This window comes from Streptomyces sp. NPDC028991 (genome assembly GCF_055564775.1).
Genome location: NZ_JBVHVP010000020.1, coordinates 57,672 through 99,299 on the forward strand (window position 1 = coordinate 57,672; position 41,628 = coordinate 99,299).

Annotated in this window: 40 protein-coding genes and 5 tRNA genes; 16 read left to right on the plus strand and 29 right to left on the minus strand. The window is 71.0% G+C overall.

From position 1 onward, the window contains the following. Positions 1-121 precede the first annotated feature (121 nt). Positions 122-1,366 (plus strand): CAP domain-containing protein, encoded by a 1,245-nt coding sequence (locus tag ACZ4V1_RS29040; RefSeq protein WP_468341819.1) that lies wholly within the window; start codon positions 122-124, stop codon positions 1,364-1,366. Positions 1,367-1,456: 90 nt separating this feature from the next. Further along, positions 1,457-1,861 (plus strand): winged helix-turn-helix transcriptional regulator, encoded by a 405-nt coding sequence (locus tag ACZ4V1_RS29045; protein WP_468341732.1) that lies wholly within the window; start codon positions 1,457-1,459, stop codon positions 1,859-1,861. Here ACZ4V1_RS29045 and mutM read toward each other — a convergent pair. From mutM to ACZ4V1_RS29090, 9 genes are all read right to left on the minus strand, one after another. Next, complete coding sequence (gene mutM / locus ACZ4V1_RS29050; protein ID WP_468341735.1) at positions 1,851-2,711, minus strand: bifunctional DNA-formamidopyrimidine glycosylase/DNA-(apurinic or apyrimidinic site) lyase; 861 nt, start codon at positions 2,709-2,711, stop codon at positions 1,851-1,853. The genes ACZ4V1_RS29045 and mutM overlap by 11 nt on opposite strands. Positions 2,712-2,827: 116 nt before the next feature. Continuing rightward, positions 2,828-3,688 carry a ribonuclease III gene (gene rnc / locus ACZ4V1_RS29055; RefSeq protein WP_468341738.1) on the minus strand — a complete coding sequence of 287 codons (861 nt, stop codon included), beginning with the start codon at positions 3,686-3,688 and terminating at the stop codon, positions 2,828-2,830. A 7-nt stretch (positions 3,689-3,695) separates the two neighbouring features. After that, positions 3,696-3,869, minus strand: a complete 174-nt coding sequence (gene rpmF / locus ACZ4V1_RS29060; protein ID WP_003951102.1) for a 50S ribosomal protein L32 — start codon at positions 3,867-3,869, stop codon at positions 3,696-3,698. 2 nt (positions 3,870-3,871) lie between these two features. Beyond that, positions 3,872-4,516, minus strand: coding sequence for a YceD family protein (locus ACZ4V1_RS29065; protein ID WP_468341741.1), 645 nt, complete (start codon positions 4,514-4,516; stop codon positions 3,872-3,874). Positions 4,517-4,673: 157 nt separating this feature from the next. Continuing rightward, positions 4,674-5,798 (minus strand): cell division initiation protein, encoded by a 1,125-nt coding sequence (locus tag ACZ4V1_RS29070; protein WP_468341744.1) that lies wholly within the window; start codon positions 5,796-5,798, stop codon positions 4,674-4,676. Between the two features lie 166 nt (positions 5,799-5,964). Next, on the minus strand, positions 5,965-6,444 hold the full coding sequence (gene coaD / locus ACZ4V1_RS29075) for a pantetheine-phosphate adenylyltransferase (RefSeq protein WP_468341747.1): 480 nt from the start codon (positions 6,442-6,444) through the stop codon (positions 5,965-5,967). Between the two features lie 26 nt (positions 6,445-6,470). Further along, positions 6,471-7,238 carry a 16S rRNA (guanine(966)-N(2))-methyltransferase RsmD gene (rsmD, locus tag ACZ4V1_RS29080; RefSeq protein WP_468341822.1) on the minus strand — a complete coding sequence of 256 codons (768 nt, stop codon included), beginning with the start codon at positions 7,236-7,238 and terminating at the stop codon, positions 6,471-6,473. After that, the gene (locus ACZ4V1_RS29085) at positions 7,235-10,465 is read right to left on the minus strand and encodes a helicase-related protein (protein WP_468341750.1); all 3,231 of its coding nucleotides are present in this window, start codon (positions 10,463-10,465) and stop codon (positions 7,235-7,237) included. The genes rsmD and ACZ4V1_RS29085 overlap by 4 nt, the downstream gene beginning before the upstream one ends. Positions 10,466-10,566: 101 nt before the next feature. Next, positions 10,567-12,375, minus strand: a complete 1,809-nt coding sequence (locus tag ACZ4V1_RS29090) for a DAK2 domain-containing protein (RefSeq protein WP_468341753.1) — start codon at positions 12,373-12,375, stop codon at positions 10,567-10,569. Between the two features lie 267 nt (positions 12,376-12,642). Here ACZ4V1_RS29090 and rpmB point away from each other — a divergent pair, with 267 nt between their 5' ends. Beyond that, a complete protein-coding gene (gene rpmB, locus ACZ4V1_RS29095; RefSeq protein ID WP_003993230.1) occupies positions 12,643-12,828 on the plus strand; it encodes a 50S ribosomal protein L28 in 186 nt (61 codons plus the stop codon). Between the two features lie 306 nt (positions 12,829-13,134). Here the strand turns inward: rpmB and thiD are convergent, their stop codons facing one another. Both thiD and ACZ4V1_RS29105 read right to left on the minus strand, forming a co-directional pair. Beyond that, positions 13,135-13,932 (minus strand): bifunctional hydroxymethylpyrimidine kinase/phosphomethylpyrimidine kinase, encoded by a 798-nt coding sequence (gene thiD, locus ACZ4V1_RS29100; RefSeq protein WP_468341756.1) that lies wholly within the window; start codon positions 13,930-13,932, stop codon positions 13,135-13,137. Continuing rightward, positions 13,929-14,897: a thiamine-phosphate kinase gene (locus ACZ4V1_RS29105; protein ID WP_468341759.1), complete on the minus strand. Its 969-nt coding sequence runs from the start codon at positions 14,895-14,897 to the stop codon at positions 13,929-13,931. The genes thiD and ACZ4V1_RS29105 overlap by 4 nt, the downstream gene beginning before the upstream one ends. A gap of 227 nt (positions 14,898-15,124) precedes the next feature. Between ACZ4V1_RS29105 and ACZ4V1_RS29110 the strand changes: the two genes are divergently transcribed. Continuing rightward, positions 15,125-15,358 (plus strand): Lrp/AsnC family transcriptional regulator, encoded by a 234-nt coding sequence (locus ACZ4V1_RS29110; protein ID WP_100571763.1) that lies wholly within the window; start codon positions 15,125-15,127, stop codon positions 15,356-15,358. A gap of 243 nt (positions 15,359-15,601) precedes the next feature. On the opposite strand, the gene ACZ4V1_RS29115 is transcribed toward ACZ4V1_RS29110, so the two are convergent. The 3 genes from ACZ4V1_RS29115 to ACZ4V1_RS29125 all read right to left on the minus strand — a co-directional run bounded on the left by ACZ4V1_RS29115 (position 15,602) and on the right by ACZ4V1_RS29125 (position 18,706). Beyond that, positions 15,602-16,759 (minus strand): D-alanine--D-alanine ligase family protein, encoded by a 1,158-nt coding sequence (locus ACZ4V1_RS29115; RefSeq protein WP_468341762.1) that lies wholly within the window; start codon positions 16,757-16,759, stop codon positions 15,602-15,604. A 91-nt stretch (positions 16,760-16,850) separates the two neighbouring features. After that, positions 16,851-17,861: an NAD(P)H-dependent glycerol-3-phosphate dehydrogenase gene (locus ACZ4V1_RS29120; RefSeq protein ID WP_468341765.1), complete on the minus strand. Its 1,011-nt coding sequence runs from the start codon at positions 17,859-17,861 to the stop codon at positions 16,851-16,853. Then, positions 17,858-18,706, minus strand: a complete 849-nt coding sequence (locus tag ACZ4V1_RS29125) for a lysophospholipid acyltransferase family protein (RefSeq protein WP_468341768.1) — start codon at positions 18,704-18,706, stop codon at positions 17,858-17,860. Before ACZ4V1_RS29125 ends, ACZ4V1_RS29120 begins: the two co-directional genes overlap by 4 nt. 143 nt (positions 18,707-18,849) lie before the next feature. Between ACZ4V1_RS29125 and cofC the strand changes: the two genes are divergently transcribed. Together cofC and ACZ4V1_RS29135 are read left to right on the plus strand one after the other, a co-directional pair. Next, positions 18,850-19,488 carry a 2-phospho-L-lactate guanylyltransferase gene (gene cofC, locus ACZ4V1_RS29130; protein ID WP_468341771.1) on the plus strand — a complete coding sequence of 213 codons (639 nt, stop codon included), beginning with the start codon at positions 18,850-18,852 and terminating at the stop codon, positions 19,486-19,488. A gap of 9 nt (positions 19,489-19,497) precedes the next feature. Then, positions 19,498-19,701: a hypothetical protein gene (locus ACZ4V1_RS29135; protein WP_468341775.1), complete on the plus strand. Its 204-nt coding sequence runs from the start codon at positions 19,498-19,500 to the stop codon at positions 19,699-19,701. A gap of 135 nt (positions 19,702-19,836) precedes the next feature. Here the strand turns inward: ACZ4V1_RS29135 and ACZ4V1_RS29140 are convergent, their stop codons facing one another. The 4 genes from ACZ4V1_RS29140 to leuC all read right to left on the minus strand — a co-directional run bounded on the left by ACZ4V1_RS29140 (position 19,837) and on the right by leuC (position 23,172). Then, a complete protein-coding gene (locus tag ACZ4V1_RS29140) occupies positions 19,837-20,496 on the minus strand; it encodes an HU family DNA-binding protein (protein ID WP_468341779.1) in 660 nt (219 codons plus the stop codon). Between the two features lie 137 nt (positions 20,497-20,633). Next, entirely contained in the window at positions 20,634-20,864 is a 231-nt protein-coding gene (locus tag ACZ4V1_RS29145; RefSeq protein ID WP_121749361.1) for an SCO5555 family protein, read from the minus strand. A 278-nt stretch (positions 20,865-21,142) separates the two neighbouring features. Then, on the minus strand, positions 21,143-21,736 hold the full coding sequence (gene leuD, locus ACZ4V1_RS29150) for a 3-isopropylmalate dehydratase small subunit (protein WP_468341782.1): 594 nt from the start codon (positions 21,734-21,736) through the stop codon (positions 21,143-21,145). Between the two features lie 5 nt (positions 21,737-21,741). Then, positions 21,742-23,172 carry a 3-isopropylmalate dehydratase large subunit gene (leuC, locus tag ACZ4V1_RS29155; RefSeq protein ID WP_468341785.1) on the minus strand — a complete coding sequence of 477 codons (1,431 nt, stop codon included), beginning with the start codon at positions 23,170-23,172 and terminating at the stop codon, positions 21,742-21,744. Between the two features lie 197 nt (positions 23,173-23,369). Here leuC and ndgR point away from each other — a divergent pair, with 197 nt between their 5' ends. Together ndgR and ACZ4V1_RS29165 are read left to right on the plus strand one after the other, a co-directional pair. Beyond that, entirely contained in the window at positions 23,370-24,086 is a 717-nt protein-coding gene (ndgR, locus tag ACZ4V1_RS29160) for an IclR family transcriptional regulator NdgR (protein WP_121749358.1), read from the plus strand. 365 nt (positions 24,087-24,451) lie between these two features. Then, positions 24,452-24,586 carry a hypothetical protein gene (locus tag ACZ4V1_RS29165; protein WP_468341788.1) on the plus strand — a complete coding sequence of 45 codons (135 nt, stop codon included), beginning with the start codon at positions 24,452-24,454 and terminating at the stop codon, positions 24,584-24,586. A 46-nt stretch (positions 24,587-24,632) separates the two neighbouring features. On the opposite strand, the gene ACZ4V1_RS29170 is transcribed toward ACZ4V1_RS29165, so the two are convergent. From ACZ4V1_RS29170 to ACZ4V1_RS29210, 9 genes are all read right to left on the minus strand, one after another. After that, positions 24,633-24,705: transfer RNA gene (locus tag ACZ4V1_RS29170), tRNA-Glu, on the minus strand. 44 nt (positions 24,706-24,749) lie between these two features. Beyond that, positions 24,750-24,821, minus strand: a tRNA-Gln gene (locus tag ACZ4V1_RS29175). Between the two features lie 20 nt (positions 24,822-24,841). Then, positions 24,842-24,914: transfer RNA gene (locus tag ACZ4V1_RS29180), tRNA-Glu, on the minus strand. Between the two features lie 62 nt (positions 24,915-24,976). Continuing rightward, positions 24,977-25,049, minus strand: a tRNA-Glu gene (locus ACZ4V1_RS29185). Positions 25,050-25,088: 39 nt separating this feature from the next. Then, positions 25,089-25,160 (minus strand) — tRNA-Gln (locus tag ACZ4V1_RS29190). A 91-nt stretch (positions 25,161-25,251) separates the two neighbouring features. Further along, entirely contained in the window at positions 25,252-25,986 is a 735-nt protein-coding gene (locus ACZ4V1_RS29195) for an HAD family hydrolase (RefSeq protein WP_468341791.1), read from the minus strand. A 240-nt stretch (positions 25,987-26,226) separates the two neighbouring features. Next, positions 26,227-27,711, minus strand: a complete 1,485-nt coding sequence (gltX, locus tag ACZ4V1_RS29200) for a glutamate--tRNA ligase (RefSeq protein WP_468341794.1) — start codon at positions 27,709-27,711, stop codon at positions 26,227-26,229. After that, positions 27,704-28,480 (minus strand): fumarylacetoacetate hydrolase family protein, encoded by a 777-nt coding sequence (locus ACZ4V1_RS29205; RefSeq protein ID WP_468341797.1) that lies wholly within the window; start codon positions 28,478-28,480, stop codon positions 27,704-27,706. The genes gltX and ACZ4V1_RS29205 overlap by 8 nt, the downstream gene beginning before the upstream one ends. A gap of 181 nt (positions 28,481-28,661) precedes the next feature. After that, on the minus strand, positions 28,662-28,850 hold the full coding sequence (locus ACZ4V1_RS29210) for a hypothetical protein (RefSeq protein WP_468341825.1): 189 nt from the start codon (positions 28,848-28,850) through the stop codon (positions 28,662-28,664). Positions 28,851-29,451: 601 nt separating this feature from the next. Here ACZ4V1_RS29210 and ACZ4V1_RS29215 point away from each other — a divergent pair. The 8 genes from ACZ4V1_RS29215 (at position 29,452) to ACZ4V1_RS29250 (ending at position 40,219) form a co-directional block, all read left to right on the plus strand. Beyond that, on the plus strand, positions 29,452-33,405 hold the full coding sequence (locus tag ACZ4V1_RS29215; RefSeq protein WP_468341799.1) for a sensor histidine kinase: 3,954 nt from the start codon (positions 29,452-29,454) through the stop codon (positions 33,403-33,405). 9 nt (positions 33,406-33,414) lie between these two features. Beyond that, positions 33,415-33,828 (plus strand): roadblock/LC7 domain-containing protein, encoded by a 414-nt coding sequence (locus ACZ4V1_RS29220; protein WP_003973453.1) that lies wholly within the window; start codon positions 33,415-33,417, stop codon positions 33,826-33,828. A 111-nt stretch (positions 33,829-33,939) separates the two neighbouring features. Beyond that, positions 33,940-34,338: a DUF742 domain-containing protein gene (locus ACZ4V1_RS29225; RefSeq protein ID WP_003973454.1), complete on the plus strand. Its 399-nt coding sequence runs from the start codon at positions 33,940-33,942 to the stop codon at positions 34,336-34,338. After that, positions 34,319-34,894 carry a GTP-binding protein gene (locus ACZ4V1_RS29230; protein WP_055421789.1) on the plus strand — a complete coding sequence of 192 codons (576 nt, stop codon included), beginning with the start codon at positions 34,319-34,321 and terminating at the stop codon, positions 34,892-34,894. Before ACZ4V1_RS29225 ends, ACZ4V1_RS29230 begins: the two co-directional genes overlap by 20 nt. Positions 34,895-35,296: 402 nt before the next feature. Next, positions 35,297-38,566, plus strand: a complete 3,270-nt coding sequence (locus ACZ4V1_RS29235) for a nitrate- and nitrite sensing domain-containing protein (protein WP_468341802.1) — start codon at positions 35,297-35,299, stop codon at positions 38,564-38,566. Positions 38,567-38,576: 10 nt separating this feature from the next. Beyond that, the gene (locus tag ACZ4V1_RS29240) at positions 38,577-38,990 is read left to right on the plus strand and encodes a roadblock/LC7 domain-containing protein (protein ID WP_004983065.1); all 414 of its coding nucleotides are present in this window, start codon (positions 38,577-38,579) and stop codon (positions 38,988-38,990) included. Between the two features lie 94 nt (positions 38,991-39,084). Continuing rightward, entirely contained in the window at positions 39,085-39,657 is a 573-nt protein-coding gene (locus tag ACZ4V1_RS29245) for a DUF742 domain-containing protein (protein WP_468341805.1), read from the plus strand. Continuing rightward, positions 39,638-40,219 carry a GTP-binding protein gene (locus ACZ4V1_RS29250; protein WP_009314218.1) on the plus strand — a complete coding sequence of 194 codons (582 nt, stop codon included), beginning with the start codon at positions 39,638-39,640 and terminating at the stop codon, positions 40,217-40,219. Before ACZ4V1_RS29245 ends, ACZ4V1_RS29250 begins: the two co-directional genes overlap by 20 nt. Positions 40,220-40,474: 255 nt before the next feature. On the opposite strand, the gene ACZ4V1_RS29255 is transcribed toward ACZ4V1_RS29250, so the two are convergent. Together ACZ4V1_RS29255 and ACZ4V1_RS29260 are read right to left on the minus strand one after the other, a co-directional pair. Further along, complete coding sequence (locus ACZ4V1_RS29255; RefSeq protein WP_468341808.1) at positions 40,475-40,672, minus strand: acyl-CoA carboxylase epsilon subunit; 198 nt, start codon at positions 40,670-40,672, stop codon at positions 40,475-40,477. Positions 40,673-40,689: 17 nt separating this feature from the next. Continuing rightward, positions 40,690-41,628: acyl-CoA carboxylase subunit beta (locus ACZ4V1_RS29260; RefSeq protein ID WP_468341811.1), on the minus strand; the 939-nt coding region annotated here is incomplete at its 5' end.

Below are 41,628 nucleotides of genomic sequence, written 5' to 3' on the forward strand. Positions count from 1 at the left end.
ATCGCACCTGAAACTCACTCGAACGTGTGAGTTCCGTGTTGATCGCGAGGACACGTCGACCGCGAGCAGTCGACCGCGAGGACACGTGCAGCGCGAGGACGAGGACGAGGAAGGCCAGAACATGGGACGCCACCGACGCTCCGCCGCCGGCCGCGCCGCCACGGGCCGCGCCGCGGGCGGCCATCAGCCGGACGGTCCGACGGGACGGGGCCGCGACCCGCAGTCCCCGGGCGCGGGGGCCCCGGGCGCGGACGACCACCCCACGATGGGGATCGCGCCCTACCTGAACCCCGAGGCGTACGCCGAGGTCCGCGCGAAGAGCGACGCCTACCTGTTCGCGCCGGACGACCCGGACGGCGGCGGGGGCGACGGGCACCCGCAGGCCGGCCGCACGGTTCCCTTCCCGAGCGACGGTTTCGCCCCCGCCGACGGTCCGCAGCGCGCGGGTACGCACCGCCGCCGCAAGAAGAAGGGCGTCACTCCGGTCCGCACGGGTCTGCTCGGCGTCTCCGCCGCGGTCGCCCTCGGCACGGTGGCGGTGGCCACGGGCACAGTGCCCGGGCTCGACAACTACCGGATCGGCGGCGGCAGCGGCGGGGGCGGCCGGGTGCAGTCCCAGGACGCCCCGACCAACAGCCCGACCGAGCAGGGCGGCACCTCCGGCAGCGCCGACGCCGGCCGGGCCGGCGACTCCGCCACGAGCCGCGGCTCCGACCGGTCCTCGTCGCCCTCCGGGTCCGCCGAGTCCTCCCCGTCCGAGTCCTCCCCCTCCGAGTCCTCCTCCGAGTCGTCCTCCCCCTCGTCCTCCTCGCCTTCGCCGTCCTCGGACTCGCCCTCGGCATCGGCGTCCAAGCCCGCCGCCCCGGCCGGAACGCCGTCGAAGACGAAGCAGCCGAAGACGACCCCCAGCACGAAGCCGAAGCCCACGCCGTCGCGTCCGGCGGACAAGAAGCCCGACCGGCCCAGCGCGCCCGCCGCCGTGTCGGACGAGGCCGTCGCCCAGGCCCAGGTGCTCAAGCTCGTCAACGACGAGCGGGCCAAGGTGGGCTGCAGCCCGGTGGCCGCGAACAGCGCGCTGCGCGAACTGGCCGAGGACTTCAGCGAGGCCATGGCGGTGCAGGGCTTCTTCGACCACACCGACCCCAGCGGCGCGACCCCCTGGGACCGGGCCGAGGCGGCCGGGATAAGCAACCTCGGCGGCGAGAACATAGCCCGCGGGCAGACCGACGCCCAGGCCGTGATGGACGCCTGGATGGACAGCCCCGGCCACAAGGCCAACATCCTGAACTGCGACTTCCAGACCCTCGGGGTCGGCGTCCACTTCGGCTCCGGCGGCCCCTGGTGGACCCAGAACTTCGGCTACTGAGGCAGCCGCGGGGCCCGAGGAGGCGCCGGGGCGCTGTCCGTGACGCAGCGCTGCCTGCGACTCAGCGCTGCGCTCACGTACGCTGGGTGCATGTCGACCATGCGAGAGCGCGCGGAGGAGCAGGATCTTCCGTACGACGTGTTCTCCAGGGCCTGTCCCTCGCGCGTCACCCTGGAGCACGTCACGGGGCGCTGGGGCGCGCTGACCCTCGGCGCGCTGTACGAGGGCTCCTTCCGTTTCAACGAGCTGCGGCGCCGTGTCGACGGCGTCAGCGAGAAGATGCTCGCCCAGACCCTGCACGCGCTGGAGCGCGACGGCTTGGTGCACCGCGAGGCCCAGCCCACCAATCCGCCCCGCGTGGACTACGAGCTCACAACGCTGGGACGTGAGGTGGCCGGGCGGCTGATCGCGCTCATCCAGTGCCTGGAGGGGCGGATGGACGAGGTGCTGGCCTCGCGTGAGCGGTACGACGCTCAGCGGCTGCCTACGGTGTGATCCTCGGCGTGCGCTGGCACTTCGGGCAGAAGTAGCTGGATCGGTTCATCCAGGGCCGGCGGCGCATCGGCGTGCCGCAGCGGCGGCAGGGCAGACCCTCACGGCCGTAGGCGTCGAGCGTCCGGTCGAAGTAGCCGGACTCGCCGTTGACGTTGACGTAGAGGCTGTCGAAGCTGGTGCCGCCCACGGCGAGGGCCGCGTTCATCACGTCGCGGACGTGGCCGAGGAGCTCGGCGGTGCGGGGACGGGTGAAGGTCGCCGTGGGGCGTTCGTAGTGCAGGCGGGAGCGCCACAGGGCCTCGTCCGCGTAGATGTTGCCGACACCGCTGATCAGTGACTGGTCGAGCAGGGCCCGTTTGATCGTCGTGCGCTTGCGGCGCAGCGCCGCGTGGAACGCCTCGTCGTCGAAGAGCGGGTCGAGGGGGTCGCGGGCGATGTGCGCGATGACGTCGGGCAGTCCGTCGGGGCTGGTGTCGTGCAGCGACAGGCCGCCGAAGGTGCGCTGGTCGACGAAGCGGAGTTCGGTGGACTGGGCGTCGGTGAAGCGGACGCGGATGCGCAGGTGCTTCTCGACGGGTGCCTCGTGCGGCTGGACCAGCAGCTGACCGCTCATGCCCAGGTGCGCCAGGATCGCCTGCCCGGTGTCCTCCAGAGGCAGCCACAGGTACTTGCCGCGGCGGCTGGGGGTGCCGATGCGGTGGCCCTCGAGGCGCTGGGCGAAGTCGTCCGGCCCGGCGATGTGACGCCGTACCGCGCGCGGGTGCAGCACCTCGGCGTCGGCGACGGTCCGATGGGCGACCCAGCGCTCCAGGCCGCGCCGCACGACCTCGACCTCGGGCAACTCGGGCATGGCATCCCCTCGGGTGGGCGGGTGGACGAGTCGAACGCCCGCCCCTTGAGTGGGGGCGGGCGTTCGGCTCGCGCGATGAATCAGATGAATCAGGTGAATCAGACGGAGCGGATGGATCAGGCGGTGGCCGACGGGGCGTCGGCGCTCGGCTGTTCCGTCGCTTCGGCGGCCGGTTCGGCCGCTGCCGCGGCCGCCGTCGCCTTGGCCCGCTCGTCCGCCGCGGCCCGGATGGACCGCCACGCGGATTCCGCGGCCTGTTGCTCCGCTTCCTTCTTGCTGCGGCCGGTGCCGGTGCCGTACGAGACGCCTCCGACGCGGGCGGCAGCAGTGAAGGTCTTCTCGTGGTCCGGGCCGGTCTCCGTGACCAGGTACTCGGGGACACCGAGCCCTTCGGTCGCGGTGAGTTCCTGGAGGCTGGTCTTCCAGTCCAGGCCGGCGCCGAGGTTCGAGGACTTCTCGATCAGCGGATCGAACAGGCGGTGCACCAGTTCGGAGGCCGCGTCGAGGCCCTGGTCGAGATAGACCGCGCCGATCACCGCTTCGAGGGTGTCGGCGAGGATGGATGCCTTGTCCCGGCCCCCCGTGCCCTCTTCACCGCGGCCGAGCCGGATGAAGGAGCCGAGTTCGAGCCCACGGCCCACCTCCGCCAGCGCACGCGAGTTGACCACCGCGGCCCGCAACTTGGCCAGCTGGCCTTCGGGCAGGTCGGGGTGGGTTCGGTACAGCGTGTCCGTGACGACGAGACCGAGGACGGAGTCACCGAGGAACTCCAGCCGCTCGTTCGTCGGCAGACCGCCGTTCTCGTACGCGTAGGAACGGTGGGTCAGTGCGCGCACCAGAAGGGCGGACTCGAGCTGATAGCCGAGCCGCCCTTCCAGAAGCGTGTGGGACGAGGCCTGGGTGTCCGCCTTCTTCTTGGCGGGTGGGTCCGCCTTGGCGTCTTCCGCCTTCTTGGGGACTGACACAGTGCCTCTCACCAGCCGCTCAGACCTCGAGGACCTGGCGCTTGTTGTAAGTGCCGCAAGACGGGCACGCGATGTGCTGCTGCTTGGGCTCGTGGCAGCGCTCGCACGCAACCAGGGTGGGGACCGCAGCCTTCCACTGCGACCGGCGGTGGCGCGTGTTGCTGCGCGACATCTTCCGCTTCGGAACAGCCACGGCTACTTCTCCTGCTTCTCGTCGACGCCAGGTTCGGCGCCGCTCATCTCGTCCTTCTCGCCGTCTTCGAGTGAACCGGCGAGTCCCTGCAAAGCCGCCCAACGGATGTCGACGGCGTCGTGGTGGTGGTCCGGGTCGTCCGCCAGGCGTGCTCCACACTCGGAGCACAGACCCGGGCAGTCTTCCTGGCACACCGGCTGCATCGGCAGTGCGAGCACCACCGCGTCGCGCAGCACGGGTTCGAGGCCGATCAGTCCGTCCTCGACGAAGAGCCTGTCCTCGTCTTCCTCGGCGTCGTCGGCCGGTTCCGCCACAGGGCGGCCCCGGTCGTCGGCGTCAGGGTACGAGAACATCTCCTGGAAGTCCGCTTCGAGCTGCTGCTCGAGCGGCTCCAGACACCTTACGCACTCCCCCGCGGCCTTGGCACGGGCGGTGCCCGTGACGAGCACCCCTTCCATGACCGACTCGAGCCGGAGATCGAGTTCCACCGGGGCGCCTTCCGGCACTCCGATGACTCCCTGGATACCGAAGTCCTTGGGAGCGTCGACCGTGCGGGTCAGGCGCTGGAGCGCACCGGGCCGCCGTCCCAGCTCGTGTGTGTCGAACACGAGGGGATCGCGGTGGTCGAGGCGCGCGTTCAGAACCATTCCTGCTCTCGGTCTTCGTGGCTGTGGGAATGCCGCCCTTCGGTGTTCCCGGGCAGCTGCGATCGCGGACGTACGCGCGACCGAAGAGCCAGGATACTTGACCATTCGCTCTCGGCCCAATCCGGTCCCGGAGGCGGCTTTCGAGGCGGTGCCCGTCCTAGAGACCGCGCCCCTGCTCGTAGGCCCTCAGCTGCTCGGCGCTGATCATTCCGGTGTCGAAGAGGCTGGTCTCGTCGAGGGCCTGCGGCTGAGCCTGCGGGGGCTGCTGCGGCTGCTGGGGCTCCGGCTGCTGGGGCTGGGCGTAGCCCTGGGCGCCGTCGTACGCCTGCTGCTGGGCGTCGTAGCCCTGATAGGCGTACGGGTCGGCGGTCTGCTGGTAGCCGTACGGGTCCTGCCCGCCCCCGTAGGTCTGCTGGTAGGCGGCGTACGGGTCGGGCTGCTGCTGCGCGTAGCCGTAGGCCGGCTGCTGCGTCGGCATCTCCGGCACGGCCTGGGCCGGCACCTGTGCCGCCGCCGGCTGCTGCTCGCCGTACTCCCGCTGGTGCGGCTGCCCGGCGGGGGCGTCGGAGAGGCCGGCCAGATCGGCGAGGTAGTCCGCGTCGCTGGAGTGCTGGACGGTGGTCATGTCGTCCGCCAGGGCGCCGAGGTCGTCGGTGGCGATGCGGCCGTGCAGCTTCTGGCGGCCCCGGCCGACGGCGTCCAGGGTCTTGGCCAGTACGGCCTCGAAGGCGCCGAGCTTCGTGTCGACGTAGGCGTCGGCGTCGCGGCGCAGGATCTCCGGGTCGTGGCTGCGCTCGGGGGCGTCCTCGTCCTCGTAGCCGTTCTCGTCGATGCCGGGCCCGGTGCCGAGCAGCTTCTCGCGGCCCCGGCCGACGGAGCCGAGGGTCTTGGTGAGGACGACCTCGAAGTTGGCGAGCTTGGAGTCGACGTAGTCGTCGGCCTCGGCGCGGACCTCCTCGGCCTCCTGGCGGGCCTCGGCCAGGATCCGGTCGGCCTCGGCCTGGGAGCGGCGGGCGACCTCGGTGTCGGAGATCAGGGAACCGCGCTCGGCCTGGGCGCTCTCGATGATCCGGTCGGCCTCCTGGCGGGCCTGCGCGACCATCTGCTCGCGGTCGCCGATCAGCTCCTGGGCCTGGGCGAGGGAACCGGGCAGCTCGGCGCGCAGCTCTTCCAGCATCGAGAGCAGTTCGGCGCGGTTGACCACGCACGAGGCCGACATGGGCATGGCTCGGGCGCCGGAGACCATCGCGGTGATCTCGTCGAGCTTCTTCTGCACGTCCACCGTGTGCTCGCCACTCTCTACAGCTGTGTTGGAGACGGACGGGACGACTGTACGACCCTGGGGTGTCCGGGGGACACCGGGTGACGGATTGTCAGTCTCCGGGGCTGCGCGGGTGCGGGCGGGGTGGAGGCGGGCGGTGGCCTCAGGCGTGCCTCGGGGGCGCGGCTCAGTCCTGTCTCAGGCGTTCGGAGAGGGCTTCGAGGACCAGCGGGGGCACGAGGTGGGAGACGTCGCCGCCCCACGTGGCGACCTCTTTGACCAGGGAGGACGACAGGAAGCTGTAGGTGGGGTTGGTGGGGATGAAGAGCGTCTCCACGCCCGAGAGGCCGTTGTTCATCTGGGCCATCTGCAGCTCGTAGTCGAAGTCGCTCACCGCGCGCAGGCCCTTGACGATGGCCGGGATCTCCCGCTGCTTGCAGAAGTCGACGAGGAGGCCGTGGAAGGACTCCACCCGCACGTTCCCGTACTCCGCGGTGACCTGGCGGATGAGGTCGATCCGCTCCTCGATCTCGAACAGGCCCTTCTTGGACTGGTTGATCATCACGGCGACGTAGACCTCGTCGTAGAGGCTGGAGGCCCGGGCGATGATGTCGAGATGTCCGTTGGTGATCGGGTCGAACGACCCGGGACAGACGGCGCGGCGCACTTGAGTTCCCTCGCTCTCCGGTCCGGTCATCGTGCGTCTTCGCACGTAGAGGCGGCGCGACCGTACCAAAACGTTCCCTCGCCGTAGCGACGGGCCCGGATCGCGTCGAAGCCCTGGGGCCAGCGGAATTCGCCGCCCCTGGTGCTGCGCTCCACGGTGACGAGCGCTTCCCCGGTGAGCCACCCCTCCGTGCGGAGTGTGAGCAGGATCTCCCGAAGATCGTCGTCCGAGACGGCGTACGGCGGGTCCAGGAAGACGATGTCGTACGGGTCGGCCGGGGCCGGGGTGCGGATGATCTGTTCCGCTTTGCCCGCCCGGACCTCGGCGCCGGGCAGGCCGAGTGCCTTGACGTTCTCCCGGACCGTACGGGCGGCACGGGCGTCGGCCTCGACCAGCAGGACATGCCCGGCGCCCCGGGACAGCGCCTCCAGGCCGACGGCTCCGGAACCGGCGTACAGATCGAGGACCCGCTCGCCGTCCAGCGGGCCGCCGAGCAGGGACTGCCAGGTGGAGAAGAGTCCCTCGCGCGCACGGTCGGAGGTGGGGCGGGTGCCGGTTCCCTGCGGGACGGCCAGGCGGCGCCCGCCGGCCTTGCCGGCGATCACGCGGGTCATCTTGGGTCCTTGGTCGTGGGGTGTGTTCGGTTCAGTCTGGCAGGCGGGGCTGGGGGGTGCCTCGTGTGGAGCGGCGGAGTGCCGGATCGTGGCGGTGCTCAGCCATGCGCGATGCTCCGCCCCACGCGGCCGGGCCGCACACGGGCCCGGTCCCGCGCCCTGGGCGGGGCCGCGGCTCAGCCCTTTTCCAGGTACTGCTCCCTCTCCTCGTCCAAGAGCGCGTCCAGGGCGGTCCGCAGGCCGGGCAGGCCGGTCAGCTCCGGGTCGGCGGCCACCACCGCCGCCGCCTCCTCCCGCGCCTCCGCGATGATCTCCTCGTCCTCGATGACGGCGAGGACGCGCAGGGAGGTGCGGGCGCCGGACTGGGCCTGGCCGAGGACGTCGCCCTCGCGGCGCTGCTCGAGGTCGATGCGGGAGAGCTCGAAGCCGTCGAGGGTGCCGGCGACGGCGCCCAGGCGCTGCCGGGCCGCGCTCGCCTCGGGCATCTCGGTGACCAGCAGGCACAGCCCGGGGGCGGAGCCCCGGCCGACGCGGCCGCGCAGCTGGTGGAGCTGGGAGACACCGAAGCGGTCGGCATCCATGATCACCATGGCGGTGGCGTTGGGGACGTTGACGCCGACCTCGATGACGGTCGTGGCGACCAGGACGTCGGTCTCCCCGGCGGCGAAGCGGCGCATGACGGCGTCCTTGTCGTCGGGCTGCATACGGCCGTGCAGGACCTCGACCCCGAGGCCCTGGAGCGGGCCCTTCGCCAGCTGCTCGGCGACGTCGAGGACGGCCAGCGGGGGCCGCTTCTCCGCGTCACCCTCGGGGGGCTTGTGGGAGCCCTTCTTCGGGGCGTCGTCCTCGTCGCCGATGCGCGGGCAGACGACGTACGCCTGATGGCCGTTCGACACCTCCTCGCGGATCCGCTCCCAGGCCCGGGCCAGGAAGTGCGGTTTGTCGGCGGCCGGGACGACGTGGCTGGCGATCGGGGAACGGCCCGCCGGGAGCTGGTCCAGTACGGAGGTCTCCAGGTCGCCGAAGATCGTCATGGCGACGGTGCGCGGGATCGGCGTGGCGGTCATGACGAGCAGGTGCGGCGGCTGTTTGCCCTTGCCGCGCAGGGCGTCGCGCTGCTCGACGCCGAAACGGTGCTGTTCGTCGACGACGACCAGGCCGAGGTCGTGGAACCGCACCTTGTCCTCGATCAGCGCGTGGGTGCCGATGACGATGCCGGCCTCGCCGGTGGCCAGGTCGAGCAGTGCGTGACGGCGGGCGGCGGCGCCCATCGAGCCGGTGAGCAGCACGACCTTGGTGGAGTGCTCGGCGCCGCCCAGCATGCCGCCCTCGGCCAGTTCCCCCATCATCTCGACGACCGACCGGTGGTGCTGCTGGGCGAGCACTTCGGTGGGCGCCAGCATCACGGCCTGCCCGCCCGCGTCGACGACGGCCAGCATGGCTCGCAGGGCGACCATCGTGTTGTGGGTGACGGTGAAGTGGTCGGTGACATAGGCGTGGCTCGGGTGAGCGACGCTGATGCACTGGACGGGCTTGCGCCCCACGTACTCGACCGCACGGATCCCCCGCCGGAAGGTGTCGTGCTCGGGCCGGGAACGCATTCGTCCGGCCTTCCGTGCCAGCCTGAACGGGGCGAACTCGTCCGGCAGCGCCACCGAGACGTCGAACGCCGCCTCGCCTGGGAGCACGCGTGCCCGTCCGCCCAGAGAACGCACGAGCCAGGCGACGTCGTTCGCCAGCCGGGGCGAGGCCGAGCGAAGGCTTACGCCGAAGCCGTCCGCGTGCACGGTGCCGTCGGTGTCGAGAAGCCCTTGCAGCAGAGCGAGGCGATTCTTGATCGACGTGTTCTTGAACATGTCGGGAATGAACGTGCCGTGCGACGTCTCACCCCACAGCCCCAGTTCGCGCAAGGCTTCGATCACAGGATTCCGCGCGCCGCCGGCTCTGCGCGTCAGCTCAATCGTGAAGTCGCAGCGAGCCCCCCGCACCGGCTCCAGGCGGCATTCGGGCGCCACAGCCGCCGCGACGGCGTCCCGGATCTCGTCGTCGACAGTGGACAACCGGAGGTCGTGCCGGAAGGAACCGTCCCCCAGCAGCAGACCGAAGAAATAGGGGTCCAACGGCAGGGGACGATCTCCGCCGAGGTCCACCGGAGTCGACACGGGGAGGTACCACTTCGGAGATCCGTCGGCCTTGTACGTGTCCATGCGGATCTCTCGGGTGGTCAGGATCTCGGGGTCCTGGCCACGGTGCCACCCACGGCTTGTGCCGACGATCCAGAGGTGCTCGTCATCGCATTCGACGGAGCTGCCGTCGGACAACACCAGCCGCCACACATCTCGCTCTCCCTGGGGAAAGACACCATCGATCAATGCCACCTCCCCGTTGGGCACCACCACTTCGCCTCCGACGCGAAGCGCGCCCATACGCCGGAAGCCGGTGGGTGTCAGTACCAGGGAGTCGAGAGGTTGCGCCTTGCCGGACCCCACCTCCCCCTGGAGCAGCCGGTGCATCGGGTGGTCGGTGGCGAGGTCGTCGAAGATCTCCCGGGAGACCTTCGTCTGGCCGTCGGTGAGGGTGAACGGGAGGCGGTCGTCGAAGGCCGCGAGCAGGCCGTCCGGACTCGGTTTCCTGGGGACGGCGGGGAGTTGGGTCTCGGCGTGGCGGCGGCGGGCGAGGGCGACCTGGAGGACGAAGGCCTCGTCCCACTTCAGACGGGCGCGGGCCTCCTCGATGTCCGCCTTGGTGTGCGGACGGTGGATCTTCAGGAGGGCCTCGGGCAGGGCGACCAGGCCCCGTCCTTCGCGCAGGGACCCGGGGAGGGGGTCGACGGCCTCCTGTGCGCTGGGCAGCACCGTCTGGATCGCCTTGCCGATCTTCCAGGACTCCAGCTTGGCGGTGGCCGGGTAGAGGGGGATGAGGGCACCCGCCCAGGACTCGACGCTCTCGGTCCCGTCGTCGTCAGCGCTGCCGCGCAGCAGTTCGTACGCCGGATGGGCCAGTTGCAGTCGGCGGTTGAAGACGGAGACCTTGCCCGCGAACATCGCGCGGGTGCCGGGCAGGAGCTCCTTGTGGGGTTTGTGGACGCCGTTGCCGAAGAAGACCAGTTGGAGGCGGCCGTGGCCGTCCGTGATGGTCACTTCGAGGCGCTGCCCCTTGCCGCGCGGCGCCTTCGACGAGGCGAAGGTGTGCAAGCGGGCGTCGGCGACCTGGGCCACCACCGTGACGTGCTCGTCCATGGGCAGGTCGGCCAGGTGGGTGAGCTGGCCGCGCTCCTCGTATCTGCGGGGGTAGTGGTGGAGCAGGTCGCCGACGGTGTGCAGGCCGAGATGCTCGGCCATCACCTTCGCGGTGGCGGGGCCGAGCACCTTCTTCAGGGGTTCTTGCAGTGCGGGCACGAGATCCATTGCACACCACGCCACTGACAATGGCCCCATACCTCCCGGAAAACCGGCGGCGGCGCGGTACGGCCGGCACCTCCCGGAAGGCCGGGGCGGTACCGGCCGCGCTACTCCACGCCGATCAGCAGCAGCGAACCCTGCCGGCCGCCCCGGTAGACCACCGTGTCGACGGCGAGGTACGCCTCGCGGACACGGGCCTCCAGGTGGGTGGCGACGGTCCCCGGGGCCCCGTCGCCGAGGACGAGGGTGACCAGCTCGCCGCCGGCCGCGAGCATGCGGTCCAGGACGGTCGCGGCGACCTCCGTGAGGTCCGCGCCGATCACGGCCACGTCGCCGTCGACGAGTCCGAGTACGTCACCGGCCTGGCAGATGCCCGCCGTGGTCCACGACTGGCGTTCGGCGACGGTGACCTCGGCGTGCCGGGTGGCGCCGGCCGCGGAGGTCATCGCCACCACGTCCTCGTCGAAGCGCCGCTCCGGTTCGTGCACGGCGAGCGCGGCGATGCCCTGGACTGCGGAGCGGGTCGGGATGAGGGCGACGCGGATGCCCTCGGTGCGGGCCTGCTCGGCCGCCGCGGCGGCGGTGTGGCACAGCTCGGCGTCGTTGGGCAGCAGGACGACCTCGCGCGCGTGTGCCCGGCGTACGGCCTGGACCAGCTCCCCGCTCGCGGGCGGCTCCCCGGGGCGCGCGAGCACGGTGGTCGCGCCGGCCTCGGTGTAGAGCCGGGCCAGGCCCTCCCCCGGCACGACGGCCACCACGGCGCGCTGGGTGCGCTCCCGGGGCGGGCGCTCGGTGCCGGTGGTGGTGTGCGCGTCGCCGATGCCGAAGTGGGTGATGCGGATGCGGTACGGCCGCCCGGCCTCGACGCCCGCCTCCACGGCGGCGCCCGCGTCGTCGACGTGTACGTGGACGTTCCACAGTCCGTCGCCGCCGACCACGACGAGCGAGTCGCCGAGGGCGTCGAGCCGCCGCCGCAGCCGTGCGACGGCCGCGTCCTCGGCCTCCAGGAGGTAGATCACCTCGAAGGCGGGGCCGTTCTCGTCGTCCTCCTCCGCGGCGCACTCCCCCACGGGGGCCTCACCTCCGTGCGCCACGCGCGCGTGCGGCACGGCGACCGCTCCGGGCGCCCGGCCCGTGAACGTCTCCACCAGGGCCGCGAGGACCGTGACGAGTCCGTGTCCGCCGGCGTCGACCACTCCGGCGCGCTCCAGGACGGGCAGCTGGCCCGGGGTCGCGGCGAGCGCCGCGCGAGCGCCCTCGTAGGCCGCGCGGGCCACCGCCGCACAGTCGGCCTCCGCACCGCCCTCGGCACCGCCGGTCGCCTTGCCGGTCGCCTCGTCGGCCGCGTCGGCGGCGGCCGAGGCGACCGTCAGGACGGTGCCTTCGACCGGATGGGCCACCGCCTGCCGGGCGGATTCGGCCGCGTGCCGCAGGGCCAGCCGAAGCCCCGGGCCGTCGGTGTGAGCGGGCTCGCCCCGGGCGGTGAGCACCTGGGCCATGCCGCGCAGCAGCTGCGCGAGGATGGTCCCCGAGTTGCCACGGGCGCCGATCAGCGCGCCGTGCGCCATGGCGCCCACGGCCTCGGCCAGCGAAGGACCACCGCCCGCGGCCGGCCCCCCGCCGTCCGTCACGTCCATCACGTCCGTCACGTCAGTTACGACGTCAGTCACGCCTGTAACGTCCACCACGTGTGCCGCGTCCGCCCTATCCACCGTGTGTGCCTCGAACACCGCCTCGACCGCGGCGACGGCCGACTCGACGGTCAGATACAGGTTGGTGCCGGTGTCCCCGTCCGCGACGGGATAGACGTTGATCGCGTCGATCTCCTCGCGCGCCCGTCCCAGCGCGCGCAGCGACAGACCGCACCAGGTGCGCACCGCCAGAGCGTCGAAGAACCTCTGCGGCACCTGCGCCACCTGCGCCTCCCTGAGCTGCTGGACGTGGCAGGCAGCGTAGACCTTGGGAGGGTGCCCACCGGAAGAGGGCCGGGGGCGGACCCCTGAGCTGCCGTGGTAGTTTCGTTGTACGGGAGCAGCCGTTGTATGCTGCTCCGGTTGCCCGATCCCGATCGGGCTCTCCCCCTGGCACCGCCACTCAGATCCCGGATCGTTCGCGACTCCGAGACCTTGATCCCGGCATGCCGGGATCAACCGTAAGTGCATCTGAAGTCTTTGGAGTGACCCGTGGCTGCCAACTGCGACGTCTGCGGCAAGGGGCCGGGCTTCGGCAACAACATCTCGCACTCGCACCGCCGTACGTCCCGTCGCTGGAACCCGAACATCCAGCGTGTGCGTACCGTGGTCGGCGGGACGCCGAAGCGCGTGAACGCTTGCACCTCGTGCATCAAGGCCGGCAAGGTCTCGCGCTGACGCGACAGCTGAGCGCGCGGCCACTGCCTGGTCCGCTGCACAAAGCCGGTCCACCTCTGGTGGGCCGGCTTTTTGCCGTGCCCGGATCTCTCCGTGTACCGGATCCCTTCCGTGTACCGGATCCCTTCCGTGTACCGGATCCCTTCCGCGTACCGGCCCCCTTCCGCGTATCGGAATGATCTTCCGCCTCCGCGCGCGGCTCGTCCCGCGGGCGGAGATCCAGGGCCACGCGGGCACGTTCTTCGGCCCGCCCACCGAGGGCCGCATCCGCAGCCGGGGCGGCGGGCACCGTCTGCCGGATTCACCTCAGGTGGCATCCCGCCCGAGCGCCCAGCCGTGATCCACCGGCCCGATGCCGCCACCGAGCGCGAATCCGGCCGCGATCGCCCCGGTGACGTACTCCTTGGCCGCCGCGACCGCCTCCGGCACCGACCGTCCCTTCGCCAGACCGCAGGCGACGGCCGACGCGAGGGTGCAGCCGGTGCCGTGCGTGTGCCGGTTGTCGAGGCGCGGGGCGCGCAGCCAGTGCTCCTCGGAGCCGTCGGTGAGCAGGTCGACGGCGTCGCCGGCCAGGTGGCCGCCCTTGATCAGCACCCAGCGGGGTCCGTACTCCAGCACGGCCGCCGCGGCCCGGCGCAGGTCGGTGTCCGATTCGACCCGTATGCCGGTGAGTTGCATGACCTCGTCGAGGTTCGGAGTGGCGACGGTGGCGACCGGGAGCAGTCTGGTGCGTACGGAGTCCAGCGCGGAGGCGGCGAGCAGCGCGTCGCCGTGCTTGGAGACGCCGACCGGGTCGACGACGGCCGGGGCGTCGGTGCCGCCGATCAACTCGGCGACCGTCTCGACCAGTTCCGCGGAGGACAGCATCCCGGTCTTGACCGCCTGGACGCCGATGTCGTCCACGACGGCACGGTACTGGGCCCGCACGGCCTCGACGGGCAGTTCCCAGGCACCGTGCACGCCGAGGGAGTTCTGCGCGGTCACCGCGGTGAGCACGCTCATGCCGTGGGTGCCGAGCGCGAGCATCGTCTTCAGGTCGGCCTGGATGCCGGCGCCGCCGCCGGAGTCGGAGCCGGCCACGGTGAGGACCAGGGGCGCGGTCACGAGTCCGCGTCCTCACCGAAGTGGTCCCAGCCGCCCTTGCTGGTCCAGGGCGCTCCGTCGACGGTCACCTGGGGCAGCGCGGAGGGGTTGAGCACCTCGCCGATGACCTTCCAGCGGGCGGGCAGCTTCACGTCCGGCGGGAAGGTCGCCACGATCGCGTGGTCCTCTCCCCCGGTGAGCACCCACTGCATGGGGTCGACGCCGACGGCCTGACCGATGTCGTTCATCTGGGTCGGGATGTCGATCTGGCCGGAGCGGACGTCGATCCTGACCTTGCTGGCCTCCGCGATGTGGCCCAGGTCGGCGATCAGTCCGTCGCTCACGTCGCACATCGCGGTGGCGCCGAGGCCCGCGGCGGCCGGGCCCGCGTGGTACGGCGGCTCGGGGCGGCGGTGGGCCTCGACGAAGGCGCGCGGCGAACGGAACCCCCGGGACAGCACGGCGAACCCGGCCGCGGACCAGCCGAGCCAGCCGGTCACCGCGACGAGGTCGCCGGGCTGGGCGCCGCCGCGGGTGACGGGCTCCTGGTTGCGCAGGTCGCCCAGCGCGGTGATGGAGACGGTGATCGTGTCGCCGCGCACCACGTCGCCGCCGACCACGGACGCCCCCGCGACCTGGCACTCGTCGCGCAGGCCGTCCATCAGCTCGGTCGGCCAGGTCACCGGCAGTTCGGCGGGCACGACCAGGCCGAGCAGCAGCGCGGTCGGTACGGCGCCCATGGCGGCGATGTCGGCGAGGTTCTGCGCCGCCGCCTTGCGGCCCACGTCGTACGCGGTGGACCAGTCCCGGCGGAAGTGCCGCCCCTCCACGAGGATGTCGGTGCTGGCCACCACCCGGCGGTCGGGCGCGGCCACCACCGCGGCGTCGTCGCCGGGACCGACCCGGACCGCCGGGGTCGTGGTGAGACGGGAGGTGAGCTCCCTGATGAGCCCGAACTCTCCCAGCTCACCAACAGTGCCCTTCATCGCCTTGGCTCCCCTTCCGTCCCTGTCCGTGCCCGGTCGCGCGTCATCTGTGTCCTCGTTACGGTCGAAATGACCGCCACCACGGTCGGCGTGATCGTCAACTCGTGTCATTCCGGCACCCCGGCGCGCGGAACCCGCACCCCGCGGGTCTCCCCGCGGAGAGCGGCGGCGCGATACCGTGGCGTTCCTTTTCCCCACATGATCCTCGTGGCCGCTCTGGAGGTTCCGTGGTACAGGCGTACATCCTGATCCAGACCGAGGTCGGCAAGGCGTCGACCGTCGCCGAGACGATCGGCAAGATCCCTGGAGTGATCCAGGCCGAGGACGTGACAGGACCCTACGATGTCATCGTCCGCGCCCAGTCCGACACCGTCGACGACCTGGGTCGCATGGTGGTCGCCAAAGTCCAGCAAGTGGACGGCATCACCCGTACTCTGACCTGCCCGGTCGTTCATCTCTGACCCTCTTCCGCCCGCTCGCTCTCACTTCGCTGATCGCCACCGCAGGCTGCTCCTCGGCAGACGGCAGCGGGCCGGCGGTGGTTCCCGGCCCGGACACGAGGTCACCAAGCTGTGCCGGAACCCGGACAAGACGCTGCCGCCGGCGGGCGGCGGGCTGGGGAAACCCGGTGATCATACTGCGGAAGGCGATCCCCGAGGGGATCGCCTTCCGGACCGGACGCGGGGCGTGCGCGAAGCGGGACGTCAGCGCAGTCCCGTGGACCGCCGCAGCGCCGCCTGGAGCAGTCGGTCCACCAGTTCCGGGTAGCTCACGCCGCTCTCCTGCCACATCTGCGGGTACATGGAGATCGGCGTGAAGCCGGGCATCGTGTTGATCTCGTTGATCACGAACTCGTCGTCCTCGGTGAGGAAGAAGTCCGCGCGCACCAGGCCCTCGCACGAGGCCGCGTCGAACGCCTCGACGGCGAGCCGCTGGACCTCGGCGGTCTTCTCGGGCGTGAGCGGGGCGGGCACGAGGCCGGGCGTGGAGTCGATGTACTTGGCCTCGAAGTCGTAGTACGCGTGCTCCGAGGGCGGCGGGATCTCGGCGGGGACGGAGGCCCGGGGGCCGTCCTCGAACTCCAGCACCCCGCACTCGATCTCCCGGCCGCGCAGCGCCGCCTCGACCAGGATCTTCGGGTCGTGGCGGCGGGCCTCCTCGATCGCCTCGTCGAGGCCGGAGAGGTCGTCGACCTTGGTGATACCGATGGAGGAACCCGCGCGGGCGGGCTTCACGAACAGCGGCCAGCCGTGCTCGCCGGCGAAGTCGACGATCTTCTTGCGGGCGCCGGAACGGTCCTGCTCCCACTCGCGGGGCCGGACCACCGCGTACGGGCCGACCTTCAGCCCGTAGGAAGTGAACACCGCCTTCATGTACTCCTTGTCCTGCCCGACGGCCGAGGCGAGGACGCCCGCGCCGACGTAGGGCACGCCGGACAGCTCGAGCAGGCCCTGGAGGGTGCCGTCCTCGCCGTACGGGCCGTGCAGCACGGGGAAGACGACGTCGACCTCGCCCAGCGCCTTGGGCACCGAGCCGGGTTCGCTGTAGACGACTTCGCGGTTGGCGGGGTCGACGGACAGCAGCACGCCGCCCTCGGTCGACTCGGCCAGTTCGTCGACGTCGGGCGTACGGCGCTCGGTGATCGCCATGCGTTCCGGTTCGTCGGCGGTGAGGGCCCAACGGCCCTCCCGGGTGATGCCGATCGGCAGGACGTCGTACTTGGTCCGGTCGATGGCCGCGAGGACGGCGCCGGCGGTGACCACGGAGATCCCGTGTTCGGAGCTGCGCCCGCCGAACACGACGGCCACACGCGGTTTGCGAGGCGGCTGCTCGGGGCTCTGGGGGAGGTTCTCGGTGCTCATATCGCGTTGAGAGTACCCGCCCGTAGGGTCGCGAGACAGCGTCGGCGGGGCCGCGTGGCGCGGGGGCGCACAGGTTGCGTTCCGGCGTCGCTCAGCGTCGTTCGGGCTTCGCGCTGCGCGACATCAGCTCCTTGAGCGCGACCACCGGGGGCTTGCCCTCGTGCACGATGCCGACGACCGTCTCGGTGATCGGCATGTCGACGCCGTGCCTGCGGGCCAGATCGAGCACCGACTCGCAGGACTTGACGCCCTCCGCGGTCTGCTTGGTGACCGCGATGGTCTCCTGGAGGGTCATGCCCTTGCCGAGGTTGGTGCCGAAGGTGTGGTTGCGGGACAGCGGCGAGGAGCAGGTCGCCACCAGGTCGCCGAGACCGGCCAGTCCGGAGAAGGTCAGGGGGTCGGCGCCGAGGGCGATACCGAGGCGGGTGGTCTCGGCGAGGCCGCGGGTGATGAGGGAGCCCTTGGCGTTGTCACCGAGGCCCATGCCGTCCGCGATGCCGACGGCCAGCCCGATCACGTTCTTGACGGCGCCGCCGAGCTCGCAGCCGACGACGTCGGTGTTGGTGTAGGGACGGAAGTACGGCGTGTGGCAGGCGGTCTGGAGGCGCTGGGCGACGGACTCGTCGGGGCAGGCGACCACGGCGGCGGCCGGCATGCGGGCGGCGATCTCCCGGGCCAGGTTGGGCCCGGTGACCACGGCGATGCGCTCGGCGCCGACCTTGGCGACGTCGTCGATCACCTCGCTCATCCGCATGGCGGAGCCGAGTTCGACGCCCTTCATGAGGGACACCAGGACCGTGCCGGGCGCCAGCAGCGGCGTCCAGTCGGCGAGGTTGGCGCGCAGCGTCTGGGACGGGACCGCGAGGACGGTGAAGTCGGCGCCGCGCGCGGCCTCGGCGGCGTCGGTGGTGGCCCGCAGGCCCGCGGGGAGTTCCACGCCGGGCAGGTAGTCCGGGTTGGTGCGGGTGGAGTTGACGGCGTCGGCGAGTGCGGCGCGGCGCCCCCACAGGGTGACGTCGCACCCCGCGTCGGCGAGGACCATGCCGAAGGCCGTGCCCCACGATCCGGTGCCGAAGACGGCCGCCTTGACCGGGTTGCTCACGTGCTCTGCCCTTCTGCCTGCTGCGACTGCCGGGTCTGCGGCTGCTGGTTCCAGGCCTGCTCGTTCTGTGCCTGCTGGTTCTGGACCCGCCGGCTCGGCGCCTGCTCGTTCTGGGCCTGTGTCCGGCGGCGCTGCTCGATCCGCTCCCGGCGGGGGTCGTAGGGGGTTTCGGGCGCCTTCTCGCCGCGGATCTGCTCCAGCTGGCGGGTGACGGCGGCCATGATGACCTCCGTGGCCTCCTTGAGCACCTCCGCGGTCATCTCCTTGTCGTAGAACCGCGACAGGTCGACCGGCGGCCCCGCGAGCACCTGGTGGGTCTTGCGCGGAAGGAGGTTCGGCTTCTTGGCGTACGGCGGCAGCAGTTCGTTGCAGCCCCACTGGGCGACCGGGATCACCGGGCACTTGGTCTGCAGGGCGACGCGCGCGGCACCGGTCTTGGCGGTCATCGGCCAGCCGTCCGGGTCGCGGGTGAGGGTGCCCTCGGGGTAGAAGGCGACGCACTCGCCGCGCTGCACGGCGTCGATCGCGGCCCGGAAGGCGCTCAGCGCGTCCGTGCTCTCGCGGTAGACGGGGATCTGCCCGGTGCCCCGCATCGCGGCACCGACGAATCCTTTCTTGAAAAGGCCGCTCTTCGCCAGGAATCGCGGGACGCGCCCGGTGTTGTACTGGTAGTGCGCGTAAGCGAAGGGGTCGACGTGCGAATTGTGGTTCACGGCCGTGATGAATCCGCCGTCGGCCGGAATGTTCTCCATTCCCCGCCAGTCCCGCTTGATCAGAACCACGAGCGGCGGTTTGCAGATCACCGCGGCGAAGCGGTACCAGAAGCCGATTCTGCGGCGGGGCACGCTGACACCTTTCCTCCAGGGCCTGGGGCCGGACAAGTGTCGCCCCGGGCCGCCCGTCTGTCGAGAACACCGTACGCCCCGGCGAGTGAACCGCCAGATCTCCCAGGTGACAATGGCGGCGACGAGAGAAGGACGGAACGCTCGTGCAGTGGACCTTGGTCGTACCCGTGAAGCCCCTCGCCCGGGCCAAGAGCAGGCTGTCGGACACCGCCGACGACGGGGTGCGGCCCGGTCTCGCGCTGGCGTTCGCGCAGGACACCGTGGCAGCCGCGCTGGCCTGCCGGGCGGTGGCGGATGTGGCAGTCGTCACGGACGACGCACGGGCCGCACGGGAGCTCGCGGCGCTCGGCGCGGAGGTGGTCCCGGACGAACCCGGCGGCGGTCTGAACGCCGCCCTGGCACACGGGGCGGCCGCGGTACGGGCGGCCCGGCCCGACATTCCGGTGGCCGCGCTCAACGCCGATCTGCCCGCGCTGCGGCCGGCGGAATTGGCGCGGGTGCTGGCGGCGGCCACGGAATTCCAGCGCGCTTTTCTCCCGGACGCTGCCGGAATCGGCACGACTCTGCTGGCCGCGGCGCCGGGGCGTGAATTGGCTCCCGCATTCGGTACGGATTCCCGGGCCCGCCACCGCGCGTCCGGCGCGGTGGAACTGCGTCTGGGGGCGGTGGATTCCGTACGGCAGGACGTCGACACCGGCGGCGATCTGCGCACCGCGCTGGCGCTGGGGGTGGGGCCCCGTACGGCCGCGGTGGCGGCGCGGTTGCTGATCGCAGGGCAGTAGGCTGCCGACATGCAGGCGACCGCGTATACGTACGACCCCGAAAGCCGCGGCGGGCAGGTGCTGCTCGACGACGGCACGCCCGTGCCCTTCGACGCGGCGGCGTTCGACGCGGGGGGTCTGAGACTGCTGCGGCCCGGGCAGCGGGTGCGGATCGAGACCGAGGGCGCGGGCGCGGAGCGCCGGATCACGCTGGTGACGCTCCAGACGTTCTGATCGTTCCGATCCGCCGGGCCCTGCGAACCGGTCCACGGGTCCCGGACACGCCGCGGGCCGGACTCCGAGAGGGAGTCCGGCCCGGCGCGTGAGTGCCCCTGTGCCCGATCGCCTGCTGTGTCCTGCTGCTACCTGCTACTTCTTGCGGGCGGTGGCCTTCTTGGCGGTGGTCTTGCGGGCGGTCGACTTCTTGGCCGGAGCCTTCTTCGCCGTCGCCTTCTTCGCGGGGGCCTTCTTGGCCGTGGTCTTCTTCGCCGCCGACGTGGTGGTCTTGGCGGTGGACTTCTTGGCGGGGGCCTTCTTCGCCGTCGCCGTCTTCGCCGCCCCGGTGGTCTTCTTCGCGGTCGTCTTCTTCGCCGCCCCGGTCGTCTTCTTGGCCGCGCCCGTGGTCTTCTTGGCCGCGCCCGTGGCCTTCTTCGCGGCGGCCTTCTTGCCCGCGGCCTTGGAGATGGTGGGCGGCGGGCCGGACAGGCTGCCCTTGGGGGCCTTCTTGACCGCGATGTCGTTCTTCGGGAGCTTCTTCGAGCCGCTCACCAGGTCCTTGAAGCCCTGACCCGCGCGGAAGCGCGGCACGGAGGTCTTCTTGACCCGAACCCGCTCACCCGTCTGAGGGTTGCGGGCGTAGCGGGCCGGACGGTCGACCTTCTCGAAGGAACCGAAGCCGGTGACCGACACCCGGTCGCCCTGGACCACTGCACGGACGAGGGCGTCCAGGACCGCGTCGACAGCGTCGGCGGCCTGCTGCCGGCCGCCCAGCTTGTCGGCAATCGCTTCTACGAGCTGCGCCTTGTTCACGTCTTCCCCTTCGGAGACATCGCCAGAACGAATGTGTTCAAGCTTTTTCGCACGTTAGGCAGATATATACCGCAAATCAAACACGAAACGGGCTAATCACCCTTGTGCCGCAACGGACTCGGGCCGTCCCGGCCTGTTCAGCCTTCCTCTTCGGGGAATCGCCCCTCGTCGAGGTCGGCGGTGAACCGATCCAGGCGCCTTGCCGCACCGGCGAGATCGTGTTTGGCCGCGGCCGTAATGACCAGCAGCTTCCGGGTCAGCGCCATCCGTACGCCCTCCGGGACTTGCAGTGCGCGCACTCTTGTGTGCGCTTCCTTGAGCCGGACCGCGACCGCCGTATAGAGCTCGAGTTGGCCGTCGTGTTCCATGCACAGATTGTGCCATCTGGGGCGAGTTGTCGCCTGCGCAGGGGGCAACTGCCGCCTCAAACGGCCTCCCGAGCACACCCGGAAGCCTCGCCTCCACGCGTCCCGTACCCCGTCAACCACGCCTCTAACGTGGGAAGTTGTGCGATCCGGCCGCGACCGGCACGCGCGACCGGCAGCAGAAACGGCTGTACCCCCGATCGGGCCGATCGGGGGTACAGCCGGGGTGTTGGGTGGCCGAAACTCGACCTTGCGGGAAGCCTCCGAAGGACCCCGGGGGGTCAGACCTGGATGGTCTGCGGCTTGAACGACGGGCGCTTCGCCTCGTACGCGGCGATGTCCGCCTCGTTCTGGAGGGTGATCGAGATGTCGTCCAGCCCGTTCAGCAGCCGCCAGCGGGAGTTCTCGTCCAGCTCGAAGGAGGCGGTGATGCCCTCCGCGCGGACCTCACGGGCCTCGAGGTCGACCGTGACCTCGGCCTGCGGGTCGTTCTCCGTCAGCTCCCACAGCGCGTCCACGATCTTCTGGTCGAGGACCACCGTGAGCAGGCCGTTCTTCAGCGAGTTGCCGCGGAAGATATCGGCGAAGCGGGAGGAGACGACGGCCTTGAAGCCGTAGTTCTGCAGCGCCCAGACAGCGTGCTCGCGGGAGGAACCGGTGCCGAAGTCGGGGCCGGCGACCAGGACCGTGGCGCCCTCGCGCTCGGGCCGGTTGAGCACGAACTCCGGGTCCTTGCGCCAGGCCTCGAACAGCCCGTCCTCGAATCCGTCCCGGGTCACCTTCTTGAGCCAGTGGGCGGGGATGATCTGGTCGGTGTCGACGTTGCTGCGGCGCAGCGGGACGGCCCGGCCGGTGTGGGTGGTGAATGCTTCCATGGCTCTCAGACTCCAGCGGGCGTGGGGACGTCGGCGGCGGCGAGGTCGGCAGGGGAGGCCAGGTGGCCCAGGACCGCCGTCGCGGCCGCGACCTGCGGCGACACCAGGTGGGTGCGGCCGCCCTTGCCCTGCCGCCCCTCGAAGTTGCGGTTGGAGGTGGACGCGGAGCGCTCCCCCGGGGCCAGCTGGTCCGGGTTCATGCCCAGGCACATCGAGCAGCCCGCGTGCCGCCATTCGGCGCCGGCCTCCTTGAAGACCACGTCCAGGCCCTCGGAGACGGCCTGCAGACCCACCCGCGCGGAACCGGGTACGACCAGCATCCGTACACCGTCGGCGACTTTGCGGTCCTTCACGATCTCGGCGGCGGCGCGCAGGTCCTCGATGCGGCCGTTGGTGCAGGAACCTACGAAGACGGTGTCCACCTTGATGGAGCGCAGCGGCTGCCCGGCCTCCAACCCCATGTACTCCAGGGCCTTTTCGGCGGCGAAGCGCTCCGAAGCGTCTTCGTACGAAGCCGGGTCGGGGACGGCGGCGGACAGCGGCGACCCCTGGCCCGGGTTGGTGCCCCAGGTGACGAACGGCGCCAGCTCGGCGGCCTCGATGACGACCTCGGCGTCGAACTCGGCGTCGTCGTCCGTGCGCAGCGTCTTCCAGTACTCCACCGCCGCGTCCCAGTCGGCGCCCTCGGGGGCGTGCGGGCGGCCCTGGAGGTAGGCGAAGGTGGTCGCGTCGGGGGCGATCATGCCCGCGCGGGCGCCGGCCTCGATCGACATGTTGCAGATGGTCATCCGGGCCTCCATCGAGAGCTTCTCGATGGCCTCGCCCCGGTACTCCAGGACGTAGCCCTGACCGCCGCCGGTGCCGATCTTGGCGATGATCGCGAGGATCAGGTCCTTGGCCGTGACGCCGTCGGGCAGCACGCCGTTGACGGTGATCGCCATGGTCTTCGGTCGGGTCATGGGCAGCGTCTGGGTGGCCAGCACGTGCTCGACCTGGGAGGTGCCGATGCCGAACGCCAGGGCGCCGAAGGCACCGTGCGTGGAGGTGTGCGAGTCGCCGCAGACCACGGTGGTGCCGGGCTGGGTCAGGCCGAGCTGCGGGCCGACGACGTGCACGACGCCCTGCTCGACGTCGCCCAGCGGGTGCAGCCGGACGCCGAAGTCCGCGCAGTTCTTGCGCAGCGTCTCCAGCTGGACCCGGGAGACCGGGTCGGCGATGGGCTTGTCGATGTCGAGCGTCGGGGTGTTGTGGTCCTCGGTGGCGATGGTCAGGTCGAGCCGGCGCACCGGGCGGCCGCTCTTGCGGAGGCCGTCGAAGGCCTGCGGGCTGGTCACCTCGTGCAGCAGGTGCAGATCGATGAAGAGGAGGTCGGGCTCGCCCTCGGCGCGCCGGACGACGTGGTCGTCCCAGACCTTCTCCGCGAGTGTCCTACCCATCGCTTTCCCTCCGGCCGACGGCGAAGCGCCGACCCAACTAGAGATCTTGGGGAAGCGGTGCCCGCACCCCTGTGTTTCCGGGCAACCGCCACCAGGCCCACTCATCACGGGCCGTTGTGACTTCCTGCCATCAAGAGTGGCGGGTTCCATGGAAAATTGAACTTGCGTTTCACAGAGTGAGACGGGAGTATCGTTTCATGGACAACAGTAGCGGCGTCGGCGTTCTGGACAAGGCGGCCCTCGTCCTGAGCGCTCTGGAGTCCGGCCCGGCCACCCTCGCGGGGTTGGTCGGTGCGACCGGACTGGCACGACCCACGGCCCACCGCCTGGCCGTGGCGCTGGAACACCACCGTATGGTGGCGCGCGACATGCAGGGCCGGTTCATTCTCGGCCCGCGCCTGGCCGAACTGGCCGCGGCGGCCGGTGAGGACCGCCTGCTCGCCACGGCGGGCCCGGTCCTCACCCACCTGCGCGACGTCACGGGCGAGAGCGCCCAGCTCTACCGCCGCCAGGGCGACATGCGCATCTGCGTGGCCGCGGCCGAGCGCCTGTCGGGCCTACGGGACACGGTTCCGGTCGGCTCCACGCTCACCATGAAGGCCGGCTCCTCGGCGCAGATCCTCATGGCCTGGGAGGAGCCCGAGCGCCTCCACCGCGGACTGCAGGGCGCCCGCTTCACCGCGACGGCGCTGTCCGGTGTACGCCGCCGGGGCTGGGCGCAGTCCATCGGCGAGCGGGAGCCGGGCGTGGCGTCCGTCTCCGCGCCCGTGCGCGGCCCCTCCAACCGAGTGGTTGCCGCCGTCTCCGTCTCCGGCCCGATCGAGCGCCTGACACGCCACCCCGGCCGTATGCACGCCCAGGCCATCATCGATGCCGCCGGCCGACTCTCCGAGGCCCTGCGCCGCACGGGCTGACTCGCCCACCTCGGTACGTGACCGGGAACGGGCCCGCCCCAACGCCGCGGCAGGCCCTCCCCCGCCCGCACGCCTTCCGGACACCGCCCGCTCCCCCGAGCGGTGCGCGAACCGGTCCTGGGCCCGCCTGCCCCGCCAGCCCCGCCTGCCCGGGCGGCACCTGCCCGTACGCCGCCGGCCCGAAGACGGTCTTGTCCGCGTAGATCGAGGAGACCTCCCGGGAGCCGGCCGCGCTTTCCCTCGTGCGCCGTTCGCTGGTGACGGCGGAGGCCGCGCCGAGGCGGCTCGACCATCCCTGAGCCGCCGAACTGATCGCCGCCTACGCGGAGTTGACGCACTAGGCGGCCCGGCGGGAGCCGGACTTCATGGAGACCCATGGCCCGGAGGCGGAGAAGGCCGAGAGGACGGTCGCGTCGGCGGTGCTCTTCGAGCCGGTGCCGCGGGCAACGCACCGGCCGGCACAGGAGGAGGAGCCTGCGCGGCGCCACGGCAACGAATGAACGCCGAAGGGGACTCCCGCCTGAGCGGGAGCCCCCTTGGGACTCGTACCCCCGACCGGATTCGAACCGGCGCTACCGCCTTGAGAGGGCGGCGTGCTAGGCCGCTACACAACGGGGGCGAGGATCTTGCAAGCGTTGAAAACTACACCGCCGCAGATCCGAGCTGGTCTACCAGGACTCGAACCTAGACTAACTGAACCAGAATCAGTCGTGCTGCCAATTACACCATAGACCAATGTGGTTTAGACCAGTTTGTACCCCCGACCGGATTCGAACCGGCGCTACCGCCTTGAGAGGGCGGCGTGCTAGGCCGCTACACAACGGGGGCCCTAGCGATCCTGCATCGAGGTCAGCGGGAGCTACCCTGACTGTCCTCGCGGGAAGGATCTGTACCCCCGACCGGATTCGAACCGGCGCTACCGCCTTGAGAGGGCGGCGTGCTAGGCCGCTACACAACGGGGGCCTTGCGGATGTGCTCCGCGGCGCAGATAAGCTCTGCGAGCTGGCCTACCAGGACTCGAACCTAGACTAACTGAACCAGAATCAGTCGTGCTGCCAATTACACCATAGGCCACTGGAACGCAAGCCCCGGGGGGATCTTGTTCTAGCGTTGCGCTTCCGGTTTCCGGCCTTTCGGCCCGCTCCCCGGCGGCGCAGGAAGAACATTACCCGAAGGTGGACGGGGCTCCAAAACGAGTATCGGCACCGAGGAGCGCGGGGAGTTCGGAGAGCGAGGCGATGCGGCGGGGCCCGACGGGCGGGTCGACGGTCGCGTACACGCCGCCGCGGTCGATCCACACCGACAGCAGCCCGGCGTCGGCGGCTCCCCGTCCGTCGATCTCCGGGTGATCGCCGACGTAGGCGACCTCCGGCGGGGCGAGGCCGAGGGCGTCGCAGGCGGCCAGGAAGGCTCCGGGCTCGGGCTTGGAGACGCCCAGCTCGGCGGCGCACAGGATGGCCTCGAAGCGGTCGTGGACGCCGAGGACGCGCAGCTTGCGGTCCTGGACGGTCAGGCTGGAGTTGGAGAGCACCGCGTGCCGGTGGGTGCCGGCAAGGGCGTCGAGGACGGGCATGACGTCCGGGAAGAGGGACCAGGCGGCCTCGTAGTGCGCGACGTAGCGCCGGAACCAGTCGTCGGCCTCGGCGTCCGTCAGCTCCGGGCGGCCCAGGAAGACCCGGGTGCGGTCGCGCCGCTGTGTGACGAAGTCGACCTCGCCGGCCGCGAACCGGGCCCACTGCAGGTCGGTGATCTCCCGCCAGCGCACGAGGGCCTCCTCGGCCGACCCGTACCCGGCGAGGAGCCCTTCGGCCACCAGATGGGCGCGCATGCCCTCGCGGTCGGCGGTGGTGTAGTCGAAGAGGGTGTCGTCGACGTCCCAGACCACGGCTCGGATGCTCATGATCCGACGGTAGCGCCGGGACCGGGCGGCCGGGGTGGTCTTCGGCGGTCTCGGCCTGGGCGGATGTCCGGCGGAGGTGATCGACGTGCGCAAGGCCGACCGGGCCCCCACGACCGAGTGGCACGTCCGGTTCGCGGTCCAGGCCGTACGACGTGTGAGGCCTTGCCCGGCGAGCGCCGGACGGCAAGGGGCGGCACCCGGGGTTCCGGGTGCCGCCCCTTGCCGCTTCGCGCGCGTCGGCTACGCCGCCGTCCTCGCCAGCGCCGCGTCGATCCGGGCCAGCGCCCTCTCCTTGCCCAGGACCTCCAGGGACTCGAAGAGGGGCAGGCCGACCGTGCGGCCGGTGACGGCCACGCGGACCGGGGCCTGGGCCTTGCCGAGCTTGAGGCCGTGTGCCTCGCCGGCGGCCAGGACGGCCTCCTTGAGGGACTCGGGGGACGTCCAGTCGGCGGCCTCGAGCTTCTCCCGCGCCGTACGCAGGAGCGCGTCCGAGCCCTCCTTCATCGCCTTGTTCCAGGACGCCTCGTCGAAGACCGGCTCCGGCAGGAACAGGAAGTCGACGTTGTCGGTGATCTCGGAGAGGACCTTCAGGCGGGTCTGCGCGTGCGGCGCGATCGCCTGCCACTTGGCCTCGTCGAAGTCCTCCGGCGCCCAGGGGGCGACGGGGGCCTTCAGCCACGGGCGGCAGCGCTCGGTGAAGTCCTTCACCTCCAGCATGCGGATGTGGTCGGCGTTGATCGCCTCGCACTTCTTGAGGTCGAAGCGGGCCGGGTTCGGGTTGACGTCCGAGACGTCGAAGGCCGCGACCATCTCCTCGATCGAGAAGATGTCCTGGTCGGCGGAGATCGACCAGCCGAGCAGGGAGAGGTAGTTGAGCAGGCCCTCGGGGAGGAAGCCGCGCTCGCGGTAGAGGTTCAGGCTCGACTGCGGGTCGCGCTTGGAGAGCTTCTTGTTGCCCTCGCCCATGACGTACGGCAGGTGGCCGAAGGCGGGGGTCTCCTTGGCGATGCCCAGCTCGGTCAGCGCCTTGTACAGGGCGATCTGGCGCGGGGTGGAGGAGAGCAGGTCCTCGCCGCGCAGGACGTGGGTGATCTCCATCAGGGCGTCGTCGACCGGGTTGACGAGCGTGTAGAGCGGGGCGCCGTTGGCACGGACGATGCCGTAGTCCGGGACGTTCTCCGGGAGGTAGGTGATCTCGCCGCGGACCAGGTCCGTGAAGGTGATCGTCTCGTCGGGCATCCGGAAGCGGACGATGGGCTCGCGGCCCTGCGCCTCGTACTCCGCGACCTGCGCGTCGCTCAGGTCGCGGCAGTGGCCGTCGTAGCCGGAGGGCTTGCCGGCGGCGCGGGCGGCCTCGCGGCGGGTGTCCAGCTCCTCCTGGGAGCAGTAGCAGCGGTAGGCGTGGCCGGCGTCGAGCAGCTTGGCGGCGACGTCCTTGTAGATGTCCATGCGCTGCGACTGGCGGTACGGCGCGTGCGGGCCGCCGACCTCGGGGCCCTCGTCCCAGTCGAAGCCCAGCCAGCGCATCGAGTCCAGGAGCTGGTCGTAGGACTCCTCGGAGTCGCGGGCCGCGTCGGTGTCCTCGATACGGAAGACCAGCGTGCCCTGGTGGTGCCGGGCGAACGCCCAGTTGAACAGGGCGGTGCGGACCAGGCCCACGTGGGGGTTGCCGGTCGGGGAGGGACAGAAACGGACGCGTACGGGGGAGCCGGGTGCGCTAGCCACGCTTGACAACCTTGTTGGTGAGAGTGCCGATGCCTTCGATGGTGACGGCGACCTCGTCGCCGACGTTGAGGGGGCCGACGCCGGCCGGGGTGCCCGTGAGAATCACGTCGCCGGGAAGCAGCGTCATCGCCTCGGAGATGTTGACGATCAGATCCTCGATGGAGTGGATCATCTCGCTGGTGCGGCCGAGCTGGCGCTGGCCGCCGTTGACCGTGAGCTGGATGGTCAGGTCGGCCGGGTCGAGGTCGGTCTCCACCCAGGGGCCCAGCGGGCAGGAGGAGTCGAAGCCCTTGGCCCTGGCCCACTGCTTCTCGCGGCGCTGCACGTCGCGGGCGGTGACGTCGTTGGCGCAGGTGTAGCCGAAGATCACGTCCTTGACGCGTTCGCGCGGGACCTCGCGGCACATGCGGCCGATGACCACGGCGAGCTCGGCCTCGTGGTGCAGTTCCTCGGAGAAGGAGGGGTACTGGATCGCGTCGCCGGGGCCGATGACCGAGGTGGACGGCTTGAAGAAGGCGAACGGGGCGTCGGGCACCTCGTTGCCGAGTTCGCGGGCGTGCTCGGCGTAGTTGCGGCCGAAGGCGACGACCTTGTTGGGGAGTACGGGCGGCAGCAGCCGCACCTTGCTCAGGGGCACCCTGGTGCCGGAAAGCTCGAAGTCCGCGAACGGGATGCCCTTGATGATGTCGAGGACGAGCTGGTCCGGCTGGTCGCCCTCGACCGCGCCGAAGGCGACGTTCCCGTCGATGGAGAACCTGGCGATGCGCACGGGTTGCTTGGCCCCTCGCTGAGCTGGCTGGAGTCTGACGCTCCAGGCTAACGCGGCGGGCAGGCCCCACAGGGCGGGCGCCTCGCGCAGCACGTGCCGTGGCCCGGGGGCGGTGGTTCGTGGGCGCGGGCGCCCCGTGTGCCGTACGGCCGCCCTGAACGTCCGGCGGCCGGGTGACGTACTACTCTGCGGCGGAGGCCGCGACCGGGATCTCCATGAGCACCGTGCGCCGGGGGTTGGCGGTCTGGGCGGGGAGCTCGACGGCGTGCTCCGGCTGTTCCGGCGTCTGCAGGTCGTCGGCGCCGTCGAGGTGCGCCAGCGTCGTGCGTCGCGGGTTGGCGATCTTGTGGAACATCATCGTCGTCTTCACGGTTGTACGAGACCCTGTCGTGTCCGGGCGCCGGGGGTCCGCAAGAACCCCCGCTAGGGCGCGGGTTGTCGGTTTTGCCTTCTCTGTAAAGCGTCAGGCTAAACATGCGATTCCCCGTCAACCCGAGCGAGGCCCCTGATCCGCGTGTGAGTTTGCTCACTTATCAAGGGTCAAACCGGTCAATTCAGACCCACGTAACACCGCGACGAAAGCGACATTGTCTACCTGAAGCCATCATTCCGCTCCTGATCATGTCGACTGGGACACCACCCCTCCGTTGTCGACTCGCGGACATACGTCCTTTTTGCGGGTGATCACTTTCTACGTCCGGTGACTCGACCCTCACGTGGTGTCACCTACGTCACGGGGTGGCCCACGGGCCTTGTTGGAGATCCTGCACTGTGCTGGAATTCCACGGACCGCTGCGGGATCGAGCCGGCGCACAGGGGGCGCACACCAGCGCCGAACGGCGGCGAGATGGGGGAACCAGAGCCGGTCACTCACGACCACCACGGGGGCGTATTCAGGGCGCCCCTATGACGCCGACACCGTGCCCAGCCGTTCACGCGGACGGGCGCCTGGTCCAGAGGTTGCGACGCTAGTGCAGGGACGTTTCAAGAGGGATGGCAGCGCTTCGGCTGAGCCGGAGCCGCACGGCGGGACTGGCCCCAAGGCCGTCGGCTCCTCGCCCCAGCACGCCCAGAACCCGGGCCAGGGCCAGTCCGGCGAGAACGGGGACCGCCCCGGCCAGACGGGGACCTCGGCCGCCGCCGGCCAGAAGCCGCCCGCGAAGCCGGCCAAGGGCTCGACCGGCCCCGGCCCGCGAATAGCCCTGCGCAACTGGCGGATCTCCACCCGTCTGGTGTCGCTGCTCGCGCTTCCGGTGGTCGCGGCCACCTCACTGGGCGCGCTGCGCATCAACCAGTCGATGGACGACATCCAGCAGCTCGACAACATGAAGCTGCTGACCGAGATGACCAAGCAGGCCACGGAGCTGGCCGCCGCGCTCCAGGAGGAGCGCGACCAGTCCGCCGGCCCCCTGGCCCACGGCTCGACGTCAAGCGCCATCGCGGTCAAGGGCGACCGGGAGAAGACCGACCGGGCCCTGAAGAACTTCCTCGACAGCTCCGAGGAGATCGACGCCGCCAGCAAGGACGGCAACCTCGTCGGCGTCCGTGACAGCCTCGTCGGCCTCGCGAGCGATCTGAACGACCTGAACCGGATCCGCAGCAGCGCGTACACGGCCGAGGACAACTCGACCCAGACGGTCGAGTCCTACCACCGCCTGATCACCCACTTGCTCGACCTCTCCCAGGACATGGCGGAGGCCACCAGCAACCCCGAGATGATCCAGCGCACCCGCGCCCTGTCGGCCTTCTCCTCGGCCAAGGAGTACGCGTCCATCCAGCGCGCGGTCCTCGCGGCAGCGCTCCCCGCGAGCAACACGGGCAAGCCCGACCTCTCCGAGAACGACCGTTTGTACGCGCAGTCGGCCCTGCAGAGCCAGAGCTCCGAACTGCGCAGCTTCACCAGCATCTACGGCGATGGCGCCGAGGACCTCCTCAAGCCCATCTCCGAGGGCAACCCGACCATCGAGTCCTCCGACAAGTACGCCGGCCGCGCCCTCGACAGCAAGACCGGTCTGGCCGACCTGAGCAAGCGGTCCTACCAGGACTGGCTCGACGACAGCTCCACCAAGATCCAGCAGATGAAGAACATCGAGCTCACCCTGCTGGAGGACATGGAGCAGAAGGCCCGCGAGCTGCGCAGCGAGTCGGAGCGCGAGGCGATCATCTCCGGTGTGCTGATCCTGCTCGTGCTCGGTGTCTCCCTGGTCGGCGCGTTCGTCGTGGCCCGCTCCATGATCCGCTCGCTGCGCCGCCTGGAGGACACCGCGACCAGGGTCGCCCAGGACCGCCTGCCCGAGCTGGTCAAGCAGCTGTCCGAGACCGACCCGCAGGACGTCGACACCTCGGTGGAGTCGGTCGGTGTGCACTCCCGGGACGAGATCGGCCGAGTGGCCGCGGCCTTCGACGACGTGCACCGCGAGGCGGTCCGCCTCGCCGCCGAGCAGGCTCTGCTGCGGGGCAACGTCAACGCGATGTTCACCAACCTCTCCCGCCGTTCCCAGGGCCTGATCCAGCGTCAGCTGTCGTTGATCTCCGAACTGGAGTCCCGCGAGGCCGACCCGGACCAGCTGTCCTCGCTGTTCAAGCTCGACCACCTCGCGACCCGCATGCGCCGTAACGGTGAGAACCTCCTCGTCCTCGCCGGTGAGGAGCCCGGCCGCCGCTGGACCCGTCCGGTCCCGCTGGTCGACGTGCTCCGTGCCGCCGCCTCCGAGGTGGAGCAGTACGAGCGCATCGAGCTGTCTTCCGTGCCGACCACCGAGGTCGCCGGCCGCGTGGTCAACGACCTCGTGCACCTGCTCGCCGAGCTGCTGGAGAACGCGACCTCGTTCTCCTCCCCGCAGACCAAGGTCAAGGTCACCGGTCACGCGCTGCCCGACGGGCGGGTGCTGATCGAGATCCACGACACCGGCATCGGCCTCTCCCCCGAGGACCTCGCCGCGATCAACGAGCGGCTCGCCTCGCCGCCCACCGTGGACGTCTCCGTCTCCCGCCGCATGGGTCTGTTCGTGGTCGGCCGCCTCTCGCAGCGCCACGGCATCCGCATCCAGCTGCGTCCCTCCGACTCCGGTGGTACGACCGCGCTGGTCATGCTGCCCGTCGATGTCGCCCAGGGCGGCCGCAAGCCGCAGCCCAAGCCGGGTCAGCCCGCCTCGGGCACCGGTGGTCCGGCCGCCGCGCAGGCAGCGGCCGGTGTGGCGGCGGCCCGGCGTGGTGGTGGCCAGGGCGGTGGCGCCCTCGGTGGCGGCGGAGCCTTCGGCGGCGGTGGCGGCGGTGGCGGCGGTGGCGGCGGTGCCCTCGGCGCCGGCGCTCCGGGCGGCGGCCGGCTCGGCGCCGGCCAGGGGCCGCGGGCCGCACTGCCCGGTCGGGACGCGGGCGGACGCCCGGGTGCGCCGGGCGGCGCGCGCGGGCCCCAGTCCCCGGCGGGACCGAACCAGCAGAACCGCCCGGCTCCGGCCGGTGCGGGTGCCGGTCAGGCGCCCGGTGCTCCACAGGGTCTGCAGGCCGCGGGCATGAACGCTCCGCAGGGCAACGCGTCGCAGGGCCAGGACGCCTTCGGCGGTGGACGCGGTCCGTCCGCGCCCCCGCAGCGCGGCAAGCGCCGCGGGGGCGGGAACGGCGACGCCGAGCAGGGCCGTCGGCCGCAGCTGCCGCCGCGCGGCGGTCCGCGGGCCGAGCTGCCCGGCGGCAACCCGCAGCCCCGCACACCCAGCTGGAGCGACGAGAACGCGCAGCCGCCCGTGCCGCGTGCCTCGCTGGACGCCCCGCGCGGCCACGAGGAGCCGGACAGCTCCCGTACGGACCGCACCCCGCGCTTCGACGACGGGCAGGGTCCGGGCTCGACCGCCGAAATGCCGGCGATCCCGCGGCCCGGTGCGTCCCAGGGCCCGGCCGCCACGGCGGAGTTCGCCCGCCCGGACTTCGACACCCCGGCACCTCGCCGGGACGACCCGCAGACCACGGGCGGGTTCGCGGAGCCCGGCCGGGATCAGTACGGTCAGGACCGGTTCGGTCAGGATCAGTACAGCCAGGACCAGTACAGCCAGGACCAGTACGGCCAGGACGGCGTGAGCGCCCCGCAGAACGACCAGTTCGCGCGGCCCGAGCCGACCGCCCCGCAGCAGAACGGCGGGTCCTTCGTCCGTTCGGACGTCTTCGGCGGCCAGCCCGGTCAGGCGGGTCCGAGCGACCCGGCCTCGACCGGCCGGTTCGCCGGCGCCCAGGGCGGCTACGATGACGGCTCGACCGGTCAGCACCGTATGCCGGATCGTCAGACCCCCTCCGCCACCGGCCAGTTCGAGCGCCCGCAGGTCAACGGCACGCACGGCGGGAACGGCTTCGGTGCCCCGCAGCCGCAGGCCCCGCAGCAGCGTCCGGCCCGGCAGGAGCCCGCCGGCGGCAACGCCAACGGGAACACCAACGGGGCCGCCGCGCAGCGGCCGGGAGACGGATGGGCGCTGCCCCCTGCCTCCGGCCCCGGTGACGGACGTACACCGCTGTACGACACCCTGGAGACCAACTGGTTCCACGGCGACCGCGAGGCGAGGGCCCAGCAGGGCGCCCCGGCCGCGGCCCCGGAGCCGCATCCCGCCCAGCCCCAGACCCCGGCGGCCCCCCAGCGGCCCGCCACCTCAGCCTGGCGCAGCTCGCCGAACGACGACCTCGTCCGGCAGGCCGAGCGCGTCCGCCAGCCGGCGGCCGGCGGTATCACCACGTCCGGCCTGCCGCGCCGGGTGCCCAGGGCGAACCTCGTCCCGGGCACGGCTCAGCAGCAGTCGCACCAGAACGGTCCGCAGGTATCGCGTGCGCCCGACGAAGTGCGCGGCCGGCTGACCAATCTCCGTCGGGGAATCGCACAGGGCCGCCAGGCCGGTACCAACCAGACCGGCAGCCATCCGCGGCCCACTCACCAGCAGGAGCGTTAGTTGAGCCCGATGAGCCAGGCGGCACAGAACCTCAACTGGTTGATCACGAATTTCGTGGACAACACCCCAGGGGTGTCCCACACCGTCGTCGTGTCCGCCGACGGACTCCTTCTGGCGATGTCGGAAGGCTTCCCGCGCGACCGCGCCGACCAGCTCGCGGCCGTCGCCTCGGGGCTGACCTCGCTGACCGCCGGGGCATCCCGGATCTTCGAGGGCGGCAACGTGGCACAGACGGTTGTGGAGATGGAACGCGGGTTCCTCTTCCTCATGTCCGTCTCGGACGGCTCGTCGCTGGCCGTTCTCGCCCACCCGGAGTGCGACATCGGCCTCGTCGGCTACGAGATGGCACTCCTGGTCGACCGCGCGGGGGCGGTACTCACGCCCGACCTGCGCGCCGAACTGCAAGGAAGTCTGCTCCACTGAACGGCCCCGGCACCACCCGTGTTACCAAATCACCGTCCGGCCGCCACAATCCCCCCACCGGCCTCGTCAGACGGCACGACTGACCAACCTGCTGTCCCGCCCGGAGGATTCATGACCCCGCCCACCGCCTCTCATGATCCGTACGCGGAGCCGTACGAGGACGAGGGCGACCAGCCGCTGGTACGTCCGTACGCGATGACCGGCGGCCGGACGAGGCCGCGCTACCAGCTCGCCATCGAGGCACTGATCAGCACGACGGCCGACCCGGCAGCGCTCATGGGGCTGCTTCCCGAGCACCAGCGCATCTGCCACCTGTGCCGCGAGGTGAAGTCGGTGGCCGAGGTGTCGGCCCTGCTGGCGATGCCGCTGGGCGTGGCCCGGATCCTCGTGGCGGACCTCGCGGAGGCCGGGCTCGTCGCCATTCACCAGCCTGGCGGCGACGAGAACAATGGCGGTGCGCCGGACGTGACACTGCTCGAAAGGGTGCTCAGTGGACTTCGAAAGCTCTGACGGGGGTCGGGCGACCACCTCCGCGAAGATCGTGGTGGCCGGCGGCTTCGGCGTCGGCAAGACCACGTTCGTGGGCGCCGTCTCCGAGATCAACCCGCTGCGCACCGAGGCCGTGATGACCTCTGCCAGCGCCGGGATCGACGACCTCACACACGCCGGGGACAAGACGACCACCACGGTCGCCATGGACTTCGGACGCATCACGCTCGACCAGGACCTGATCCTGTACCTGTTCGGCACACCGGGCCAGGACCGTTTCTGGTTCATGTGGGACGACCTGGTGCGCGGCGCCATCGGCGCCGTGGTGCTGGTGGACACGCGCCGGCTGGCCGACTGCTTCCCCGCGGTGGACTACTTCGAGAACTCGGGCCTGCCGTTCGTCGTCGCGCTCAACGGCTTCGACGGGCAGCAGCCGTACAACCCGGACGAGGTGCGCGAGGCGCTGCAGATCGGGCCGGACACCCCGATCATCACGACCGACGCCAGGCACCGCGCCGACGCGAAGAGCGCGCTGATCACGCTGGTGGAACACGCGCTGATGGCACGGCTGCGGTAGGTCCGCGGCCGGTCGCAGCCAAGTCGGCAGGAGCCTACGCCACTTGTCGTAGGCGGGATGGAGCCGACTGTGTCCTTTGACACGGTCGGCTCCGCCGTTCATAACGTTTCGGCAGAGGAATCGGGTGGTATCGACACGCGACGCGGTCAACTGGTCTCGCTGCGCGCACGAACGCCCCGTCTTTTGACGGGCCTCGCTCTTTATGACCGTTTTACGCGGGGCTTACATCACGTGTAACCCCCGCGTTCCACTGTTTGGAAGAGCGCTGGTCGCCGTGCTGGAATGCCGGAACTGCCCAATGGTCAAAGACGTACTCAGCAGTAGCGCGTACTCGATGACGAACTGGGCTCTGAGACACAGCGGCACGACGTAGGTGCCGACCGCCGAGAGGTTGTTGGTCGAGTGAGGCGAAGCAAGAACAGTCCCGAGCCATCGGCCCGGGGCAACTTCACCCCGCCGCCGCGCACAGCGGCGCCCGCCCCCGTGCCCGCTCCGGAACCCAAGGCCGAGCCCGCCGGAAGCGGCGGCCGTTTCTCCCCGCGCAACTGGCGGGTGACCACGCGGCTGAACGCGATCCTGCTCATACCCGTGCTGGTCGGCCTCGTCATGGGCGGCTTCCAGGTGAAGAGCTCGATCGACACCTGGCAGGACGCCAAGGACGCCGAGAGCACCGCGCGCCTCGTGCGCGCCTCCCTCGGCTACGCCAGCGCCCTCTACACCGAGCGCGACATCACGGCCGCACCGCTGCTTCAGGGCAAGGGCCAGAAGGACGCCACCGTCTCCAAGGCGCGGCAGGCGACCGACGAGGCGGCCGACGCGTTCGACGAGGCGGCCCAGGACATGCCGGGCAAGGCGGGCCTGGAGCGCCGGCTGAAGGTGTTCCGCGAGCAGGAGCCGAAGCTCCAGACGCTGCGCGTGGCCGCGTACACCTCCAAGCTCAAGGGCGTGGAGACCGAGGAGGGCTACACCGGGATCGCCCACCCCCTGATGGAGTTCGCCAACGAGCTCGGTCTGGGCACCGGCAACATCACCTCCTACGGGCGTACCGTCTACGCGATCTCGCTGACCAAGGCGGCGCTCTCCCTGGAGCGTTCCATCGGCATGCACATGCTGATCAAGCCGGGTCCGGAGCCCAGCCACCTCGCCAGCCAGCGCGTCGCGCTCTCCTCGTACGCCTACCTCGAGCGCATCGCCATCGAGGAGTACATCGGCGGCGGTACCGAGGCGGACGCGCAGAAGCTCGAGGACGCCGAGGCGCAGCTCAAGGAGGACGGGGCGGCCATGGCCAAGGAGGCCAAGGCCAAGGACCCGGACTACGTGCCGCCGCCCACCAACCCGACCACGATGATCTCGGAGCTGGCCCGGCTGGACTCCACGGACACCAGTGCGCGGGCCGACCTGGCCCAGCAGGGCATCACGCCGGAAAACTGGTGGGCGGTCAACACCCTCAAGTTCGACGCCTACCAGAAGATCGAGTCGGACCTGGCCGACAAGGCGGTGTCCGAGGCGTCCACGATCGCCGACGACGCCGAGCGGGACGCCTACATCACGGGTGCCGCGGTCGTGATCGCGCTGCTCGCCGCGTTCATCCTGGCCGGCATGGTGGCCCGCCAGATGAGCCGCTCCATGCGCCAGCTGCGCAACGCCGCCTTCGGCATCGCCGAGCAGCGCCTGCCGATGCTGGTCGACCAGCTCTCCCGTACCGACCCCGGCCGGGTCGACACCCGGGTCCAGCCGATCCCGATCACCTCGACCGACGAGATCGGCGAAGTCGCCCGCGCCTTCGACCAGGTGCACCGCGAGGCCGTCCGGCTCGCCGCCGAGCAGGCTCTGCTGCGGGGCAACATCAACGCGATCTTCACCAACCTGTCGCGCCGCAACCAGTCGCTGATCGAGGGCCAGCTGAGCCTGATCACCGACCTGGAGAACAACGAGGCCGACCCCGACCAGCTGGAGAACCTCTTCCGGCTGGACCACCTCGCCACCCGTATGCGCCGCAACGGCGAGAACCTCCTGGTCCTCGCCGGCGAGGAGCCCGGCCGCCGCTGGGACCAGCCGGTCCCGCTGGTCGACGTGCTGCGCGCCGCCTCCTCCGAGGTGGAGCAGTACGAGCGCATCGAGCTGTCCGGCGTGCCGGAGGCCGAGATCCACGGCCGTGCCGTGACCGACCTCGTGCACCTGCTGGCCGAGCTGCTGGAGAACGCGACGACGTTCTCCTCGCCGCAGACCAAGGTCCGGGTCACCGCGACCCGGCTGCCCGACGGCCGCGTGATGGTCGAGATCCACGACAAGGGCATCGGCCTGACCGCCGAGGACTTCGCGGACATCAACCACAAGCTGGCCAACCCGCCGACCGTGGACGCCGCGATCTCGCAGCGCATGGGCCTGTTCGTGGTCGGCCGGCTGTCGGACCGGCACGGCATCCGCGTCCAGCTGCGCCCCTCCGGCGAGCAGGCGGGCACCACCTCGCTGGTCATGCTCCCGGACGCCATCACGCACGGTGGCGGCGGTGAGCAGCAGCCGCGCGACGAGTTCACCGTCTCGCAGATCATCCCGGAGCAGAACTTCCAGGGCGGCGAGAGCTTCGGTCAGGTCGGTCAGCCCATGCGGACCGCCGCCGAGCTGGGCTTCGACGACAGCCGGTACTCCGAGGTCCCCGACGACATACGCGAGCTCGACCCGGTCGGCCGCTCGCTGATGCGCGAGGAACGCCGCGCGGCGCTGGAGGCCCAGTCGCAGCCCGAGCTGTCCGGACCGGCGGAACACGGCGGCCGCGAAGAGGCCGAGGCCCCCGGGTTCCAGGACCAGTTCACCGGTCAGCAGCCGGCGTACGACCAGGGCCGGGGCGGCTACGAGGAGCAGCCGACCGGCGGGTACGACCAGCAGGCGGCGTACGCCGAACAGCAGCAGCCGGCGTACCGGGAGCCGCAGCAGGCGTCGTACGACGAGCGGTACTACGCGCCGAACGGCGGCCTGCCGCAGGGCGAGGGCTACCCGGCGGGCGGCGGTTACCCGGACCCCTCCTACGCGGAGCCGGGCCGGAACGGGCACCAGCAGGCGGGCGGCGGCCAGGAAACCTACTCGGCCTTCGAACAGCGGCGCCACCAGGACGACTGGCCCCAGCAGGACGGCTACCAGAACGGCTATCCGGGCCAGTACCCCGCGGGTGCTCCGGAGGCGGAATCCGCACAGGCCGCTGACGTGAACGAGGCGGACCGCGTAGGCTTCGACCGTCCGGGTCCGGCCCCCTCCGCCGCCCACGAGATGACCGACGCCGGTCTTCCCCGCCGCGGGTCCACCGCAGGCGATGCGGAGCACGTGGGCCAGGAGGCGTCGGCCGCCGCACCGGGGGCGGGCGGCACGGACAACTGGCGGTCGGCCAACGACGACCGCTGGCAGCAGGCCTCGGCGCTGCGCAAGCCCAAGGCGGGCGGGGTGACCTCCTCGGGCCTCCCGCGACGGGTACCCAAGGCCAACCTGGTCGAGGGCGCCGCCGAAACCACTCCACAGGGAGGCCCGCAGGTCTCCCGCGCCCCGGAGGACGTCCGGGGCAGGCTGAGCAACCTGCGGCGCGGCGTCGAGCGAGGCCGCAGCGCAGGCAGTGAAACGAACGGCCAGGACACAAGGAATGAACACCGTGGTCCTGACAGCACCTACAACCAGGAGCGTTAGTGTGAGCCCGATGAGCCAGGCGGCGCAGAACCTGAACTGGTTGATCACCAACTTCGTGGACAACACCCCGGGGGTGTCCCACACGGTGGTGGTCTCCGCCGACGGACTCCTTCTGGCGATGTCCGAAGGGTTCCCGCGCGACCGTGCCGATCAGCTCGCGGCCGTCGCCTCCGGTCTGACCTCGCTGACCGCCGGTGCCTCGCGCATCTTCGAGGGCGGCAGCGTGAACCAGACGGTTGTGGAGATGGAGCGGGGATTCCTGTTCATCATGTCCATCTCCGACGGCTCGTCGCTCGCGGTTCTCGCACACCCGGAGGCGGACATCGGTCTCATTGGGTACGAGATGGCGCTTCTGGTGGACCGTGCGGGCACGGTTCTGACGCCCGATCTGCGGGCTGAGCTCCAAGGCAGCCTTCTCAACTAAAGGACAGACGGTGCGTTTTGGCGTCCCGTGGCCGTAAAGTTTCGGGACGCGGCTCCACAGTGATGGATGCCAGGCACAGTCGGAGGAGGAAAAAGTGGCAACACCCCCAGACGGTCCGTCTTCGGGCGACTGGTCGTACGGCCCTGGCCAGGGCCGGAACGACGGCTCGGCGAACGGGTACGGCTACCCCTCCGTGCCGAGCCACCGGCAGCCGTACGCGCCGCAGGGCCCCGGCCCTTCGCCGTACGACCAGCCGAACGCTCCACGCATCCAGCCCGTGCAGCCGCAGCGCCGCACCCCTGAGCCCGCGCCCGCCGGGGCGTCGAACAACCCCCTGGTGCGCCCGTACGCCATGACGGGCGGCCGCACCAGGCCGCGCTACCAGCTCGCCATCGAGGCGCTGGTGCACACCACCGCGCAGCCGCACCAGATGCAGGGCCAGCTGCCCGAGCATCAGCGGATCTGCAACCTCTGCCGGGAGATCAAGTCGGTGGCCGAGATCTCGGCCCTCCTGACGATCCCTCTCGGCGTGGCCAGGATCCTCGTCGCCGACTTGGCGGAGGCGGGCCTGGTCGCCATCCATCAGCCCGGCGGCGACGAGAACGCCGGCGGCCAGCCAGACGTGACACTGCTCGAAAGGGTGCTCAGTGGACTTCGCAAGCTCTAGCGGAGGGCCTTCCCGCTCCACCACTTCCGCGAAGATCGTGGTGGCGGGCGGATTCGGCGTGGGCAAGACGACGTTCGTCGGCGCCGTCTCGGAGATCAATCCGCTGCGCACCGAGGCCGTGATGACATCCGCGTCCGCGGGTATCGACGACCTCACCCATACGGGGGACAAGACGACCACGACGGTCGCCATGGACTTCGGACGCATCACGCTCGACCAGGACCTGATCCTGTACCTCTTCGGTACACCCGGCCAGGACCGCTTCTGGTTCATGTGGGACGACCTGGTGCGCGGCGCCATCGGCGCGATCGTTCTGGTCGACACGAGGCGGCTCGCCGACTGCTTCCCCGCCGTCGACTACTTCGAGAACAGCGGTCTGCCGTTCGTGATCGCGCTGAACGGCTTCGACGGGCAGCAGCCGTACAACCCGGACGAGGTCCGGGAGGCGCTGCAGATCGGGCCGGACACGCCGATCATCACGACGGACGCGCGGCATCGGGCCGACGCGAAGAGTGCCCTGATCACGCTGGTCGAGCACGCGCTGATGGCGCGGCTGCGCTAGCACGCACCTAGCCTGCGGAGTCGTGCCTCCCCCAGTGCCTCAAGGGCCTGGGGGGTGCCCCCAGGGGCGGCACGGGTGGGCGCAGGCGGCACCCCGCTACGCCGGGTTGCGCGACGCCCCCTGCGGCCACCGGGCTGCCGGGGGCGGTTTCGTTGTCGGGTGCGAGTGCGGCGTGGCTGGTCGCGCGGTTCCCCGCGCCCCTGAAGACGCGAGCAGGGCCCCTCCTCACGGAGGGGCCCTGCTCGCAGATACAGGTCAGCGCCAGCTGTGCGGGGCGCGGAAGCCCGGCTCGCGTTCCAGGCGGCGCCAGCCCGCGCGGACGGGGCCGCCGCCGTGGGTGGGGGCGGTCTCGGCGGGGTGGGCGGCGGCACGGGCCAGGAGGAGGGCCGTGATGGCGGCGACCTCCTCGGGCTCGGCGTGGCCCTTCTCGACGCGGATGTCGGGAGTGGACATGGACGTGGCTCCTCGGGTCACTGCGGCGGGTTGCCGTGCTTGCGGGAGGGCAGGTCGGCGTGCTTGGTCTGGAGCATCGCGAGGGAGCGGATGAGGACTTCGCGGGTCTCCGCCGGATCGATGACGTCGTCCACCAGGCCGCGCTCGGCCGCGTAGTAGGGGTGCATCAGCTCGGCCTTGTACTCCTTGACCATGCGGGCCCGCATGGCCTCGGGGTCCTCGGCGTCGGCGATCTGACGGCGGAAGATGACGTTGGCCGCGCCCTCGGCGCCCATCACGGCGATCTCGTTGGTCGGCCAGGCGTAGGTGAGGTCGGCGCCGATGGACTGGCTGTCCATGACGATGTAAGCACCTCCGTACGCCTTGCGCAGGATGAGCGAGATCCGGGGCACGGTGGCGTTGCAGTAGGCGTAGAGGAGTTTGGCGCCGTGGCGGATGATTCCGCCGTGTTCCTGGTCGACGCCGGGCAGGAAGCCGGGCACGTCCAGGAGGGTGATGATCGGGATGTTGAAGGCGTCGCACATCTGCACGAAGCGCGCGGCCTTCTCGCTGGCCTCGATGTCCAGGACGCCGGCCAGGGCCTGCGGCTGGTTGGCGACGATGCCGACGACCTGGCCGTCCAGCCGGGCCAGAGCGCAGATGATGTTGCGCGCCCAGCGCTCGTGGACCTCCAGGAACTCACCGTCGTCGACGATCTCCTCGATCACCTTGGCCATGTCGTACGGGCGGTTGCCGTCCGCGGGGACCAGGTCGAGGAGGGTGTCGCCGCGGCGGTCCGCGGGGTCGGCGGGCTCGGTGCGGGGCGGGTTCTCGCGGTTGTTCTGCGGCAGCAGGGAGAGGAGGTAGCGGACCTCGGCGAGGCAGGTCTCCTCGTCGTCGTAGGCGAAGTGGCAGACGCCGGACGTCTCGGCGTGCACGTCGGCGCCGCCGAGGCCGTTCTGGGTGATCTCCTCGCC

Bases quoted from the DNA above. Each gene is read 5' to 3' on its own strand.
- ACZ4V1_RS29040 (WP_468341819.1), top strand. From the start codon at position 122: ATGGGACGCCACCGACGCTCCGCCGCCGGCCGCGCCGCCACGGGCCGC.
- ACZ4V1_RS29045 (WP_468341732.1), top strand. From the start codon at position 1,457: ATGTCGACCATGCGAGAGCGCGCGGAGGAGCAGGATCTTCCGTACGAC.
- mutM (WP_468341735.1), bottom strand. From the start codon at position 2,711: ATGCCCGAGTTGCCCGAGGTCGAGGTCGTGCGGCGCGGCCTGGAGCGC.
- ACZ4V1_RS29065 (WP_468341741.1), bottom strand. From the start codon at position 4,516: ATGGTTCTGAACGCGCGCCTCGACCACCGCGATCCCCTCGTGTTCGAC.
- ACZ4V1_RS29085 (WP_468341750.1), bottom strand. From the start codon at position 10,465: ATGGATCTCGTGCCCGCACTGCAAGAACCCCTGAAGAAGGTGCTCGGC.
- ACZ4V1_RS29105 (WP_468341759.1), bottom strand. From the start codon at position 14,897: ATGAAGGGCACTGTTGGTGAGCTGGGAGAGTTCGGGCTCATCAGGGAG.
- ACZ4V1_RS29115 (WP_468341762.1), bottom strand. From the start codon at position 16,759: ATGAGCACCGAGAACCTCCCCCAGAGCCCCGAGCAGCCGCCTCGCAAA.
- ACZ4V1_RS29135 (WP_468341775.1), top strand. From the start codon at position 19,498: ATGCAGGCGACCGCGTATACGTACGACCCCGAAAGCCGCGGCGGGCAG.
- ACZ4V1_RS29145 (WP_121749361.1), bottom strand. From the start codon at position 20,864: ATGGAACACGACGGCCAACTCGAGCTCTATACGGCGGTCGCGGTCCGG.
- leuD (WP_468341782.1), bottom strand. From the start codon at position 21,736: ATGGAAGCATTCACCACCCACACCGGCCGGGCCGTCCCGCTGCGCCGC.
- leuC (WP_468341785.1), bottom strand. From the start codon at position 23,172: ATGGGTAGGACACTCGCGGAGAAGGTCTGGGACGACCACGTCGTCCGG.
- ndgR (WP_121749358.1), top strand. From the start codon at position 23,370: ATGGACAACAGTAGCGGCGTCGGCGTTCTGGACAAGGCGGCCCTCGTC.
- ACZ4V1_RS29165 (WP_468341788.1), top strand. From the start codon at position 24,452: ATGGAGACCCATGGCCCGGAGGCGGAGAAGGCCGAGAGGACGGTCGCG.
- ACZ4V1_RS29195 (WP_468341791.1), bottom strand. From the start codon at position 25,986: ATGAGCATCCGAGCCGTGGTCTGGGACGTCGACGACACCCTCTTCGAC.
- ACZ4V1_RS29220 (WP_003973453.1), top strand. From the start codon at position 33,415: ATGAGCCAGGCGGCACAGAACCTCAACTGGTTGATCACGAATTTCGTG.
- ACZ4V1_RS29225 (WP_003973454.1), top strand. From the start codon at position 33,940: ATGACCCCGCCCACCGCCTCTCATGATCCGTACGCGGAGCCGTACGAG.
- ACZ4V1_RS29240 (WP_004983065.1), top strand. From the start codon at position 38,577: ATGAGCCAGGCGGCGCAGAACCTGAACTGGTTGATCACCAACTTCGTG.
- ACZ4V1_RS29255 (WP_468341808.1), bottom strand. From the start codon at position 40,672: ATGTCCACTCCCGACATCCGCGTCGAGAAGGGCCACGCCGAGCCCGAG.